Here is a 49,616-nt window from a genome sequence, read left to right on the forward strand (position 1 = left end):
ACGCGCCCATAAACAGATCGCCCACAGAGACCGTTTTAGGGCTGAAAATCCCCATATCCAGCTGTGCTTGCTGGTACGCCGATGACAACACATCACCCAGCAGCACCAGGGCGATAGAAGGCGGAATGATTTGTCCCAACGTGCCGGTGGCACAGATAGTGCCGGTCGCAAGCGATGTGCTGTAGCCACGCTTTAGCATGGTGGGTAGCGACATCAGCCCCATGGTGACCACTGTGGCCCCCACAATGCCGGTAGAGGCAGCCATCAACATGCCCACCAGCGTCACCGAAATACCCAACCCGCCCCGCATGGAACCAAACAGCAGGGCCATGGCATCCAGCAGCGTTTCCGCCACTTTGGATTTTTCCAGCAAGACGCCCATCAACACAAATAGCGGCACCGCCAACAGCGTTTGGTTGGTCATAATGCCGTAAAGCCGGTTGGGCAAGGCGGCGAGATAGCCGCTATCAAAATTGGCATCGATACCAATGGCTTCCAGGCCCAGCCCCATACCGGCAAACAGCAGCGCCGTGCCCGCCAGCGAAAGCGCTACGGGAAAGCCGAACATCAACACAATGCAGATGACGGCAAATAAAATAATCGGCATGAATTCCAGCATCAAACACGCTCCTCAAGATGGTTGCCGCCAGCAGCAGCCGGCACTATCCGTCCGGCCATCACATAGCTATTACGCACGATCTCAACCACGCCTTGCACGATCATCAGCACGGCAAACAGTGGAATTAAGGTTTTCAGTGCATAGACAGCCGGAATGCCACCATAGTCGGAGGAGGTTTCCAGAATACGCCAGGAGTTGGCAACGTAGCCCAGGCTGGAAGCGATGATAAAGATCATCACGGGAATCAGTAGCGTAATAATACCCACGACATTGATTAACGCTTGGCGGCGCGGAGTCATGCCTCGATAGAAGATATCCACCCGCACGTGGCCGTCGTGACGAAAGGTGTAAGCAGCAGCCAGCATAAAGACGCTAGCGTGCATATACATCACCAGCTCTTGCATAAAGATGCTGTTCACGCTGAAGGCATAACGAAGCAGTACAATCGCGAACTGAATCAACATCATAATGATGATCAGCCACGCAAGGGTACGGCCGAACCACTCTGAAGCGCGGTCCAGCGCACCAATAAAGGCAGGTAGTTGTGTTGTGTCCGACATGGAAGTGTCTCGCGTAAAACGACTAAGGGGAGTCAGCGCCCCAGACAATAGCGCATATACGCGGACAATGCAGCGCCCACAGGCGACAAAGGCTATCTTGTTGGCCTAAACACTTAGCCTAAACGCTTGAGCGAATAGCCGCTAAACAAGCCTCTGGCAGCGGAAGATTGACGGCTATCGGTAGGTGATCAGAGAACAGATGATCCAGCACACGTACTTCCGCGGCCTCTAGCGACTGCGACAACAGAATATGATCCAGCGCATGGCGCGGTTGCCAGGAAGGATAGCTGAAAAGGGGTTTAACCGGGTGCAGGGGCAGCGACAAACTAAAGCGCTCGTGAGCGTGTAGTTGGTCAGGCGTACAGTTGAGATCGCCCATCACCACGACGTGGCGCAGCGGCTGAATAATATCGCTTAGATAGTTGAGTTGGCGCACACGACCGCGGTGGCTAAGCGCCAAGTGAGCAACAAAAATATGCAGGGCATCCGGGCCTTCGCCAAAGCGGGCATGAATAGCGCCTCGGCCAGGCATTGCGCCCGGTAAGCGGTGCTCGACGATCTGACTAGGTACCAAGCGCGACAGTAACCCATTGCTGTGCTGGGCAATACGCCCCAGGTTGCGGTTTAACTGCTGAACATGGTGCGGAAATCCCGCTTTGGTAGCGAGATACTCCACTTGGTTAACGCGGCTGGAGCGAAAGCTGCCGCCATCAACTTCTTGTAGCCCAACTATGTCGAACTTACTCAGCACTTCGCCCATCATGTCCAGCCGCTGCTGTCGACGCGGATGCGGCAATAAGTGCTGCCAGCTGCGCGTGAGATAGTGATGATACGCTGACGTCTGAATACCCACCTGCAGGTTAAACGTTAACAGCCGCAGATGGCCCTCTTCCAACAGCACCGGACGATGGCTACTGGGTACTGCCTCATCACGCTCTCTCGCTTCACGCAACACGGTTATTCTGCGCGCTCTGCACGCACCTGCTCGACCAGCGCATCAGCAATTTTCGGCATATTTTCCAGGCTACCGGCTGAACTCGGCGAAACAACGTAGCGTCCGTCAATCACCAGCGCGGGCACCCCCATCAACTTCATCTCACGCATACGGTTGTTGGCTTCATTGACATCGCTACGAACACTAAAGTCGGTCAGCGCTTTTTTGGCCTCTTCTTCGCTGACACCATAGTTAGCGAAAAAAGCGGCAATCTCATCGGACTCAGTGAGCGACTGATTTTCCTGATGGATAGCATTAAAGAAATCGGCGTGTAGCTCCTCTTCAATACCCAGCGACTCAGCCGCGTAGAAAGCGGTAGCGTGGGTATTCCAGTCGCCGCCCATGGTAGCTGGCATATGTTCTACGCTAACGTCGTCTTCCAGCGTCTCGTACCACTCATTAACCGGTGTTTGTAGCCGGTAACAGTGCGGGCACCCAAACCAGAACACTTCAGTAACTGCAATTTGCCCATCTTCAGCGTGGGTTTCTACCGGTGACTCAAGCACTTCATAGTGCTGGCCTTCAACCACATCCTGGGCACTCACTAGCGCAGAAAAACCTAGACCGGCCATCGTAACCATTAGCGTTTTAAACATTGTCGTTTTAAACATCGTATAAATCTCTCCATGGGTAAGCGAGGACTAAGACCGTGGTTATATTAGCGGGTTCCCTCATTTCAAGCACATAGACAAATGAGGGAACCAAACGGCACAAGGAGGTATAAAATTTTGCAGCCTTAATTCAGTCCTAATACGTAATTCGCCACTGCTTCCATATCCCTGTCACTCATTTTGGAAGCAATATCGCCCATAATATTATTGGGGTCATTGGTGCGATCGCCGGACGCAAATGCCTGCAGCGTAGAAACCGTATATTGAGCATGCTGACCGGAAAGGCCAGGATACACGGCACTACCGATACCTACCCCGGTCGGCGTGTGACAGGCTGAACAGGCGGGGATACCCTTAGCCATATCGCCAGCACGGTAAATCTCTTCGCCGCGCGCCAATAATTCAGCGTCTTCGTCGTTGGTTTGGCCCAAGTTAGCGTCTTGTTCCGCAAAGTAGGCCGCAGCATCCCAGGCGTCTTGGTCAGAGTAGTCATCCACGATGCCCGCCATTTGAGGCACCACACGATCACCGTCGCGGATATCCATAATCTGCTTGGCCAGGTAAGACATTTGCTGCCCAGCCAGGTTAGGAAACGCGCCTGAAGGGCTAATACCCTGCTGCCCATGACAGGCGGCGCAGACTTGGGACATTTCTTGACCAGCAGATGCGTCCGCATCGGCTTGATAGTCCGTTTGAGCGTGGGCAGCGCCAACGGCGCCCATGGTAATTGCCAGGCTTGCCAGTAACTTTCTCATTGCTCTTCCACTATGCCGTTTTATGTTTGACTGGTACGCACCCTGGGCGCTTCCCAGGCTCCACAAATTACCAGGGTTAGCTCCGCCAAAACGAACAACGTGTCGCGTTGGTCGCTGCCGGCTAGAGGGCGATGGTACACTAGCGCCCCAGGTCGCAGATATAAACCGCTTGCATTATAACGAATCACCCCAGCGGCGGGAATGCAAGTCCTGGTCTGCTTTAGGGGTAATTCGTCGCAGTCCTGCTCTCATTTCTCTATTATGCGTCACTACCAAGCGTTCTACTTTACGCGCTGAAGTAGCCATAATGGGTTGATAGTGCGTTGATGATAGCGCATTGATGAGCACATTGATGATAGTGCGTTGAGTAGGCCGCTTTTATGTTCGTTTTTCAGGATTAAGTCCATGACTACCCCCCACGATAGCCCAGTCCCTCGGCTGAACTACCCGACGGCAAGTTTTATTATCAGCGCTCCCACCTTGGCTTTGTGCCCAGATGATACCGGCGCTGAAGTAGCTTTTGCCGGGCGCTCTAACGCGGGCAAATCAAGTGCTATCAACGCCTTAACACAACAAAATGCGTTGGCGCGCACGTCGCGTACACCGGGGCGCACTCAGTTGATTAACTTCTTCAGTGTCATGAACGATGAATCGCTGCGCTTGGTCGACCTACCCGGCTACGGCTACGCCAAGGTTCCGGAATCGGTCAAGCTAGAGTGGCAAAAGCACTTAGCAGAATACCTACGCAATCGCTTTAGTCTACGCGGCTTAGTACTGCTAATGGACGTTCGCCACCCGCTCACTGAGTTCGATCAGATGATGCTCAATTATGCCGACCAGCGCGAAATGCCGGTGCATATTCTGCTGACGAAAGCGGACAAGCTTAAAAAAGGGCCCGCCAGCGCTTCGTTGCAGAAAGTACGTTCGCGCTTGAAGGAGTGGGAAGACTTGGTCTCTGTACAGCTCTTCTCTTCGCTCAAGCGTGACGGCGTCGATACACTATCCCAGAAACTCAATCAGTGGCTGTACACACCGCCGGAATGATGCGTTTCCAAGCCCGCCTTTTCTAACATCTCAAGCACGCGGGGCAGCTCTTTAATATGAGCAATACGGTGTACCCGCGGGGGAAGTGGTTGATCTTCCAGCGCGGAAATCCACACGGCATGCATACCCAGCTGCTGGGCGGGTAATACATCTTCCTGCCATGAATCGCCTACGTGCATGGCGTGTTCGGGGGCCACGTTCAAGCGCGCAAGCGCCGTCAGAAACGGCGTGGGATCAGGTTTAGGTGCTAACAACTCGCCTGCTGCGATGGCCACCGGAAAATAGGCGGCCAGCGGCTGACGCGCCAAATGAATATTGCCATTCGTGATGGCTGCTAGCTGATAACGCTCGGTTAACACCGCCAGCAAACCGGCCGCCTCTGGGTGTGGTGTGACTTGCACGCGCAGGCGATGGAACTCATTCATCGCCGCTGCCGCCCACAACAAAGCGGCACTGCGGGTCAGGCCTTCCGCCTCTAACTGCGCTTCCAGGGCGCGCATTCGCAGCCAAGTAAAGTCACCGCGCCGTTCGGGCACCTCTTTGGCTAACTGTTGACGACGCTGAAGGTAATCCTCCCGGCCGCCTTCTTGGGTCAATGTTAGGGCTGGTTCCTGGCTTGCCGCTCGCCAAGCCTCAAGCGCCTCCAGCAGCCAGCGGTAGTGTCCCTCTTCGGTACGCGCCATCACGCCATGGTTGTCCCACAGCGTGTCGTCTAAATCGAAGGTAATGGCCTTCAACTTGGTCATGGTTTGCTCCTGGGCTATTTGTTTCTGTTTTCGCCGTTTCTGGGACTGGGGCTTCTTTTAGCCCGGGGATGCGCCGCATCGTAGCTGGTTGCAAGATGCTGCCAGTCAAGCCGGGTATAGATTTGCGTGGTCGACAGGTTAGCGTGGCCCAACAGTTCCTGCACCGCGCGCAGATCCTGGCTCGACTCAAGCAGGTGGCTAGCAAAGGAGTGGCGCAAACGGTGAGGGTGCAAATGTTCGGGCAAGCCGCGGGCTAACGACAGCTGCGCTAAGCGTTTCTGAATGGCCCGATGGCCTAGCCGCGTGCCACGCTGCCCCACAAACAGCGCCAATTCATCCACCGGTGCGAGCGCGGAGCGACAGCCCAGCCACTCCGCCAGTGCCTGCTGGGCGCGCCGCCCGACGGGCACTTGGCGCGGTTTGCCGCCTTTGCCGGTCACCCTTACCCGGCTGTTTTGCAAATCGCCCAAATCAAGGGCTGCAAGCTCTGCTAGACGCAGCCCGCTGGAGTAAAACAGCTCAAGGATGGCCTGATCCCGCACGCCCAGCGGCGAGCCGTCGTGAGGGGTATCGAGAAAGCGCGCCAGGGCGTCAACATCCACCGGACGCGGCAAATGGCTCGGCTGTTTGGGCGTACGCAACAACCCCACCGGGTTATCGGCCAGCACGCCCTGTTTAACCAAATAATCAGCAAATTTGGAAAGCGCCGCCCGGCGCCGGGCAAGGCTTCTTGGCGCTAAACCCCGGCTGCGCTCCGACCCTAAAAAAGCCCGCAGCAGCGCGGTATCTAACGCCGCGGGGTCCGTCACCTCCCGGCGCTCGGTAAAGGCACACAGCGCGGCCAGATCATGCCGATAGGCTTCCACCGTTGCAGGACTTGCATGGGATGACAATGCGGCTAGAAAGCCGTCAATGTGCTTGGCTATCGACACTTCACCCAAGGGAGCCTCAACCATGATCACCCAGGCGCACCAGTAGCCGTGCGACGATATCGCCCAAATACTCGGTGAAGAGTGTGTCCATGCTGGCCCGATAGGCATCCGGGCTGGGGCTTGCCAGCAATAGATAACCAAGCGGGTCGCCTGCGGATAGGCGAGAAATGGCACAGGAGCCCGCTTTACGCGGCGCTTTAACGTGAGGCAGCAGGCACTTCCAATCGCTAACGCTAAGCTTAACGCAGCGACTGGTGCGGCCATCCAGCAGCGCTGTCAGCCGTGCGCTGGCGTGTTGATCCAACACATGGCGCGGTGGCTGAGGCGGCGTTGGCTCACTGTCGCTTAATGTGGCCGGGCACCATAGCGCCATGGCCGGCGTTTCAAAGCGCTCGCTGAGCTGGGTAGCCAACGCTTGTGCCAGCGCATCGCGGTCTTGCGCTTCCACTAGCGCAATCAGCGTTTCGCGCAACCGACGGTATTGGGACTCGTTATGGCGAGCGGTTTCCAGCAAGTGCTCCAGGCGGCCTTCCGCGTTTTCAGCGCGCTTGCGTAGATCAAAGACCAAGCGTTCCAGCAGCGATACCGCCCCGTCGATATGCGGGTGGGGCACCTGCAATTGCTGCAAAAGCCCCTCGCGACCGACGAAAAAATCGGGATGACGCGCCAGCCAGAACGCCACTTGATCAGGATCGAGCGTTTTGCGGGGTTCGGGGGCTTGTGACATCGCCGTTCTCCTCGAATTAATTAAGGGCTACGCGGCCATCGAAGACGCGTGTAGCCGGTCCCACCATCGTTAGCGCCCCTTCAGGATCAGGCCACTCAATGCTGAGTTCTCCACCGGGCAAATGAACCTTCACGGGACTTTTCAGCAGCCCCTGACGGATACCGCTGGCCACGGCGGCGCAAGCACCGGTACCGCAAGCCAGCGTTTCGCCACTGCCGCGCTCATACACGCGCAGACGGATTTCGCTGGGCGAGACGACCTGCATAAAGCCCACGTTAACACGCTTGGGAAAACGAGGATGCGCTTCCACCAACGGCCCCAGGCGCTCGACCGGCGCAGTGTCCACATTGTCGACCTGAATCACCGCATGAGGATTACCCATGGAAACCACACCGATCTGCAGTGTTTCATCGCCCACTTCTAAGCGGTGCAGTGGTTGGTCCCCTGGAGCATCGAACGGCAGCGCCAAAGGACTAAACCGCGGGCGGCCCATATCCACACGCACCATGCCGTCGTGCTGCACGTTCAGCACCAAGGGTCCGCCTGCAGTTTCCACATGGATTTCATGCTTATGGGTGAGCCGCTGGTCGCGTACAAAGCGGGCAAAACAGCGCGCGCCGTTGCCACAGTTTTCCACTTCACTGCCGTCGGCGTTGTAAATGCGGTAGCGAAAATCCATTTCTGGATCACGGGGCGGCTCCACCACTAGCAGTTGGTCGAAGCCTATGCCAAAGCGCCGGTCCGCCAGGGCGCGGATTTGCGCTGCATCCAACCGGGCGCGCTGAGTGACCAGATCCACCATGACAAAGTCATTGCCTAGACCATGCATTTTGGTGAAGTGTAAAAGCATCAGCGCTCCCCTTCAGGCAGCAGCGCCTCACCCGCCCACAGGCTGGCGACAGTTTCCCGTGCACGTACCACGTGGCAGTTGTCGCCATCGACCATTAACTCGGCGGCGCGAGGGCGGCTGTTATAGTTCGACGCCATGACAAAGCCGTAAGCCCCCGCCGAACGCACCGCCAGCAGATCGCCTTCGGCAATTGCCAGTTCGCGCTCTTTGCCCAGAAAATCACCCGTTTCGCATACCGGACCCACCACATCGTAAAGGGCGCTTTCGCGCACTTCGCGGGTATCGACGGGCACAATCGCCTGCCACGCCTGATACAGCGCCGGGCGAATCAAGTCGTTCATGGCGGCATCGACAATGGCGAAGTTTTTGGTTTCGCCGGGCTTGAGAAACTCTACCCGAGTGAGCATGACACCGGCATTGGCGGCGATGGAACGGCCGGGCTCAAACAACAGTGTCAGCGCTTCACCACCTTCCCAGCGCGATAACCGTGCCAACAGCTGGCTGGCGTAATCAAACGGCTGGGGCGGTTTTTCATCGCGGTAAGGCACACCCAAACCGCCGCCTAAATCGAGATGTTCGATTTCGATGCCGCGTTCACGCAGGCGCTCCATGAGCATCAGCAAGCGATCAAGGGCATCCAGAAAGGGCGCCGTTTCGGTAAGCTGAGAACCAATGTGACAATCGAGCCCCTTCACCTTCAGATTAGGCAGGCTCGCGGCTAGTTCGTAAACATCCAGCGCTTCATCTACCGGGATGCCGAACTTGTTATCTTTCAAACCGGTGGAGATATACGGATGGGTTCCCGCGTCCACATCCGGGTTCACTCGTAGCGAGACCGGCGCGGTTTTTCCCAGCTCACCGGCAACGCGGTTCAAGCGCTCAAGCTCCGGACGCGACTCAACGTTAAAGCACTTAATGCCCACTTCTAGCGCACGAGCCATTTCGTGGGCCTGCTTGGCCACGCCGGAAAACACCACGTTGACCGGGTCACCACCGGCTTTAAGCACGCGCTCAAGTTCGCCGATAGAGACAATATCAAACCCCGCGCCGAGCTTGGCCAAAAGGCCCAGCACTGCCAGGTTGGAATTCGCCTTCACCGCGTAGCAAATCAGGTGCGGATGGCCGCCCAGCGCTTCAGTGTAAGCGCGAAAGTGACGCTCAAACGTCGCTTTTGAGTAGACGTAGCACGGCGTGCCGTGCTCGTCGGCAATCCGTGATAGCGGCACGTCTTCGGCATACAGCACGCCATCGCGGTAATTAAAATGATCCATAGTGCTTTCCCCTTCTCCTGGCCTGCAACGGTCTATTTAGACGCCTGACTAGACTGCTCATCAGCAGGTGCATCGTCCGGCAAATACAGCGGCCCTTTTTGCCCACAGCCTGCCAACCCGGTTAACAGCAGCGTGGTAAGGGTCAAGATTGCCAACGTTTTCATGCGCCCGCCCTGAGTGCGCTGAGTGCCTCACGCGCTCGCTGGGCGGCAGCCCGCACTTGGTTTGGCGCGGTGCCGCCAATGTGGTTACGGGCAGCTACCGAACCTTCCAGGGTAAGTACCTCGAACACATCCTGCTCGATGGTAGCGGAGAACTGCTTGAGCTCATCAAGGCTCATTTCAGACAGATCTTTTTCGGTTTTTAGGCCATAGGCGACTGACTGACCAACAATTTCATGAGCATCGCGGAAGGCCACGCCTTTGCGCACCAGGTAGTCAGCCAAATCCGTCGCGGTGGAGAAGCCGCGCCGCGCCGCTTCATACATGCTGGCTTTTTTGGGTTCAATCGCGGGCACCATGTCGGCGAAGGCTTTTAAGCAGTCGCGCACGGTATCCACCGCATCGAACAGCGGCTCTTTATCTTCCTGGTTGTCTTTGTTGTAAGCCAACGGCTGCGATTTCATCAGCGTGAGTAGCGACATCAGGTGACCATATACCCGGCCGGTTTTGCCGCGCACCAGCTCGGGCACGTCAGGGTTCTTCTTCTGCGGCATGATCGAAGAGCCGGTGCAGAAACGGTCAGGTAGATCGATAAAGTCGAACTGGGCGCTGGTCCACAGCACCAACTCCTCACTCATGCGCGACAGATGCATCAGTAGAATGCTGGCAAAGCTGGTAAATTCAATCGCAAAGTCGCGGTCTGAAACGGCATCCAGAGAGTTTTCTGACGGGCGGTCAAAGCCTAGTAGCTCTGCGGTCACGTGGCGGTCAATTGGATAAGTAGTGCCAGCCAATGCGGCCGCGCCCAGCGGCATCACGTTGACGCGCTTGCGACAGTCCAGCAGGCGTTCATGGTCACGCGCCAGCATCTCTTGCCAGGCTAAAATATGGTGCCCAAAGGTAACCGGCTGGGCGGTTTGCAAGTGGGTAAAGCCGGGCATGATAGTCTCGGCTTCACGATCAGCCAACTCGATCATGCCTTCGCGCAGGCGCTTTAGCTCCACTTCGATCACATCGATCTCGTCGCGCATAAACAGGCGAATATCGGTGGCGACCTGGTCGTTACGCGAACGCCCGGTGTGGAGTTTTTTGCCGGTAATGCCGATCTTTTCGGTCAGCCGCGCCTCGATATTCATGTGCACGTCTTCTAACGGCACCGACCAGTTAAACTCGCCGCGCTCGATTTCGGCCTGAATCTCATTAAGGCCGTTAATGATGGCGTCGCGTTCATCATCGGTGAGTACGCCTACACGGGCTAACATGGTGGCGTGGGCGATAGAGCCCTGAATATCCTGGCGCGCTAGGCGCTGGTCGAAAGTCACAGACGCGGTGAAACGTGCGACAAAGGCATCGGTGGGCTCGCTAAAGCGACCGCCCCAAGACTGATTCGTTGCTTGGCTCATCGAAGGTATATCCTGCTGACAAAACGTAAAAGTCGTTACGGAAAGTGGGAGTCGTTGCGGAAAGTGTACCAGAGTCGCCGGTCAGCGAGCAGCAAACACAGGGGGTGATGCCAAAAATGCGCAGAGGGCATCTAAGGGCATAGGACGAGCGAAGTAGTAGCCTTGAAAGTAGTGGCAGTGGTGCTGTTCAAGGTAGGCAAACTGCTCCAGCGTCTCTACCCCTTCCACTAGTACTCCTAACCCCATTTTTCCCGCCATGGCGACAATACCATCGATAATGGCCGCATCGTTGCGATCGGTAATCACATCGCGCACAAACGAACGGTCAATTTTAATTTTATTAATCGGCAGGCGCTTAAGGTAGCTCAAGCTAGAGAAGCCGGTGCCAAAATCGTCTAAGGCAATATGAACGCCCAACGCAGACAAATCCGCTAATGCCTGGATTGCTTGTTCGGCGCTGTCCATTAAAACCCCCTCGGTAATTTCAAGCTCTAGCAGGACTGGCGCTAAGCTACTCTGGGTCAGCACCTGTTGAATAGAGGCCAGAAAACCGGGGCGTTGAAACTGCATCGGGGAGATATTGACCGCCATGGTGATCGGGCCAACACCCATGGCATTAAGCTGCTGGGCATCCCGGCAAGCGGTCGCTAGCACCCAATCGCTGATCGGTATGATCTGCCCGGTATCTTCTGCCAAGCTGATGAAATCAGACGGCGGAACATTACCGCGCTCTGGATGTTGCCAGCGGATTAATGCTTCTACGCCTACCACGCGGCCACTCGGGGCATGGACTTGTGGCTGGTAATAAAGCGTAAACTGTTGTTGCTCAATGGCTTGCTGAAGCGCACTGCGTAAACTGACCCGCTCACTTACCTTGCGATTTAAGTCTTCAGTATACCAGTGGTAGGTGTTGCGTCCGCGTCGCTTGGCCTTGTACATGGCCAAATCTGCTTGTTGGATAAGTTGGCGAGGGTTTTTCATATTGCCATCGTTGATAGCAATGCCGATGCTGGCGGTAATACGCAGCTCGCTGCCACGGTACCAATACGGCGGCGAAAGCCTCTGCAGCACGCGCTCCACCACCTGTATCACGTCTTTTTCATGGGCTAAGTCGGGCAGTAAAACAACAAACTCGTCGCTGCCAAAGCGCGCCACGGTGTCCCAAGGGCGTAGTTCATCTTCAAGACGCTTGGCAACCTCGACTAAGATAAAGTCGCCCACCTCATGGCCGAGCGTATCGTTAATGGGTTTAAAATCATCCAGATCAATAAACAGAACGGCAATAAAGCGCTGGTAGCGACGTGCTAACACGCACCCCTCTTCCAAGCGCTGACCAAGCATTACTCGATTAGGCAGCCCGGTCAGCGCATCGTGATTGGCGTTATAGGTAAGCTGGGCCTGATATTCGCGCTGTTCAGATACATCGTTTTGAACACCCAGATAGTGAGTCACGTCACCTGTTTCGTCGCGCACTGGCGAAATATACAAGTCGTTCCAAAAAATCGAACCATCACGCCGATAGTTACGGATCACTACGTGCACTTCGTGCTGCTGAGCAATACCTTCCTGCAGCAGTTTGACGGTAGCGGGGTCGGTATCTTCGCCCTGCAAGAACCGGCAATTACGCCCCAGCGCCTCACTGCGCGAATAACCGGTTATGCGCTCAAAGGCGGCATTGACGTAGACCATAGGGAGATCGCTGCTTTGGGCAGCGACAATAATCACCCCGTTGGTGCTTGATTCCACACTACGCTCTAGCAGCTTCAGCTGATGCTCACTCGCTTTGCGCTCGCTAATGTCGCGAAAATAGACGGTAAGCCCTTCAGCTGAAGGATAAACATGCACTTCCAGCCATAACTCTAACCGCGGATTGAAAGCTTCAAAATGTACCGCCGTTTGTTGGCTAGCCGCACGTTGATATTCGTCGTCAAAGTAGCTGCCTTTTGCATCAGGAAAGCTCTGCCAAATATGCTGGCCCAGCAGCTCGCCTTCGCGGCGCTTTAAAATACGCTCCGCCTCACTATTAACGTAGGTAAAGCGCCAATCCGTATCTAAAGTGAAGAAACCATCGGTGATACTGTCAAGCGTAATGGTGAGTCGTTGCGCAAGCTGGGTTAGATTTTCACGCAGCTGTTTTTGCTCAGTAATATCTTGCGTCGAGCCCTCCACCTGACTAATTTCCCCCCGCTCATCGCGCACGGCCTTACCAATAACACGCACCCAGATATGCTTACCTTGGTAAGTAATCACCTCTAGCTCTTCGTCAAAACTTACTCCCTGTTGGCAGCAGGCGGTAAAGACTTCCAAAATACGCGGCTGAGAGGCGGGCGCATAAAACCCTATTGCCTGTTCAACGGTCGGTTGGAAACCGGGAGCCATACCATGCAGGCGGGAAACTTCATCCGACCAGTTAGGCAGCCCTACGGCCATGTCCATGTACCAACCGCCTATCAGCGCCGTTTCACCGGCTATTTTAAATAGCCGCTGGTTGCTTAATAACTGTGCTTCTGCCAACTTACGCTGTGTAATGACCCGGGCAATAATATAAATAACATCACCACCGGCAGTTGGGGTGATTTCAATCCAATGGACCTCCCCAGACACGGAGATGGCGCGGACTTCAAAGGGGGCAACAATTCCCCTGTGCTGCATACGCACCAGCGCCGCTTCAATCACCGGATAATCCTGCGGATCTACCACCAATCCGCAGCGGCGCCCGATCAACGCACCGGCTGAATACCCCAACAGCGATTCAAAGGCCGGATTAACCTCAAGCAGTGTGCCCTGAAAGTCGATACAGCAGAACAGATCCTGCGAGAGCAGAAAGAACTGATCCAACTGACCTTTAGTAAGCACTGAGGGCATACGATTTCCTAGGCAATGAAAAGACACGTTGCGAGAGCATAATTGGCTCCGTTATTTTTACTGGGACGCTCGGTGCTTTATGATGAGGTTTATCATAGTTTGACTCGCCGTGTCTGCGGTATTAGGGAGAATAACGTGCTATCTATCACCAAACTGCGCATTGCCACGCGTAAAAGCCAACTGGCTATGTGGCAGGCTGAGTACGTTCGCGACCGCTTAATGGCGGAGCACAGTGGCCTGGAAGTCGAGCTTGTAGCACTTTCAACCAAGGGCGATAAAATTCTTGATACGCCGCTTTCAAAGATTGGCGGCAAGGGTTTGTTCGTCAAAGAACTGGAAGACGCCATGCTGGACGGTCGCGCCGATATTGCCGTTCACTCCATGAAGGATGTGCCGATGCACTTTCCTGAAGGACTGGGCTTGTCGGTCATTCTAGAGGGCGCCGACCCAACTGATGCATTTGTATCCAACCACTACTCTAGCATTGATGAGCTTCCAGAAGGGGCGCGTATTGGTACAGCCAGCCTACGCCGTGGCCTGCAAATGCGAGAAGCCCGCCCTGACCTGCAAATTCTTAATCTACGCGGCAATGTGCAAACGCGGTTGGCCAAGCTAGATGCGGGCGAATTCGACGCCATCATTCTGGCAACCTCGGGCCTTAAACGCTTGGGTTTGGATGAGCGCATTGCTCAGGCGCTTCCACCGGAAGTGTGCTTGCCCGCCTGCGGCCAAGGCGCGTTAGGTATCGAATGCCGTCTGCATGACCCCGAACTCGTTGCGTTGCTGGCGCCGCTGGATGACGCCGATACTGCCACGCGCGTGCGTGCAGAGCGGGCCATGAACACGCGCTTAGAAGGCGGTTGCCAAGTGCCTATTGCGGGCCATGCGGTGCTGGACCTGGATAATGAAACCTTGTGGCTGCGCGGCCTGGTCGGCAACCCTGAGGGTACAGAAGTGCTACGCGCCGAAGGGCGAGGCTCGATGCATGAACCTGAAGCGCTGGGTATTCGCATTGCCGAAGAGCTGCTCGACCAAGGCGCTGGCGATATTTTGGCAGAGGTTTACGGCCGCGAAATATGAGCCAACCGGTACTGATCTGCCGCCCAGGGGAACGCGGCGAAGCGTTAGCGGCGGCGTTGCGCAACCAGGGCGAAAGCGTTGAATCACTCAATGTGATGCAGCTTGAAGCACTGCCAGAAGACACCGCCATGCGGCAAATTTGGCTGGATATTGATCAGTACCGTAAGATAATTGTCATCAGCCCTTTTGCTGCCACCTGCTTAAGTGAGGCGCTGGATCGCTTCTGGCCGCAGCTACCGGTGGGAATTGACTACTATAGTGTTGGCAGCGCCACCGCGAGTACGCTTTACGATCAATTGGGAATCCGCGTCCATGTGCCTTCACCCACCGCGGGCGAAGATACCAGCGAAGCGCTGCTGGCGCTTGCATCGCTGCAGCAATTAGCGCATCAGCGTGTTCTACTGGTGGCCGGTGAAGGCGGCCGGCCCCTGCTCGCTGAAACGCTTGCCGAGCGGGGTGCAAAGGTGACGCGCATTGCCGTGTATCGGCGCACCTTTCATGCTCTAGCACCTGCTCAGCAGGCGCGCCTTTTTTCAGGTAATTATCGGGCGTTGATCGTCACCAGCAGCGAACTGCTGGAACATCTGGCAAAATGGTGTAATCAGGCGGCCTTGAACCAACCGCTAATCGTTTCCAGTCGCCGTTTGGCTACACTGGCTGGCATACTGGGGTTTTCTAACCTCAAGGTGGCGTCCGGAGCAACGCCAGCTGCGTTGATAGCGGCGTTGGAGACCTGCGACCCACAGGGTGCCGATGTCGATCAAGGAACTTACTAAGGGCTAGCGACAGATGAGCAAACAAGTAAACGATCAGGACGATGTACAACCTACGTCCGCCGATGCCTCCCAAGGCGTCCCTACGACGACTAACAAAGCAGCTTCCACTACCGACGCCACTGAGCCTAGCACGCAGTCTCCCCCGTCTAGCTCAGCAACACCGTCTACTAATAGTGGGGCTAAAAATAGTCGTTCACGGCGGCGTGGAAAAGGATCCCAGAATACGGGCTCAACTGCTACTAGCTCTTCAGATAGCACCTCAAACAGCGCCTCAGAAAAGAACCCTGCCGTGCCCGGCACTTCACAGGCGGGGGCAAAACCAGCGGATGCAACGCCGACGACGACTTCCAGCGCGGCTAAAGGCAGCAGCACAGCTTCGCCGAGCGCGGCTGCACCAAGCCCTTCAAGCACCACTGCTAACGCTTCTTCAGGTTCCACTGCTGCAAAACCTGCTACCGGCAAGGCTGGTAGCGCGGGCAATGGCAGTGGAAATAGTGATGGTGGAAACAGTGGTAGTGGAAATAGTAGCGGTGGAAACAATAGCGGCGGGAATAGCGGTAAAAAGGGCAGCGGTCTCGCCATCGCCCTGGTACTTATCTTAGCCATTGCCTTAGCGCTCGTTGCTTGGCAAGGCTGGCAGCGTCTGGAAAGCCAGCAACAACGCCTCGACGAACTGGCGCAACAGGCTGAAGGTAGCGCTTCGCAACAGGCAGTCAGCGACCTTGAGTCGCGTTTAGACAGCGGTGAAGCGGAGCGCAATGAAGCAACTCAAAGCACCATGGAAGAGCTGCGTAGTGAGTTTGACAGCTACCGTAGTGATGTCGACGAGACGCTGGGCCAAGTGCTTGACCAGCTCTCACAAGAGCAGGACACCGACGAGCGCGAATGGCTGCATGCCGAAGCCGCTTATCTACTACGCCTAGCCAACCAACGCCTGCAGCTAGAAGGCGACGTTGATGGCGCCGCCGCGCTACTGCGCACTGCCGATGCACGCTTGGTCGATGCGGATAACCCCGCGCTGACCCCCGTTCGCGAAGCGATTGCCAATGAGCTAGCCGCGCTTGACGCCGTGCCCCAGGTTGACCGTACAGGGCTCTACCTAGCACTGAATGCGCAGCAGGAGCGCATTTCTGAACTGCGTCTCTCGCAAGAAATTGAAGAGCAGGCGGTAACGTCGAGTATCGAGCAGCCGCCTACCGGCACGTTCCAGCGCCAGCTAGCGCGTTTCGGTGAAGAGCTCAAAGACTTGGTGGTGGTTCGCCATCACGACGAAGCCCTGGAAGCACTGATTACCCCGGAGCAAGAGTCTTACCTGCGCCAAAGCCTGCGCTTAGTACTGGAGCAGACTCAGCTAGCCCTGCTCAATGAAGAAAAAGAGCTTTATGATGCGAGTATCGATAAAGCGCTACAGCTGCTAAACGACTACTACGACACCACTCGCGAAGAGACGCAAAGCGTTATTACTCGTCTAGAGGAGCTACAGCAAGCCGAGGTTAAACCGGAGCTGCCGGATATCAGCGCCTCTCAGCAGGAACTGGCACGCTTTATTGAGAATCGCTATGAGACGCGTGGCCAAAGCGGAGGTGATGCATGAGAAAGCTCGTTCTCCTCATTGTCGCCGGGCTTGCCGTCGGGGCCCTGTTTGGGCACCTGATGATGTCGGTACCCGGTTACTGGCTGATCCGCGTGGGCGACTCATCTATTCAAACCTCTTTCTGGTTTGGCCTAGTGCTGCTGTTTGCGGCGTTTGTCGTGCTGCACTTTGTACTGCGCTTACTCAGCGGCATTATTCGCCCCATGGGACGCTTTCGCACCTGGAACAGCCGTGCCCGCAACCGCCGCGCCATGCAGCGCACTCAGCGTGGCTTGGTAGCGCTCACCGAAGGCCGCTGGAAAAAAGCCGAAAAGACCTTGGTGAATGCCGCTGACGACTCTAGCACACCACTGGTCAACTACCTCTCGGCGGCCCTGGCCGCGCATTACCAAGGGCATCACGCAAAATCCCAAGAGCATCTCAACCAAGCGCAGCTAACCACCGACGGCGCCGATACCGCGGTGGGCTTGATGCAGGCGCAAATGATGATTGAGCGTCAGCAGCCGGAAGAGGCGCTGGCGATCCTGAACCGGTTGGATAAAAAGCTCTCGAACCACCCGCAGGTACTCAAGCTACTCAAACAGGTGCATTTGAGCGTCAACGACTGGGAAGGCTTACGGCGCTTGATTCCAAGGCTAGCTGCGCAAAAGCTGATTACCCAGCAAGAGCGTGAGCAGCTGGAATTTAAAGCCTACCGCGAACTGATCGTGTTTGAAGCGCAAAACCCCACCAATATTGAACGAGTGCGGGGGCTGTGGGCCGACATGCCCGACTACCTGCGCGGCAACACCGAGCTAATCGTGCTCTACACCGAAGCGCTGATTCAGGCTAACGAGGAGCCGATTGCCGAGCGTTTGCTCAACCACTCGCTGGATCATCACTGGGACGCGCGCTTGGTGAAACGCTATGGCCTGCTGAATGTGGACGCAGGACGCCAACTGGCGAAAGCTGAGAAGTGGCTGCAGGAACGCCCCAATGATCCTGAACTGCTGCTCGCCTGTGGTCGTCTCTCTCTGCGTGTTGGCCAGTGGGAAAAAGCGCAGGAGTACTTCGAAGCCAGCCAGCGTCAACGCCCCAATGGCGTGGTATGTGCTGAACTTGCCCGCCTTTATGCAAGCCTTGGTGAGCATAACAAAAGTCAGCTTTACTACCGCCACAGCGTTGAAATGCTGGCCAAGTCGCTACCTTCGCTGCCCCAACCAAGCGATGCGAACGATAGTCAAAAGCCGGATACGAAAGCGGCCAAAAAACGCGCTTAACCTAGCATTTCTATCATTGAAAAAGCGGCTTTAGAACACGCAAAAAGGTGCCTGAATAGGCACCTTTTTGCTTTGGACGATTACTTGGCAACCGGCGTTTCAGTGGGCTGAGGAGACAAAGGTTCAGCCGATGCCTCTGGGGACGGCAAGGCCGCCGTGCAGTGTCCACACCGTGTGGCTTTGATAGGCACCACCATTAAACAATACGGGCAAGGCTGCTCCGTAGGACTCGCAGGCGCCACTGCCTCTTCGCGCTTTAACCGGTTGATGGTGCGTACCAACAGGAACACCACGAAAGCGACAATCGTAAAGCTGACGACCGCATTAATAAACAGCCCCACGTTCAATGTCACCGCCCCAGCGGCTTGCGCATCCGCCAGCGTCGCATAAGGGCCGCCCACCGCCCCTTGGCGTAACACCACAAACAGATTTGAAAAATCGACACCGCCTACCAGCAACCCAATCAGCGGGTTCATCACATCCGCCACCAGGCTCTGCACAATCAGCGTAAACGCCCCGCCGATGATGATGCCCACCGCCATATCGACCACATTGCCTTTTACCGCAAACTCTCGAAATTCCTGGAAAAATTTTGTCATTGAGCCTCCACTCTTGCGTCTAGGCGATGTTGAGATAAAGACATGCCATGTTTGCTGAGGAAGAAAGACAGATATCGCTCGCGGGCTTATTAAGAGTGTATCGCTTCTCTGGATTTTTGCGCCGTATAATCCAAGGCCACGCCACTTTAATCTTTCTTCTTACTTTCATCATATCTTGTTTGTTGCAATGACCGCCTGAAAGGCAGCTTTATAGCCTTGAACCCCTAGTCCGGCGATTACTCCATCGGCACGCAGCGAGACATAGGAGTGATGCCGGAAGGCTTCTCGCTTGTGCACATTCGATAGATGCACCTCAATCACTGTGCCATCGAAAGCATTAAGGGCATCAAGAATGGCCACGGAGGTGTGGGTATAGGCAGCGGGGTTGATAATAATTGCTTGGGTGCCATCCAGGCGGGCGGCATGGATAGCATCGATCAAGGCGCCTTCATGGTTACTTTGCAAACACAGCATGTCCCAGTCGGCCATTACCGCTTTCTCTCGCAACATATTATTCACATCATCTAATGTCGTGTAGCCATAGATTTCAGGTTGACGACTACCTAATAAATTTAAATTAGGCCCATGTAATACTAGTACCTTTCCTTTACTCATAACGTTTTACTACCCTACTTGTATTGAACATATCAATAAAAATGGTTGATCTATCGCTCAAACCACTAACTGCGCCAGCGCCTGTTCAAGCGATGCTTGTTGGCGCTGAGTGTAAAGCTCAATCTCATCAATGACGGTAGTCCCTAAAGCCTGCTCGAATTGCTGTTGGCTGGCGCTACTGCCGTAGTTATCGCGACTGCTTTCGCCCAGATTGGACTGAAAAATGCCAGCCGCACTCACCGGTAAGAAACCTTCATAAATCATCGGTGTGACTGACAGGGTGCCCTGCTGAATCAGGCTATCCACCTGCTCTATCGAAACAGGCCCTTGCACCGGCACGCCCTGCACCGCGTGGTAATGGAAGAATGCTAACGCTTCCCGACGCAGAATGGCGTAATCATCGGGGAACGCGGTGAAAACTTCCGCTAAATGGGCTTGATGAGTGTCATTATCCGCCCCCTTGGGCGCACTTTCTCGCGCCGTCGTCAGCAGGCGATCATAAAGCTCGCGCCCTTTTTTAGTTAGCGCAATACCGCGCTGCTCGATCTCGCCAAAACGAGCAGTATGTTTGCCTTCGGCGGCATCTGCGAAAGCGATGGTCTCCTCTAACGCTTTGAAACTGGTCTGGCGCAAGAGTATCGGGCAGTTGCGGCGGGGCGGGCCTTCAATGGTAGCTTTGGGATCAATACCCACGCTTGGCATACGTCGCTGTACTTCATCAATATCTAACGTTCTCGGCGCTAGGTGGTTAATGTGTGGGCCGCGGAAACAGACCACGTCGGCGATCAAGCGATGCTCATGATGCAAACGGTCATAAGTCGCCAAATCGACTGTGGCGTTGTCATGCCAGCGGAACGTTTCCAGCGCTTCCTGAACGAACTGCTCGGCATCGGCGGCGCTAAGCCCACCCTGCTGCTCGAAGCCTTCAATGAGCGTTTTCACATTATCAGTAAAAATATCCCGTGAGCTTAAAATGGCGCTTGCCTGTTCGCGGAGTTCGGCCTTTTCGATGAGTTCCAGGCGCAGCAGCGAGGTAAAGACACGAAAGGGATTACGCTTGAGCGCACGATCGGCGACCGGACGAAATGCTGTGGAGTGCACCGGCACGCCCGCCGCCGCCAGGTCATAATAGCCCACCGGCTCCATTCCCATTACCGCGAACATTCGCCGTAGCATGGCAAGCTCGTCAGCGCTGCCCACGCGAATCGCACCGTGGCGTTCAACATTGATGCGGGCCAGCTCGTCGCCCTCCTGCAGTGCACCGTTAAGTTCTGGATTAGCAGCTAGCACCTCTCGATTAACAGCCTCGACCAGCGACAACAAGGTGCCGTATTGCGGCACTTCCTGCTGATACATCGCTGACATCGCGCTGGAAAACTGATCGCGGATTTCATCACTGCTAACGTACGCTGAACTCATGGAATTGTCCTATTTATAAACGGCTATATCTGCCCATAAAAGGCTGTACCTACATAGTAGCGCTATCGGTGCCTTAACAATTTCACTTTTTCCGCACCTTGCTACACCTAAAAGCCCCCTCACCTTAACGAGTAGGTATTTTAAACTGTTACATTAGCGCTTGATCTTATGAACCTAGGCACGCCATCAATGACGCTTCCGCTTTATTTAGGTTTGCCCATGTGGGCCAATCAAGACTGGCTCGGCAGTCTTTATCCGCGCCATGCCAAAACCGAGCTATTAAGCGATTATGCCGCGGTGTTTTCGAGCGTTGAAGGTAACACTACGTTTTATAGCGGTATTCCAAAACCGGAAACAGTCGCCGCTTGGGCACGCCAGGCGCCACCCCACTTTCGTTTTTGTTTTAAATTACCGGCAACCGTCACTCACGATCAACGGCTTACCCATTTAGAAGACGCATGGGCATTTTTAGCCGCCCTTGAACCGCTGCACGATCGCCTTGGGCCCACCATGGTTCAACTACCCCGCGACTTTGGCCCTCAAGAACTCCCTCAGTTGGAAGCGTTGCTCGCTGATTGGCCTGCTCATTTGCCTTGCGCGGTAGAAGTACGCCACCCTGATTTTTTCCACAAAGGGGCCGCTGAAATTGCCCTTAACCGCCTGTTGATAACTTATTCGGCCAACCGCGTGATGCTTGATGTCCGTCCGCTCTTTTCAACCCCGTCAAATGATCATATGGGCCTGGCTCATGCCCAGCAAGAAAAGCCAAAACTCCCACTACACGTGCTTTCCACGGCAAATTATCCGGTAATTCGCTTCATTGGTCATATTGACAAAACCATAAACAGTGACTACTTCACCGCCTGGAAAGCTCGCCTAAAACTGTGGATAAGTCAGGGGAAAACCCCTTTCTTATTTGTGCATACTGCGGATAACCGCGAGTCCCCCCACATGGCTCGCCTACTTTATAACGCACTCGGAGAAGAGACGCCCTTACCCCCGCTTGAGCCCTTTGCCGGTGAAAAGCAAAGCCAGCTGTTTTAGGCCGCCTTTTTAGGCCAGCTAACTGGCATGCTCGCAGTCGATCAGATAAATTGCGCTTACTTTCGAAAAAGACGCTAACAATGACGCTGTTTTTCGAAAATTAGCGTGCACACCACGCTGTGACTGACACAATAATCGACTTCATAGGTGATGTATGGCGAAGCTCGCACACGCGCAGTGGTCATCGCGAATGACCTTTGTGCTGGCCGCCGCTGGTTCAGCGGTGGGTCTAGGGAATATCTGGAAATTTCCATATATGGTGGGTGAAAGCGGCGGCGCTGCTTTCGTATTTGTGTATTTACTTTGTATCGCACTGATTGGCTTGCCCATTCTCGTCTCCGAGTGGCTACTGGGGCGGCGTGGCCAGAAGAACCCTGCCAGCACGATGTCAGAACTGGCCCGCACCGCAAACAAGCCAAAAGCATGGGCCATTGTCGGCATTAGCGGCATTGTTGGGGCCTTTTTGATTTTGTCGTTTTACAGCGTGATTGGTGGCTGGTCACTCTACTACACCGTTAACTCAGTGAGCGGTGCCTTTAGCGGTCAAGACGCCGACGGGATTGGCGCCCTGTTTAATGGCATGCTGAGTAACCCAGGCTTACTGCTGTTGGGCCATTCGATCTTTATGCTACTGGTGATTGGCATTGTCGCCCGCGGTGTTACCAAAGGGCTTGAAGGCGCTGTACGCATTCTAATGCCAGTACTCGCGCTGCTGCTCGTTGTGCTGATCGGTTACGGCATGTCGACCGGCCACTTTGGTGAAGCGTTGACGTACATGTTCAACCCGGACTGGAGCAAGCTCAGCGCAGAAACCGTGCTGGCCGCCTTAGGTCACGCCTTCTTCACCCTCTCACTGGGTATGGGCATCATGATGGCTTACGGCTCTTACTTGGGCAAAGAGATCAACCTGCTGCAAACCGCCCGCACGGTCATCATCATGGACACCGTCATTGCCCTAGGCGCTGGGCTAGCCATTTTCCCGATTGTGTTTGCCAACAACCTGGATCTTGCCTCAGGCCCTGGGCTGATTTTCGTCACGCTGCCGTTGGCGTTTGGCAATATGGATGGTGGCTTGATCCTAGGCTTGATGTTCTTCTTGTTGCTCACGTTTGCCGCGCTGACCTCAGCGATTTCACTGCTTGAGCCGGTGGTTGAGTTCGTTGAAGAGCGCACGCCGCTCAGACGTGTCATGGCAACGGTTGTGGCCGGCGTGGGGGCTTGGTTGCTCGGCATTGCGGCACTGCTATCGTTCAACGTTTGGAGCGAGCCGCTCATGTTTGGGCTGGGCGTATTCGACCTGCTGGATACGCTGACCAGCAAAATAATGCTGCCGCTAACCGGGCTAGGCGCGATTCTCTTCGCCGCTTGGTGCCTGGATCGTAAAAGTGTCGAAGCCGAGCTTGAACTTTCAGCGACCGGTAAAAGCGTATGGAACATCATCGCACGCTATGTAGCGCCCGCTGGCGTTATTGCGGTGTTCGTGACAGGGCTTATTTAAGGTAAGCTGTCACTTCCCTGCTGTTTGCTAACCTCAGTGCAATTCGCTCTCTTGCCGATCTTCATCGGGCAAGGGGGCGATGTCCCGCGATAGCTTCTGAAATTCTCGATGCAATTCAATCCCACGACGCGCTCTTAGGCTACGCTGGGCAGCGCTCCGCTGACGCTGGGCATGTTCATCTACTTGCATACTCATAAAGATGTCGAGCAGTTCGCTTTTAACCGAGGTGATGCGTTCGACGTTTCTCATAATCGACGTTCCTCCAGGTGAATATGCCTTCGTCCACCTGCATCCGTGACGACTGTTTGATGCAGTGCGGCACTTCACTTCTTACTATAACCTACTTGACAAAATGATGAACATTCTTAAAAAAAGTGCCTAACGGCATTTTAACGCTAACCTTAAACAACGCTTTTCATGCCCATTTGCGCTATCAGTCAGGCATACTGTGGCAAATGCTAGAAGTAAGCCAAGTGTGTGCTGAAGAGCCAAGGAGCTGAACGTGAGTCGCGCCCTGTTCGATGAAATGAGACGCCGCATGGAGCACTTTCGACGCTCCGAGCAAAAAGTGGCGCGGTTTGTACTGCGCAACCCCGAAGAGGTCATCCACATGCGTATTGTGGATCTGGCCACTGAAGCCACCGTCAGCGAACCGACCGTGGTGCGCTTTTGCCGTGCGCTGGGGTGTAACGGCTTTCAGGATTTCAAGCTACAGCTAGCGCAAATGCTGGCCAGCGGCAGTCAGTTTGCACAATTTTCCATGAACGATAGCGACTCGGTCGCTGAGTTTTCCCATAGCATCTTTGACTCGACCGTGGGCACGCTGCTCTCTGTGCGTGACCGGCTGGATAACGACGCCCTGGGCCGAGCGGTTAATGCGCTAGCGATGGCTAATCGCGTGGAGTTCTATGGCTTTGGCGCCTCAGGCGCGGTCGCCTTTGACGCCCAGCACAAGTTTTTCCGGCTGCAAATTTCCACCTCCGCCTACGCCGACCCTCATATGCAGAATATGTCGGCGGTAACCCTAAAAGAGGGTGACGTGGTGGTGGCCATTTCTCAAACCGGCCGCACCAAAGCGCTGGTTGCCAGCGTGCGCTTGGCCCGAGAGGCAGGCGCGACGGTGATTGGCCTCTGTCCCAGCGGCTCCCCGCTCGCCGAAGAAGTCAGCCTGCCGCTATATATCGATGTTCACGAAGACACCGAAATCTACACGCCGCTTAGTTCGCGCATTGCCCATCTGGTGCTGATTGATGTGCTCGCCGTCGGGGTCGCTAAAACCCGCGGCCCAAAACTCGCCGAACAGCTTAAAGCGGTTAAAAAGAGCCTCAATACGCTGCGCTTTCCTGAAGAGTCGTAATCGTTAACCTGTATACACAGCCAGTTTGCTGGCTGTGCTAGACTAGCCGCCTATTTTTTGATCCGGCAGCGGCTACTATGGACGACGTCACGGCGATTCTCGATCAGCTCAACTCCGCACAGCGCGAAGCAGTGAGCGCCCCCCAAGGTAACCTGTTGGTGCTCGCAGGGGCAGGCTCCGGCAAAACCCGCGTGTTGGTTCACCGTATCGCCTGGCTGATGCAGGCCGAAGGGTTGTCTCCCTACGCGCTGCTGGCGGTTACCTTTACCAATAAAGCCGCTAAAGAAATGCGTACCCGCCTTGAGACGCTGCTGAGCCTCTCGCTGCGACATGTCTGGGTCGGCACCTTTCACTCCATTGCCCACCGCCTGCTGCGCACCCACTGGCAGGATGCTCGGCTGCCGCAACACTTCCAGATTATCGATTCCGACGATCAGCTGCGCCTGGTTAAACGGCTGCTGAAAGATTACTCGATCGATGACGAACGTTATCCGCCGCGTCAGGTGCAGGGGTTTATCTCCGGCTGCAAAGAAGAAGGGCTGCGCCCGCACCAGGTAAATGTCGATGGCGATGCCTACATGGGTCAGATGGTCGAACTCTATGAGCGCTACCAACTGACCTGCGAGCGCGGCGGTCTGGTCGATTTCGGTGAGCTGCTGCTGCGAAGCCTGGAGTTACTGCGCGATAACCCAGCACTGTTAAAACACTATCAGGAGCGCTTTGGTCACGTACTGGTGGATGAGTTTCAGGATACCAATACGCTGCAATACGCCTGGCTAAAACTGCTCACTGGCATGAAAACGCCGATGACCGCGGTGGGCGATGACGACCAGTCGATCTACGGCTGGCGCGGTGCCAAGGTGGAGAATATCAGCCGCTTTGAGCAGGAATTCCCGCAAACCCATACCGTGCGTCTAGAGCAGAACTATCGTTCCACCAGCGCGATTCTTGAAGCCGCCAATACACTGATCAGCCACAACAGCGAGCGGATGGGCAAAAACCTGTGGACTGATGGCATCGAAGGCGAGCCGATCTCGATCTACGCCGGGTTTAACGACCTGGAAGAAGCGCGTTATATCGTTGATACCATCAAAGAGAAGGTCGACGAAGGCTTTAACCGCCGGGATATCGCGATTCTCTACCGCTCCAATGCCCAGTCGCGGCTGCTGGAAGAGACCCTGATTCGCCAAGGCATGCCCTACCGTATTTACGGTGGCCACCGTTTTTATGAACGCTTAGAAATCAAAAATGCCTTGGCTTACCTTCGCCTGATGCTCAACCGCGATGACGATGCCTCCCTTGAGCGGGTCATTAACGTCCCCACTCGTGGCATCGGCACGCGCACGGTCGAGATTGTCCGCCTGCGTGCACGTGAGCAGAGCATTCCGCTGTGGCAGGCGCTCCACGATGCGATTAACGACGGCACTTTAAAAGGCCGCGCTGCCAATGCCGTACAAACCTTCGCCAACCTGATCGAGCAGCTCGATAACGACGCCTCCGGCATGGCACTGCACGAGATTATCGATCACGTTACCGTTCATACAGGCCTGATAGAACATCACAAAAGTGAGCGCGGCGAGAAAGGTCAAGCGCGCGTGGAGAACTTGGAAGAGCTAGTCACTGCTGCCCGCGCCTTTACCCAAGGCGATGTCTTTGAAGCCCCTGAAGCGGGCGAAGGCATGGCCGCACTGGAAGCGTTTCTCTCCGAAGCAGCCCTTAACGCTGGCGACCATGAAGCTGAAGAGTTTGAAGACAGCGTACAGCTAATGACGCTGCACTCCGCCAAAGGCCTGGAGTTTCCCGTGGTGTTTATTGCCGGGGTCGAGGAGGGGCTTTTCCCGCACAAGATGTCCCTGGAAGAGCCGGGCAGGCTCGAAGAGGAGCGCAGACTTTGTTACGTCGGCGTCACTCGCGCCATGCAGAAGCTCTACCTGACCCACGCAGAAACTCGCCGCCTGCACGGCAAAGAAGTGTTTCCACGCCCCTCACGCTTCTTACGCGAGCTACCGCCACACCTGCTGGAAGAAGTCCGCCTGCGCGGGCATATTTCACGCCCGGTGACCGCGTCGCGCACTTCTTTTGCTCAGCAAAGCGTCGAAAGTAGCGGCGATCTGCCCAGCCTGCACGTCGGCCAGGGCGTTGAGCATCCGGTGTTCGGTGAAGGGATTATCCTTAATGCGGAAGGCGAAGGTGCCCGCGCCCGTGTACAGGTCAGTTTTGAAGGCGAAGGGGTAAAATGGCTGGTACTTGGCTTTGCTAAGCTGACACCGCTATAGCGATCTGTTCACTTACGTCCCATTGAATGCGCCCAGGCGCCACGTAGAGGTCATTATGAAACAGCGCTTAAAACGCCTATTTCCAGAAGTGAGTAACGGCTGGCAATCACTCAGCGGCTACCAGCGCTTTGAACGCTTAGTATCGATGGTACTGACCCTCGCCATCGGCGGCGCTGTGCTGGTCGCCATGTATTATCTGGTCATTCATGTGGTACAGCTGCTGTTTATTCAAAGCCGCGACCCCTTTGACTACCGCGTGTTTCAAGCCTTGTTCGACATGATTCTTACCGTCTTGATTGCCATGGAGTTCAACAACTCCATTATCCGCACAATGACCAGCGGGAAAGGCTTCATTCACGTTGAAATCGTCGTGCTGATTGCCATTATGGCGCTGGTGCGCAAGTTTATGGTGCTGGATATGGAAGTCATCGACCCCTGGCAAATAGGCGCGCTATCGGTGGCAGTCCTGGCGTTAGGCGGTTGCTATTGGCTGGTGCGCCACGGCAACAGTATGAAAGACGCAGCGGATGATTAGTCAGAAGGCTTGCGAGCTAAATTCGCTATAAAGCATACTAACCAGCAGACACGGCGCACTTAGCGCCCTATAAAAACAGATAATGACTTTTGGAGTTTTGCTCACATGCAACGCCGTAACTTCCTCAAAACCGTTGGCCTAGGCGCTGCGGGTGTCGCTGCCGCCCCCTTCGTAACTACCTCTAGCGTACGCGCTCAAGAGACCTATACCTGGGACATGGTCACCTCGTGGCCGAAAAACTTTCCCGCCCTGGGCACCGGTGCAAATGATTTTGCCCGCCGGGTCGAGCAGCTTTCCAACGGCCGTATGCAGATTCGCGTCCATGGCGCGGGTGAGCTGGTACCTGCGCTTGAAGTATTCGACGCCGTGGCGGCGGGAACCGCTGAGATGGGTCACTCTGCGTCCTACTACTGGCGCGGCAAAGTGGCTGCTTCACAATTTTTCACCGCTGTACCGTTCGGCATGACCACCACCGAAATGAATGCCTGGTTGTACCATGGTGACGGCCAAGAGCTGTGGGACGAAATCTACGCCAATCACAACCTGAAACCCTTTGCTGTCGGTAACACCGGCACGCAAATGGCGGGCTGGTTCAAGAAAGAGATCAACTCGCTAGACGATATGCAGGGGCTGAAATTACGCCTGCCAGGCCTCGCGGGTGAAGCCATGAACGGCATCGGTGTCAGCACCGTCAACATACCGGGATCCGAAATTTTTACCTCGCTGCAAACTGGCGCTCTGGATGCCGCTGACTGGGTGGGGCCGTATAACGATTTGGCATTCGGTCTGCACCAGGTCGCTGATTACTACTACACGTCGGCTTGGAACGAGCCCTCAGCGGTACTGGAAGGCACGATCAACCTGGATGCCTGGAACGCGCTGCCGGAAGACCTGCAGGACGTCATTCGCGAAGCCGCACGTGCATCTAACCTGGCGATGATCAGCGAATTCGCCTTTCGCAACGCCCAGGCACTGGAAGCATTGGTCGATGAGCACGGCGTTCAGCTGCGCACCTTCCCTGAAGACGTGATGGCAGCGCTTTACACCTCCTCCCAGGATGCCATCCAGCGCCAAATCGAGGACGATGAAGAGTCCCGCCGCGTGTATGAATCTTACTCGGCGTTTCAGAAACTACTGCGTCCGTTTAGCGACGTGGGTGAATACGCCTATCTCAAGAACCGCGACAACGTAGGTGCCTGATTATCCAGTCAGGTAAGCAGCAAGTACGGCAAAGGGCGCACTGAGCGCCCTTTTGCTATTTTAGGGGGGAACATTGAAGGGGTTGATAAGAAGGGCTATTCGCTGTGTACCGCTCGGATCCGTCCGTTATCGTCTAATGCGACCATTACAAAACGCGCCTCTGTCACCTTTTGACGCTCTTCAATCCGTTGCCCATGGGGCGGGCGTACCCATACTTCCACATCAATTTTGATTGAGCTATGACCGATCTCTTGTACCTGGGTGTAGACACTGACCATTGAGCCGACGCGCACCGGGCTTAAAAAATCCATGGCTTCAATCGCCACGGTGGCCGTTCGCCCACCCGCTTCGCGGCAGGCTGCAAGCTCAGCTGCCTGGTCCATTTGATTGACTAGCCAACCACCGGGTATATCACCATAAAGATTGGTATCTTGGCGGGAAGCCAGTAATTTTAAAGTAAGCTGCCCTTGAGGGGCCGGTACGTCATCCAAATCGGTTTCCAGAAGAGTCATGGGTTCGTCGCTTAGTCAGTTTATTGTTGTAAACGTTGCAGTAAGGCACATTGCCAAGGGGCGTTGCTGCGTCGCAACACAAGTGAATGGATTCAGTTAACCATAAGAGGACGCTTGTTTGAATACTCTTTCATCTCATAGAAGCTACCTTTTATCGCTACGGCACACCTCAGGTTGCTGGGTGATGATGGCCCTGCTGCTGGTGACGCCACCTACTTGGGGGCAATCACTGCCGATAACCGGCACGTTAGGTGCCGTCGGTTCTGACACCATGGCTGGGCTCATGCTGCGCTGGGGCGAAACACTGACTTCCCGCTACCCAGAGGTAAAGCTGCAATTTCAAGCCAGCGGCTCGGCCAGCGCGCCAACCGCGCTAATGGCAGGTACCACCCGGCTGGGGCCGATGTCGCGGCCGATGAGCACCGAAGAGCAGGATAACTTTATTGAGCGCTACGGCTACCCGCCGCTAGAGTTAAAAGTTGCCCGTGACGCGCTGATTGTGGTCGTCCATCGCCATAACCCGCTGCGCGCGCTCACCCGCCAGCAGGTCGATGCCATCTTCTCGACCTCACGCGCCTGCGGTGCCGAGGCGCCGATACGACGCTGGGATCAGCTCTCGGCAACGCGTGACTGGTCATTTGGCAGTATTGCGTTACATGGTCGCAACCTTGCCTCCGGCACTCACGGGCTATTTCAAGAACGGGCGCTGTGCGGCGGCCTCTTTCGCAACGATATTAGCGAACACCCCGGCTCATCGGCCGTCGTCGCTGCAGTGGGCGAGTCTGCCAATGCAATGGGATACGCCGGGTTTAACCACCTAACGCCGGCCGTGCGCGCATTAAGCCTTTATGACGATGACGGCATCGCTATACCGCCCGATGAAGCAGCGATACAGAGCGGTGATTATCCGCTGTCGCGCTACCTCTACCTCTACGTGAACCTGCCGCCCGGGGCATCCTTACCGCCCGCCGAGCAGGCACTACTGACGCTGATCATGTCCGATGAGGGCCAGCAAATTGCACGCGCATCCGGTTTTGTCCCCTTAACCCCAAGCGTCCTTGACGCGCAGCAAAGGTGGTAAGCCGCTGTCATCTAATTGACACATAATCGTCTTAGAGTAGGGAATCATTCTATGCACCGTTTTCACTATAAGCTCTCTTCACGACTCACTCTTTCAATACATGCTGGTCAGTACTGTGATCACCCCGGTTTTGCCATGCCTAGTTTTGTCATGATAGCGACATGACCCCACCTCGGTTAACCTCTTCTCGGCAGCCATTGCGCTTGCTTCAGGATCGTGTGGCCACCGGGTTCATCACCGCTGGTGGTGTTGGGGTGTTGCTGGCGATTCTCGCTATCGGCGTTTTTCTGATATGGGAAACGCTGCCACTACTGGCGATTGGAGAGAGCTTGGCCCTGGCCAAGCTCTCTCCGCTGGCGTGGGGCACCCTTAAAGCCGCGCTGGCCGCGCTACTGTTTGCGATTCCCGTCGCCTTAGGGGCGGCCATCTACTCTGCGCTGTTTATGTCAGCGCGCTTGCGTGCGCGCATCAAACCTGCACTCGAAATGATGGAGGCCATTCCGGGCGTGGTGGTGGGCTTTATTGCCGGGCTCATTTTGGCGCCATGGGTAGAGCGTCACCTAGCCAGCGCTTTGGTACTGATAATCTGGCTGCCGCTCAGTGCCGGGCTTGCGGGCTTGCTCTGGCAACTGGTCAAAGCTCGGCTGCGCCGTCGTTTACCGCTCTCCTGGGCTGGCCTGTGGCTAATACCGTGGCTCGCTCTGATGGTGGCGATAGCGCTATGGCTTGCGCCGTGGATGGAGCAGCTGTGGCTGGGCGGGGATCTGCGTCAGTTGCTCGACCAGCGCTTTGGGATGGATTACGCCACCCGCAATGCCCTGATTGTCGGTCTGGCGATGGGGTTTGCCGTTATCCCCAGCATCTACTCATTGGCAGAAGATGCCCTTGCCGATGTGCCTTCGACTCTGATAGAGGGCGCCCAGGCGCTGGGTGCCAGCCGTTGGCAGGCGCTGTGGAAGGTGGCACTGGCGGCGGCGGGACCAGGTATTTTCTCGGCGGTGATGATCGGCGCGGGCCGGGCAGTGGGCGAAACCATGATTGTACTGATGGCCAGTGGCAACACCGCTCTGTTTAGCGCCAGCCCTTTCGAAGGTATGCGCTCCATGGCAGCGGCTATTGCCATCGAGCTTCCTGAAGCGTCACCCGGCGGCCAGACCTATCATCTGCTGATTTTTGCCGCACTGGTGCTGTTTATCTTCACATTCCTGGTTAACACCCTAGCCGAGGTTGTCCGCCAGCGCCTGCGCCGCCGTTATCGCCAGATGGGAGGCACATCATGAAAGCTGGCACGGTCAACACCGCCTCTCGCCGCCCTCGTTTTAACTGGCTGAATGACTTATGGCCTTGGCTATGCGCGGCCAGCGTAGCGCTCTCCTTGCTGATGCTGGGTGCTCTACTGGCGCTATTGTTAGTGCGTGGGCTTGGACACTTCTGGCCCGCGACGCTTGAAGAGGTCACTCTGCATTCGGGTGACACCTTTGCTGGCCATGCCGTGCGCGAGGTCGAGCTCCCCCAGCAAGCGGGAGATGAACGGCTGTACTTTACCGGCAATCAGGACATAGAGGGCGCCCGCTGGCGCTGGGTGGCGATTGAGGAGATTGCCGAACGCGCGCAGCCAGCTGACTTGATTCGCCTGGAGCGAAGCCCCTGGGGGGATTTTATTGGCCGCTTGGCGGCCATTGAGCAAGACGACCAGCGCTGGGAGGGGGACGCTGCCTGGCAACGGTTAACGACTTTATTGGCACTTCCCGCTAGCCAACGTCAAGAGAGCCAGCTGCTGCTCACCACCGTGGATGGCCAAACCTTGCGTCAACCGATGGCCAGTGTCGTCAGCGCTCAAGCCCCAAATGCGATGAGCTGGTGGCAGAAAACCCATGTCTGGGGCGATGGGGTATGGCGGTTTCTCAGCGAAGGGCCCCGAGCAGCCAATACCGACGGTGGCGTGTGGCCGGCGATATTTGGCACCGTGCTAATGGTGATTTTAATGTCCGTGATGGTCACGCCATTTGGCGTGCTGGCCGCTATTTATCTTAATGAAATTGCTCACCAGGGGCGGCTGACGCGCCTGGTGCGCATCGGCGTGCGCAATCTAGCGGGGGTGCCGTCCATCGTGTATGGCGTTTTCGGCTTGGGAGTGTTCGTTTACGGCATTGGCGGCTCGCTGGATGAGTGGTTTTTCAGCGATACATTGCCTTCGCCCACGTTTGGCACCGGCGGCCTGCTGTGGGCCTCGTTAACCCTCGCCCTACTAACCCTACCCGTCGTCATTGTGGCAACCGAAGAGGGGCTCGCGCGGATTCCTGAGGCCCAGCGCGAAGGCGCCGTGGCGCTCGGGGCTACTCGCCTTGAGATGCTTACCCGCATCGTACTGCCCATGGCGGCACCGGCCATGCTGACAGGCGTTATTTTAGCGATCGCCCGCGCGGCAGGCGAAGTGGCGCCACTGATGCTCGTCGGCGTTGCCAAACTAGCGCCACAAATGCCGATTGACGGTGAGTTTCCTTACCTACATTTAGAGCGCAAGTTTATGCACCTTGGCTATCATTTATTTGATACCGCCTTTCACGGCGAAGATGTACAAGCTGCGATCCCGCTGGTTTACGCCACGGCGCTACTTTTAGTGTTGATTGTGCTAGTACTTAATCTAACTGCCATATTTCTGCGTCATTATCTTAGGCGTCAACGGGGAAACGAATGCTAGCGCCTTTACATTCAGCTAATACCGCTCAGGTACCAGTGGCGCACTTTTCGTCCGAGCACAGCTGCCTGAGCATCGATCACTTAAGCCTCGCCTATGCGGGGAAAGAGGCGTTGCGTGACTTAACCCTCAGTGTTCCGCGACATCGTGTGACGGCCTTCATTGGCCCGTCGGGATGCGGTAAGTCAACGCTGTTACGGGCGATTAATCGTCTGCATGATCTCAATGAGACAGTGACCCATAGCGGCAAAATCACGCTGGAAGGGCAGGACATTCACGACCCGCAAACGAACGTGACCGAGCTGCGGCGGCGAGTAGGGATGGTGTTTCAAACCCCCAATCCCTTCCCTATGTCGATCTATGAAAACGTGGCCTTTGGTCTGCGGTTGCAGCAGCGCCTTCCCAAGCGCAAAAGGGACGATATTATTGAGTGGGCATTAACCTCCGCCGCGCTATGGGATGAAGTGAAAGACCGCCTGCACCGCTCCGCCTGGCAGCTTTCCGGTGGACAGCAGCAGCGACTAGTCATCGCCCGCACCTTAGCAGTACAGCCCGATGTGCTGCTGCTTGATGAACCCGCGTCAGCGCTAGACCCGATTTCAACGCTCAAAATTGAGGAGTTGATCCGTAACCTAAAGTCGGAGCTAACGCTGGTACTGGTCACCCACAATATGCAACAAGCGGCGCGCGTATCGGACTACACCGCCTTTTTGCATCAAGGTGAGCTGGTTGAGTACGGGCCTACTGATCAGGTCTTCACCAACCCCCGTTTGCAACACACCGAAAACTACATCACCGGCCGCATTACCTAGGCCTTAGCGACTGAAACGTCAGGAGTGCTCCATGGATATTACTAGCGACTCTCACAGCCAGCATATCTCTCGCCAGTTCAACCAGGAGCTGGAAGAGCTAAAAACCCATCTGATGGCCATGGGCGGTCTGGTAGAGAAGCAAGTGCAGGATGCCGTCTTTGCGCTTCTTGAAGGCGACACCCGCCTAGCCGAACAAGTGCGCGACAATGATCGTCAGGTCAACGATCTGCAGCTGCAAATCGACGACGAATGCACCCGGGTACTGGCGCGGCGTCAGCCTGCAGCTTCCGACCTACGCCTGGTGCTCGCCGTTATCCGCGCCACCTCTGATCTTGAGCGAATCGGCGATGAGGCCAGCAAAATCGCCCGTAACGCCCTGCTGCTGAGTGAAAGTACCAGCACTATTCGTGGCTTGGTGGAAGTGCGCCACATCAGCGAGCATGTGCGCAAAATGCTGCGCGATGCGCTCACCGCCTTTGCCCGCTTTGACACCGACCTTGCGATGCAGGTAGTGCGTGAAGACGAGCTGGTTGACGATGAGTACAGCAGCGCAATGCGTTCACTAATGACGTTTATGATGGAAGACTCGCGCTCGATCACCTCCGTACTCAGCATCATGTGGGTATTGCGCGCTCTGGAGCGTGTGGGCGACCACGCTGACAACCTTGCTGAGTACGTGGTTTATCTTGTCAAAGGCCTGGATATCCGCCACAGCGACCCCGACAACCTTGACCCGCAAGTGCTAAAAAAGTCTTGACCTGAAAGGGGTTTCCTCCTGCAATACGTCCAGGCTGTTAAGCGGCCTGGACGTTTGAATCATAAGGAGTCTCCCCCACCATGCTGGATGCTGTCACTGCGCTTAGCCGAGGTACACGCTGTGTGTATCAGCCGGGTATGCGCCGCTATATTTTTCTGCCTATTTTAGTCAACCTGATTGTTTACGTCAGCATGTTCAGCTTCGTGCTCAACCGCTTCGGTGGTTGGCTAGATCATTGGATGAACATGGTACCAACCTGGCTTGATTGGCTCTCCTGGCTTATCTGGCCTCTTTTCGTGATTTGCCTGTTAGTGGTGGTGTTTTTTACCTTCACGCTGGTGACCAGCCTGATCGCCGCGCCTTTTTACGGTTTTTTGGCCGCTAAAGTCGAAACCCAAGTGACTGGCCGTGAACCGATTGATGACCGCAACCTTACTAAAACAGCCATTGATGCCATTGGCCGCGAATTTGTTAAGCTCGCCTATATTTTGCCCCGTGCCGCCGGTCTGTTTGTGCTTAGCTGGATTCCAGGGCTGAACTTAGTATCCCCCCTGCTGTGGGCGCTATTCTCCGCCTGGATCATGGCCATTACTTATCTAGACTACCCAATGGATAACAATAAGGTGACGTTTTCCGATATGCGCCAACGGCTCTCGAAACGCTGGTGGCAAAGCTTAAGCTTTGGGGGGTTAGTCACGCTCATCACCTGGATTCCGCTGGCCAATCTCTTCCTTATTCCCGGCGCCGTGGCAGGTGCCGTACTGCTCTGGGATGATCACTACAGAGACGTGCATGGAGATGCCCGTGGCATCGCGCCGCAGTAGCGCTTATTACCTATGCTCGGCTACTTTGCTATTTTTACGCTTTAAATTGCTCTCCTGCCTTCAATCAACAATAAAGGAATAAATGTATGTTCAAACCCATCGCTTGGCTGTGTGTGTGTTTAGTCAGCACTCTCTCTATGGTGGCATCAGTAGCGATAGCCCACGACGTACAAACAGACACGATGCGTATCGCACACCCCTTTGCCATACCGACCCCTCCGGGTGCGGCCAATGGGGCCGCCTATGTGGATATCACCACCTTTTCAGACCCGGTTACCTTGATTGGCGCAAGCAGCCCTGCAAGCAAAAAAGTGGAGCTTCACGATATGCGAATGGACGGCGACATGATGCAGATGCGTCATGTGGGCGAGCTTTTTATTGAGGCTGGGGAAACCTACACCATGCGTCCTGGTGGTGGCTTTCACTTAATGCTGATTGGGCTAAGCGAACCGTTAACGGAAGGTGACCGATTTCCCATCACGCTAACCTTTGCTGAACAAGGTGATGTGGACATTGAGGTCTGGGTACAAAGCGCCCAGGAAGGTAGTGAAGCCGCGGATGGGCATCACCATCACTAAAAAAAGTTGCTGCCTATAAAAAATTAGACCCCGCATAATGGGGGTCTAAGGACACAATATCTGGACAATAACTAACGCTAGCTTCCTTTCCTTTTGCGGGATTCCAGCCTTGGAATTTAACCCTGACCAGCGTTTTGATTGTCGTTTGATTCATTCCTTGAATCGACCTGCATCCCTATCGGTGTGACACGCTTCTGCGTGTCACACCTCTATCGTAATATATTTCAACATAATTGCAAACTTTTGTTACCAAACGTTTCAATCGCCTACGTTATGCGTTAAATATTTAGCGGTATATTCTGCTTGAGCACTAGTACGATGGGACTCTGCCATAACATTAGGGCGATCGAATCCTAGACCACTCATGGATGAATGGAGAGAATAGCCCATTACATAAATACAAAAAGAGATGGAGGAGTAAAAATAAAACAATGTAGAAGTAAGTATTATAAGCTTACAAAAAAGCAGGCAGCAAAAAAATTAGGCCCCGACTAGCGAGGCCCGATATCAGAATAGGCTATAGGTAATAACTAACGTTAGCTTCCACTCCTTGTGCGGGACTCCAACCTTGGAATTAACCCTGACTAACGTTTGATTTCCTAACGATTCATCCTTGAACCTAAAAAGCATCCTTGCCTTTGTAACATCCTGTCAATCTACCTTTCATCCGTTGAAAGGGCATTCTTTGATATCTAAAAAGATAATTAATGATTAGTCCGCTACTGCTATTTTTTACCGATCCTTTTTACAGATACAAACTCTTCGTCATATCGTCAGTACAATGTTTATCTAACCTATCAATACGTCCTTACCTGTTTTTAATATTGCAGCTAGCATGCCAAAAACTCAACAAAAAAATTAAAACACATGAAATCAACAGCTTAATAAAAAAAATCAAGATAAAGCACTCTGTTAACATCGGAATACCAGGCCTAAAAACTGTATAAAAATGGCACATGAGTAAACTCTTACCAATTTTACATGCCAATATTGCACACTTTTACAGGTATTGTGTGAGAGGTCGCTTAATGAGACCTATACAAGACGTGAAGCGGGAAATGAGCAGCGAAAAAGCGCCCCTTTACCCGGGTGGGATTCAATCTGTAATTGCGCATCGTGGCGTAATAGTACGTGCTTAACGATCGCCAAGCCTAAGCCAGTGCCGCCAGTTGCGGTGCTACGGCCTTTATCGACACGGTAAAAACGTTCGGTTAGTCGGGGAATATGGACGGGATCGATGCCTTCACCATTGTCTTCCACATCAATACAGCCGCCGCCAGTCGCGCTAGATTTCCAACGTAAGGTGATGTGGCTACCTGCTGGCGTATAGCGAACGGCATTGAAGGCGAGGTTAGAGATGGCGCTACGAATTTCCTGTTCACTACCCAGCAGGCGTGCATCGCTTTCAAGCGCGACAGTAATGGTATGGCGCTGATTCGACAGCGCCAGCGCATCATCACAAATGCTTTGTAGCAAAGGCCCTAGCGACAGCGGATGGTGATCTTTCCCACCCTGGTCGATTTCCAACCGGGAGAGCAGCAATAGATCATTGACCAGATTTTGCATTCGCTGCGTCTGTTCCTGCATCTGGTTGATGCTTTTACCCAAACGCGGAGGCAACTGGTCAGCAATATCGCTGTAGGTTTCCAGATAGCCGGAAAGGACGGTTAGCGGCGTGCGCAGCTCGTGAGAGACGTTGGCAACAAAGTCGCGCCGCATCTGTTCCAGGCGGTGCAAGCGCGTGATATCCCGAGCCATTACCAGCCGTTCATCGTCGCCGTACAGGGTAATTTGATACTGCAGGATTCGACGCTCGTCAATCGGCGATGTCAGCGTTAGCGGCTCGCCATACTCTCGCGCGTTAAAGTAGCGGATGAAGCTTGGCTCACGCAGTAGGTTGGTAATGTGCTGACCACGATCATGGGCAGTTTGTAGCCCCAGCATGTTCGTTGCAGCGCTGTTCCACCACTCCAGATCACCGTGGCGGTCGAGCATGACCACACTGTCGCGCATCGCTTCAGACGACTCTTGAATACGGGCCAAGGTAGCGCGCAGCCGACTTTGCGTTATACGCTGGCTTTTCTGATAGCGGTATAAACGATCAAACAATTCACCCCACATACCGTGAGCGGCAGGCGGCTCATCGTGAGGATGTAGGGTTAGCCATAAATAAAGTTTGCGTAGCTGCCGCAAGTGATAAAACAGACATACTGCAAGCCCTGCCGCAAGCCCTAGCCCTGCTGAGCCCAATAACCAGCCTAAGCAAGTACCCAGTGTGGCCAGCCACGCTAGACGCCACAGTTCACGGCTCCATAGGCGCACATTTACACCCGTGCAGAGAAACGGTATCCGGTACCCCGAACCGTTTGAATCAGGTTTTGATGCACATCGCCCAGCGCTTTTCGTAAGCGTCGAATATGCACATCGACCGTACGCTCTTCGACATACACATTACCACCCCATACTTGGTCAAGCAGTTGGCTACGTGTGTAAGCGCGCTCTTGATGGGTCATAAAAAACTGCAGAAGACGATACTCGGTCGGCCCCATTTCCAACGCTTTGCCGTGTGCGCTTACCCGGTGACTTACCGGATCAAGCAGCAGGCCATTAATCTCAATCGGATCTTCAACGCCACGCGGCGTCGCGCGGCGCAGCACTGCTTTTAACCGTGCCACCAATTCGCGGGGCGAAAAGGGCTTGGTGATATAGTCATCGGCACCGGCTTCAAGCCCTTGGATCTTATTATCCTCTTCGCCTTTAGCGGTGAGCATAATAATGGGGATCTCGGCGGTGGCTTCTTCGCGCTTCAACCGCCTAGCCAGTTCAATACCGCTGGTGCCAGGCATCATCCAGTCAAGCAGCAATAAATCAGGTTGGTGGTCAACCACCATGGCATGAGCATCCTGGGCGTTATCTGCTTCGAGCACACGGTAGTCAGCCATTTCCAGCGCTACCGCGATCATCTCGCGAATCGACGATTCATCATCGACAATCAGAACGGTTTTGGCGGTCATACCAGAGCCTCACGGTGTGCAAAAAAGCCAGTTCAAAGAAAACAGTTCAAAGAAAACAGTTCAATGACATGTCAGTGACGATAACACCATGACTTGATGACAGTTACATGACAATGGCAGTTACTAACCCGCCGCAGGCCACCAACTTAGCGCAATACCAGCAAAAATCAGCAGCCCCGACCAGTGATTATTCAGAAACGCCTGGAAACAGGGATCCCGCTCCTGATAACGAATTAAGCGCTGCTGATGCAGGAAAGTTGCCGCCATTGCAGCGAGCCCTAGCCAAAAGAACCCACCTAACCCGACCCGCCAGCCTACCCATGCCAGTAACCCCAGGGTAGCTACCTGGAGTAGGCCGATTATCAGGCGATCCGCGTCGCCAAACAGCACGGCTGTCGATTTAATGCCAATTTTTAAATCATCGTCGCGATCGACCATGGCGTATTGCGTGTCGTACGCCACCGTCCATAGCACGTTTGCACAGAAAAGCAGCCACGCTTCCAACGGCACATGGCCCAGCACGGCGCCAAAGGCCATTGGAATTGCCCATGAGAATGCCGCCCCCAGCACCACCTGGGGAAAGTGGGTATAACGCTTCATGAACGGGTAAATAACTGCCAGAAATACCCCGCCCAACGAGAGCAGCACCGTAAACCAATTAGTCAGTAGCACCAGAATAAACGCTGCGGCCACCAAACCAATAAACAGCAATTGAGCCTCGGTTTCGCTGATTCGACCTGTGGCGAGCGGGCGATGCTTAGTGCGTTTCACATGGCCATCGAAATGGCGATCTGCATAATCGTTCACCACGCAGCCAGCCGCGCGCATGACGTAAACACCGGCCACAAAAATCAGCAGTACATCACGGCCGGGTACCCCTTCAGCGGCAATCCACAGCGCCCAAAGCGTCGGCCACATCAACAGCCACGTGCCAATGGGTCGATCCAAACGCATCAGCTGTATAAAATCTGCCACGCGAGCCCATCCCTTCGGCCGCAACAGTGAACGATCCATGCTTACCTCACGAAAAATAAGATGCAGGCGCTAGCCTAGCGCGATGGCAGATCAAGGTCATCCGCCATCGCACGCAAAAAATACTCCTGCACCAATAACGACAGCCCGCCGTGATAAAACACCGAGCGTCGGCCCCAGGTACAGTCACTTTCGATACCGTTCATACAAGCAAATAAGGGGGGATGGGAGGTGGCCTCAAGCGGCCCGCGAATTAAACCTGGCTGACGAAATAACCAACTGCCTAACGAGCGCTCACCTAACCCTTCCAAACGCTGGCCCTTTAACTGAGTAAGCGGGGCGACGGAGCGCGCCACCACCCACGGTGTATTATCTAAACATAGCGCTACTTCACGCAGCCATGCGTAGCGTTTGGGAGCAATGCCCAACGCCCGTGCCTCATCCTCTCGCGGCCAGCCTACGCCCTGGCGTAGCAGCCGAACGCGAAACTGCTTTTCACCTCCTGCGGCTATTAAACGGGCGGTTAATGAGTCGGTTGAGGCAACCCACTGCCACCAGGAAGTACTCATGGCAGGTCGCGCCGCATCAACGGGGCGCCAGCGCGAAAAGTGAGGAGTTTGCCGAAAAGCTGCAGGCGTCACCAAGTTCTCCAGGGCAATAAACGAGTCGGCTAGTGTAACATGCAGCACTAACAGGCTTTTGTTTCAGCGACTTTTTTGGTGTCTGCATGCCCCCCTCACAACCAGAGCTCTCTTCATCCCACGCTGCGCTGGTCATTATTGGCACGGGAATGGCCGGGATTGGCTTAGCCCGCGCACTGCGCCGTCTCGGTGATCAGCGGTCAATCACGCTGATTAGTGCTGACAGCGGTGACGATTACAGCAAACCGTTACTCTCCACCGGCTTCGCTAAAGGCCTAGCGCCCAACAAACTGGCCCAGCGAAACGCTGCCGAGCTGGGCGATGAGTTAAACGCCCGCATCATTACCCACACCCCCGTGGCGGCACTGGATGTGGATAACCGGACACTGCTTCTCGACGCTGGACAAGCGCCCAACTATGAAAAACTTAGCTCTGAAAAACTAAGCTACGAAACACTGGTATTAGCCACCGGCGCTGCCCCCAGGATGCCGTTCAGCATCGACCCCAGCGTAGCCCCACGCTGCTTCACCATTAATGACCTAGACGACTACCGACGCTTTCATCAGGCGTTAGGCCAAGGCTCAGCAAGGGTGGCGATTGTTGGCGCCGGGCTGGTCGGCTGTGAATTTGCTAATGACCTGCACGCCGGAGGTCATCACGTCAGTGTCATAGCGCCTGAAGCTACGCTACTGCCCCGCCTGCTGCCCACGCCACTGGGCAACGCCCTGGGCGATGCCTTCAATGAGGCAGGCATCCGACTCTGCTTAGGCCGCACGATAGATTCACTAACACTCAGCAGCGGTGATGACATCGTATTACGGTTGGATAACGGCGAGACTATCAGCGCCGATCTCGTACTAATGGCAACTGGCCTAACACCGCGTACGGCGCTTGCCGAAGCCGCGGGTCTTAACGTATCGCCGAGCGGCATACACGTTGACCGCCAACTGCGTACTTCACACCCCGATATTTACGCCCTGGGCGATGTCGCCTGCGTCGATGGCGTTAACGCCATGTACGTGCAGCCGCTGCAAGCGAGCGCCAAGGCATTGGCGGCAACGCTTGCGGGCACTCCCACGTCGGTCAGCTTTGGCGCTTGGCCAATAGTCGTTAAAACACCCCTGCTGCCAGTGGTCGCCTATCCGCCAACCACCCCACCTGAACGCTGGCGAATTGAAGGCGAAGGTGGCGATATCAGTGCGTTAGCCGAAAATAAAGACGGACGTTTGATTGGTTTTGCGTTGACAGGGGGCTGCGTGAGAAGGAAAGTGGAGCTTTCCAGAGCAGCACCTACGCTGCTAGGCTGATTTTCGTCGCGTTCACGACTAGGCTAGAGAAGCTACCTAGTGCTAATGACGCGCCCAACAACCTGCATTTGCTTTACGCTCGATTCTTTAACAAAAGTTCGATTGTTTACTAAAGGGAGATTTCTTATGCGCAAACCTGAACTCGCTGCTGCCATCGCTGAAAGTGCCGACCTGTCAAAAGACAAAGCAGGCCAAGTACTGAACGTTATTTTGGATGAAATCACTAACAGCGTTGCTAAGGGCGAAGATGTCGCTCTGATCGGCTTTGGTACCTTTACGGTACGTGAGCGCGCAGCACGTACTGGTAAAAATCCACAAACCGGTGCCCCACTACAAATTCCGGCCAGCAAAAATGTTGCCTTTAAGCCAGGCAAAGGACTTAAGGACGCCGTTTCCTAATGAAGCTCAAGCTGACGCTGTGGCTACTGGGCATATTGCTCAAACGTGCCCTGCGCCGCAAGCCGCGCTTTCGTGAACAGTTAGAACGCATGCGCGGCCTGGACTGGGGAATTGCCACGGAAGATCTAAGCATAGCCCGCCACTACCGGATGACGCCGAAAGGTATCAGCACCGGTAAAGGGCTGCCCGTCGACTTAGACCTTGAACTGCGTTTCCGAGACCAAGCCACCGCGTTAAAGGTGCTCAAAAAGCCAACTCAGCAGGCCTTTCTTGACGGCATGATGAGTGGCAACGTGCGTTTAGTGGGCGACTCCGCCGATATGAACAAGCTGCAGAAGCTGCTCAAATATTTGTAGCCCAGTATTTGCAGTATTGAGCGATCAGCAAAGGGTAAACCAGGCAGAGGTATAACAGCTATCGATGGACATACCTCATCAACGCTTAGTGTACTTCCGCGTTACCCTGGAGTCTGGTTCAGTGCGCCGTGCTGCGGCGCGTCTGGACATTGCTCCCTCGGCAGTCAGCAGGCAAATTTCGCTGCTGGAAGAAGCCTTGGGAGCCACCCTCATGGAGCGTCAGCGCGGCGGCATTTCACCGACCCCGGTCGGTGAAATGCTGCTTGAATACTGCGAACGTCGCGGCGCACTGGACGAAGGCTTTATCGCGTCACTTGAAGCCTACCAGCGCATGGAAACCGGCAAGATATCGCTCACCGTCGGTGAAGGATTTGTCAGTGACCTAGTAGCGTCGCCGCTGCACGAATTTACCCAACGCTATGCGGGCATTCAGCTCGACATCCATACCGCAGGCACCTCGGGCATTATTGACGCCATTGTCGGCGATCACAGTCATATCGGCTTGATGTTCCATGAGCGTACCCATCCCCAGCTGCGTTTCTGGTCATCCAGTCCTCAGCCACTGATGGCTATTCTGCCGCCGGATCACCCATTGACCAGCCAGACGTCACCTCTCACGCTGACTCAGCTTAGCGCCCAGCCGATGGCCATGTGGGACACCACACATGGGGTGCGTCAAATGGTCGACCAAGCATTTCAGCAGTCTCGTATAGTCCCGCGCATGGCAATGAATACAAATTCCATGGTGGTATTAGCACAGTATGTGCGCAGCGGCATGGGCATTACCCTACTGCCCTCCTTTGCCGTCGCACACGATTTAGAAGCTGGCACGCTAGTGGCGCGTAAGGTAGATAATCCCCTTTTTCAGCGCTCCCAGGCCCACATGGTCACGCGCGTAGGCCGCCAACAGCCCAAGGCTAGCATTCTGCTGCTCAGACACTTACAGCGCTGGATGCAGGCCTTTCGCGACCCGGCCTCAGCAAGCGATTAACCAACGCCACTACCGTAGCCAAATGCCACGCTGGCTTCCGGTGCCGTTTCCACCCAGACGCTTTGCGGCACCGTGTATTCACGCAGGCCGTCCAAACCGCTTGAGCGACCGAAGCCACTATCGCCAAAGCCACCAAACGGCGACATCACGCTGATCGCCTTGTAGCTATTGATCCATACCGTGCCAGCACGCAATTGCCCCGCCACACGATGCGCTCGCGCCACATCCTGACTCCAAACGGCGCCAGCCAAACCAAAGCGAGTTTCGTTGGCGAGCTGAATGGCTTCGGCTTCGCCGTCAAAGGCCATGGCGATCAACACCGGGCCGAAAACCTCTTGCTGAGCGATCTCCATATCCGGCGTGACATCGACCAACACGGTAGGGGCGATAAAATAGCCATGAGCCTCATCTGGCAGTCCTTCGGGACGCTTGCCACCCGTTAACACTCTCGCGCCTGCCGCTTCGGCGGCCTCAATCATCCGGGTGACCTGCTCAAATTGACGGCGATTCTGCAAAGGCCCCATGCGCGTCGCTTCATCGCTGGGAAGGCCGACCGCAATCTGTTCCGCGGCCCGGGCCAAACGGCTGGTAACCTGCTCAAACACCGAACGCTCAATCAACAGCCGTGAGCCCGCCACACAGCTCTGACCTGCGGCGGCAAAAATTGCCGCCTGGGCACCGGCGACGGCTTCGTCCAGCTTGGCATCGGCAAAGACGATATTGGCAGATTTACCCCCTAGTTCTAACACGCTGGGCACCAATCGGCGTGCGCCGGCTTCAGCAATCATGCGGCCACTCTGGGGAGAGCCCACGAATACCAGCTTGCTGATAGTGGGGTGGTCGGTTAGGGCTGCGCCGGTCGTTTTTCCCAGCCCGTTGACGATATTAATCAGCCCCTTAGGTAGCCCGCCGCTTTCCAGTAGCTTGGCAATCACCACCGATGAGAAGGGCGTCAGTTCGGAAGGCTTCAGTACTACCCCATTGCCCGCTGCTATGGCCGGGGCCACTTGCCAGGCGCAGGTGAACATTGGAGCGTTCCAGGGGGTAATTTGCCCCACCACGCCATAGGGGACATGACGTACATAGTTAAGGTGCGAGGTAGGCACTGGAATCACTTCGCCGTGCTGCTTGTCGCACCAGCCCGCGTAGTATTCAAACATCTCACGCACCTTGCCTACTTCAGCCCGGCAGTCACGAATCGGCTTACCGGCAACGACGCTCTCCAACTGCGCCAGTGCTTCTTCATGGCCCTCTAGCCCACGCAGCGCCGCACTCATGCGCCGTCCACGTTCGCTGGCGGTAAGCGCCATCCATTCACGCTGCCCACGCGTAGCCGCTTGAGTAGCACGCTCAATTAACGCCGCACCCGCATCACGATAGCTCACCAGCGCTTCGCCGGTGGCCGGATTGATCAAGTTGATTTCCTCACCCTCCCCTGCGACTAATGCGCCATCAACCCAGTTACTTAGCGGCGTGGCAGCGGCTAAGCCGAAACCTTTAAGCAGTTCAGCAAGATGGTCGCAGGCATGTTGGCTAAGTGAGTTCATTGGTTGCCCTCCGCTTGGCTGCCACGCGCTAATATCGGCGTGGTAATATGGTTAAAGTCATCGCTATCAGTTGGCTGTTCGAGGTTCGCGTGCCACGCATCGACAACGGCTTGTAGCAACGGCAAGGGGATACCGAGTTGCTCAGCGGCATCCCGTGCCAGACGCAGATCCTTACGCATCAAACCGGAGGTAAAGCCAGAATCGAAGCGCTCGCTTAGCACCCACTCTGGGAAATTCACCTCGCTAATCGCGCTGCGCCCGGAGCCACTATTGATGCCCGCCAGACAGGCGACGGGGTCGACGCCCGCCTTGGCGGCCATAGCCACGGCTTCGGCGGTGGTTAACAAGTGCGCGGCACACAGGTAATTATTGGCAAGCTTCACCACATGACCGCTGCCAGGGCCGCCCACATGGGTGCGCTTGGCTGACATCGCTTCCAGCATCGGCAATACCCGCTCGATAGTGCTTTCATCGCCACCTAACAACATACCCAGCTTGCCACTGGCAGCACCTTTGGGGCCGCCGCTGACGGGGGCGTCCAGCCAGTGAAGCCCCGCTGCGGTTACTTTTTCGGCCAATTCACGAGTCACGGCGGGGTCGCTGGTCGAGGTATCGACAATCACACTGCCTTTAGGCGCCAGGGTGAGTAAGCCTGGGGATTGCTCAATCACCTCACGTACATGGACAGAAGTGGGCAGCGAAAGCAGATACACATCGCTTGCGGGCAGCGCATCGGGCGCCACAACGGTTAGTCCCTGAGCAGCAAGGCGAGATCGCGCTTGCTCAAATACATCGCTACCCGTTACTTCAAATCCTGCTGCTTTGAGGGTGAGCGCCATATTGCCACCCATCTGCCCGAGACCAATCACCACGATCGATAACGCTGTTGTTGAAGACATAGGTGAAGACATCGTAAATGCTCCTTGAACGCCCTAATACTTGAAAGACGCTATGTTCGGCGTAGACGCTCCCCTACCCAGTGGGCATCAGAGAGCGCATAACGCTTTTCGTTGAGAAAAAGGGGGCGACTTAGACGAGCAGCGCCCTTACCAGCTCCACCCAGTAGCGCGTCCCTAGCGGCAGCAGCGCATCGTTGAAGTCATAACGCGGGTTGTGCAGCGAAGCGGAATCTACACCGTTGCCCATCCAGATATAGGCGCCTGGTCGCTCGGCTAGCAGAAACGAAAAATCTTCAGAGGCCATGCTGGGCGGCGGGTTGCGCTTTACTTTGTCGCTGCCGAGCAAGCTTTCCAGCACCGTCGCGCAGTGCTGGGCATGCTCCGGGGTATTGATAGTAGCCGGGTAGCAGCGCTGGTAATCCAGTTCAACGGCTAAGCCGTGAAACTCTGCCAAACTGCCAATCGCTTGTTTAAAGCGTGCTTCCAAATGCTCTTTAAGCGTCATATCAAAGCAGCGCAGCGTACCGCGCAGCTCGACCTGCTCCGGAATCACATTGAAGGTATCCCCGGCGTGAATGCTGGTAATACTCAGCACCGCCGATTTATCCGGCGGCGTTTCACGGCTCACCAACCCCTGTAACTGACTGATCAGTTGGCAGCTTGCCAGCACCGTATCGATGCCCAAGTGTGGCATCGCAGCGTGGCATCCCTTGCCAATCAGTTTTAGGGTAAAAATATCGAAAGCCGCCATCACATCGGTGTCATGCACCGCTGCCTCACCTACCGGCAGGCCCGGCCAATTATGCAGACCGTATACGGCATCCATGGGAAAGCGCTCAAACAGGCCCTCTTCGACCATGACGCGTCCACCACCAGCGCTCTCTTCAGCGGGCTGAAAGATAAACACCACCCGGCCTTTGAAATCCGGCTGCTGCTTTAACGCCCAGGCGGCGCCCAGCAGCATGGACGTATGACCATCGTGGCCACAGGCGTGCATTTTGCCGGACGTTTGCGAGGCGTAGGCAAGCCCCGTCTCTTCGAGGATATCCAGGGCGTCAATATCGGCCCGTAGGCCGATGGTTTTGCCTTCCCCCTGTTGACCATCCAGAGCGGCGACCACACCCGTTCCAGCAATCCCGGTAGTTACCTCAAAGCCCCACTCAGTCAGCAGCGCTGCAATACGCGCACTGGTACGGTGCTCCTCAAACGCGGTTTCCGGATGCTGGTGGAAATCGTGACGCCACGCTTTTAATGTTTCGCTATCCGGCAAGTTTACTGAGGCAGTCATCGTCCTATCCTTAAAGCATTATGTGAGCGACAACGGCAGAGCCGATAAAGGTGCCGGTGAATACCAGTAAGGCCACGATCACTAGCTTCCAGCCGGTCTGCCTGAACATGGCAAACTCACGTCCGGTCAGCGCCAGCCCTGCATAGGCCAATACCGGCGTGACCACTGCCAGGAAATCCACTTCAGCGAGCCGTGCGATAATCCAGCCATTGCCAGGGAAGAATGGCAGCGTCGCGATAATACTGATCAGCGATACCCAGGCCACACTGGGCAGGTAAAAGGGGCATATGCGCCCGATGACCAAGCCGATAATGACCATGACATACAGAATCAACATGCCGGGCAGTGCGTCTAATAAAGGCGAACCGTTGACGATATTGCTAAACCATGCCGCCACACACACGGCTGCCAGTACCAACGCGGTTTTGCCTAGCTGGTTTTCGGGACGTAGCTCTTTTAACGCCTCAGCATCGAACTGATCGATTGGGCTCTCATGAGTTTTCATGGCTAACCTCCTGGCGCGAGCCTTTTAAGCGCTTGTACATCCACTCAGTGACTGGGAGCGCGATAAATAGCGAGATATACAGACCGGTGGCGTAGGTAAGCAGGTTGCTTGCCCCGGCAAAGGCGAGTAGTTCATCTTTGGATGCTGGTACCGCTTCAGCTAATGCGGCCGAACACGCCGCCACCATACTGCCACTGCCCACCCCGCAGGCCATGGCCAGAGCACGAATATCGAGAATATCCAGCGAGGCGATATACCCCGCCATTAAGGCGAAATAGAGCGTACCGAACATGGTGCCCACCACGTACACGCCCATAATGCCGATGCCTTCAGGGCTTCTAAGGCCGTAGCGATCTGAAATAATGGCAATATTGGGTTCGCGGGCGATGGAGTAGGTAGCACCAATCGCTTCACGGCCCATTTTGAGCACCAGGACGGCAAAGGGCAGCGCGATCAACATGGTGCCGAGATTACCTAGCTCCTGGAGAATCAGCGCGGGGCCAGCGGCAATGATCTGCTCAATGGCAGGCCCGATAGTAGAGCCGAATTTAGCAATAAACGGCAGGATGGCGATAAGGATGATGGGGCCAGCCGCATTGCTGACCGGCTTGGGAATCACCTTGCCCATAGTCGAAAAAAGGTGGGGATTGAAAATAACGCCAATGATAAAGGCGTAAAGCAGCGGTAGTAACAGCAGTGTTCCCGGTCCGAGTGGAATGCGCACAATGCCTATCCACTCGGCAAACATCGACGTCACGATCACCGTCAGGTGCAGACGCCAGTCCAGCAGTAGCTTGAGATCCATTGGAGTGTTCCTGTTTTTTTAGTGTCACTCCGAGTATCGAAAGGTTACCGTTTCAATCATAGGGCTTTAGTGCGCTATTTTTTAGAACACATGTCCGTCAGGCGTTGTGGATCGCCCGCCCACCGGGCGGAAAGTCGCTAAACGCTCACCTTGAGTGGCGATGAAGAGACTCCACGGTCAAAGCACAGCAACCACACCACCACGGCTATTCCTGCTACGCCGGCAAGTGCCAAAAATGCTGCCTCGTAGCTCAACCAGCTCGCCACCACGCCCGCAAAACTAGCGCTGAGCGCCGCGCCGACGCCTTGAATCGTCATCACCGCGCCTAACCCCATGTTCACACGCCCGGTACCGCGCAGTATTTGCGCCACAATACCCGGCGTTGCTACGCCCAATAACCCCGCGCCGACACCGTCCAGTATTTGTACGGGCACCACACTCCAGAGCCCCGGCACCGTGCCCGCCAAAACACCGCGGACAGGTAACACAAGTAGCGCCACCAAAAACAGCAGCCAATAGCCGTTCTTGTGCGAGTACCACGCAGCCAGAAGGGCCATCGGAATCATCGTTGCTTGAGCGATCACGACCGTACCAGCGGTATAAACAGCAGGATTCATCAGCTCATTGGTGGCCACGCGCTGACCCAACAACGGCAACATGGCGGCATTGCCTAGATGAAACAGCAAAAGCGTAAGCCCCACGACCATCAACATGGGGTGATCACGAAACACCTGGGCGATGTTGATCGTTTGGTGCGTTGTTTTATCCAGCCCACGGGCCTCTTCATAATCGATTTCGGCGGGGTTAATCCTAAGCACCAAAAAGATGGTTAACGCGGCC

51 protein-coding genes (1 of these 51 running past the window's edge) are annotated in these 49,616 nt (G+C 55.4%); 22 read left to right on the forward strand and 29 right to left on the reverse strand.

The annotated features are described in order from the left end of the window. The 5 genes from CXF87_RS13140 to CXF87_RS13160 all read right to left on the reverse strand — a co-directional run. Positions 1 to 619, reverse strand: partial view of a TRAP transporter large permease gene (locus CXF87_RS13140; RefSeq protein ID WP_101146899.1) — the start only. Its footprint begins 785 nt before the window's first position; 619 of the gene's 1,404 nt are visible here — the first part of the coding sequence; it begins with the start codon at positions 617 to 619; the stop codon falls past the left edge of the window. Further along, on the reverse strand, positions 619 to 1,179 hold the full coding sequence (locus tag CXF87_RS13145) for a TRAP transporter small permease subunit (RefSeq protein ID WP_008956516.1): 561 nt from the start codon (positions 1,177 to 1,179) through the stop codon (positions 619 to 621). The genes CXF87_RS13140 and CXF87_RS13145 overlap by 1 nt, the downstream gene beginning before the upstream one ends. A 118-nt stretch (positions 1,180 to 1,297) precedes the next feature. After that, positions 1,298 to 2,134 (reverse strand): endonuclease/exonuclease/phosphatase family protein, encoded by an 837-nt coding sequence (locus CXF87_RS13150; RefSeq protein WP_198556105.1) that lies wholly within the window; start codon positions 2,132 to 2,134, stop codon positions 1,298 to 1,300. Positions 2,135 to 2,136: 2 nt separating this feature from the next. Continuing rightward, positions 2,137 to 2,769 carry a thiol:disulfide interchange protein DsbA/DsbL gene (locus CXF87_RS13155; RefSeq protein WP_050805278.1) on the reverse strand — a complete coding sequence of 211 codons (633 nt, stop codon included), beginning with the start codon at positions 2,767 to 2,769 and terminating at the stop codon, positions 2,137 to 2,139. Between the two features lie 140 nt (positions 2,770 to 2,909). Continuing rightward, positions 2,910 to 3,539, reverse strand: a complete 630-nt coding sequence (locus CXF87_RS13160; protein ID WP_101146900.1) for a c-type cytochrome — start codon at positions 3,537 to 3,539, stop codon at positions 2,910 to 2,912. 405 nt (positions 3,540 to 3,944) lie between these two features. Between CXF87_RS13160 and yihA the strand changes: the two genes are divergently transcribed. After that, the gene (gene yihA, locus CXF87_RS13165; RefSeq protein WP_008956511.1) at positions 3,945 to 4,583 is read left to right on the forward strand and encodes a ribosome biogenesis GTP-binding protein YihA/YsxC; all 639 of its coding nucleotides are present in this window, start codon (positions 3,945 to 3,947) and stop codon (positions 4,581 to 4,583) included. Here the strand turns inward: yihA and CXF87_RS13170 are convergent. The 8 genes from CXF87_RS13170 to CXF87_RS13200 all read right to left on the reverse strand — a co-directional run bounded on the left by CXF87_RS13170 (position 4,556) and on the right by CXF87_RS13200 (position 13,538). After that, the gene (locus CXF87_RS13170) at positions 4,556 to 5,329 is read right to left on the reverse strand and encodes an HAD family hydrolase (RefSeq protein WP_101146901.1); all 774 of its coding nucleotides are present in this window, start codon (positions 5,327 to 5,329) and stop codon (positions 4,556 to 4,558) included. The genes yihA and CXF87_RS13170 overlap by 28 nt on opposite strands. 14 nt (positions 5,330 to 5,343) lie before the next feature. After that, positions 5,344 to 6,285: a tyrosine recombinase XerC gene (locus tag CXF87_RS13175; protein WP_101146937.1), complete on the reverse strand. Its 942-nt coding sequence runs from the start codon at positions 6,283 to 6,285 to the stop codon at positions 5,344 to 5,346. After that, entirely contained in the window at positions 6,278 to 6,988 is a 711-nt protein-coding gene (locus tag CXF87_RS13180; RefSeq protein ID WP_101146902.1) for a DUF484 family protein, read from the reverse strand. The genes CXF87_RS13175 and CXF87_RS13180 overlap by 8 nt, the downstream gene beginning before the upstream one ends. Before the next feature lie 16 nt (positions 6,989 to 7,004). Further along, complete coding sequence (gene dapF / locus CXF87_RS13185) at positions 7,005 to 7,838, reverse strand: diaminopimelate epimerase (protein ID WP_101146903.1); 834 nt, start codon at positions 7,836 to 7,838, stop codon at positions 7,005 to 7,007. Beyond that, positions 7,838 to 9,109 carry a diaminopimelate decarboxylase gene (gene lysA, locus CXF87_RS13190; protein WP_101146904.1) on the reverse strand — a complete coding sequence of 424 codons (1,272 nt, stop codon included), beginning with the start codon at positions 9,107 to 9,109 and terminating at the stop codon, positions 7,838 to 7,840. The genes dapF and lysA overlap by 1 nt, the downstream gene beginning before the upstream one ends. Positions 9,110 to 9,141: 32 nt before the next feature. After that, positions 9,142 to 9,273: an LPS translocon maturation chaperone LptM gene (gene lptM, locus CXF87_RS21665; RefSeq protein ID WP_157826555.1), complete on the reverse strand. Its 132-nt coding sequence runs from the start codon at positions 9,271 to 9,273 to the stop codon at positions 9,142 to 9,144. Then, positions 9,270 to 10,673 carry an argininosuccinate lyase gene (argH, locus tag CXF87_RS13195; protein WP_101146905.1) on the reverse strand — a complete coding sequence of 468 codons (1,404 nt, stop codon included), beginning with the start codon at positions 10,671 to 10,673 and terminating at the stop codon, positions 9,270 to 9,272. The genes lptM and argH overlap by 4 nt, the downstream gene beginning before the upstream one ends. An 81-nt stretch (positions 10,674 to 10,754) precedes the next feature. Next, on the reverse strand, positions 10,755 to 13,538 hold the full coding sequence (locus CXF87_RS13200; protein WP_101146906.1) for a bifunctional diguanylate cyclase/phosphodiesterase: 2,784 nt from the start codon (positions 13,536 to 13,538) through the stop codon (positions 10,755 to 10,757). 135 nt (positions 13,539 to 13,673) lie between these two features. Between CXF87_RS13200 and hemC the strand changes: the two genes are divergently transcribed. Beyond that, the gene (gene hemC, locus CXF87_RS13205; protein WP_008956502.1) at positions 13,674 to 14,618 is read left to right on the forward strand and encodes a hydroxymethylbilane synthase; all 945 of its coding nucleotides are present in this window, start codon (positions 13,674 to 13,676) and stop codon (positions 14,616 to 14,618) included. Beyond that, positions 14,615 to 15,394 (forward strand): uroporphyrinogen-III synthase, encoded by a 780-nt coding sequence (locus CXF87_RS13210; RefSeq protein WP_101146907.1) that lies wholly within the window; start codon positions 14,615 to 14,617, stop codon positions 15,392 to 15,394. The genes hemC and CXF87_RS13210 overlap by 4 nt, the downstream gene beginning before the upstream one ends. A 33-nt stretch (positions 15,395 to 15,427) precedes the next feature. On the opposite strand, the gene CXF87_RS22115 is transcribed toward CXF87_RS13210, so the two are convergent. Beyond that, complete coding sequence (locus tag CXF87_RS22115; RefSeq protein WP_232774925.1) at positions 15,428 to 16,000, reverse strand: hypothetical protein; 573 nt, start codon at positions 15,998 to 16,000, stop codon at positions 15,428 to 15,430. A gap of 172 nt (positions 16,001 to 16,172) precedes the next feature. On the opposite strand from CXF87_RS22115, the gene CXF87_RS22120 reads away from it, so the two are divergent. Together CXF87_RS22120 and CXF87_RS13220 are read left to right on the forward strand one after the other, a co-directional pair. Next, positions 16,173 to 16,988 carry a uroporphyrinogen-III C-methyltransferase gene (locus CXF87_RS22120; protein ID WP_008956499.1) on the forward strand — a complete coding sequence of 272 codons (816 nt, stop codon included), beginning with the start codon at positions 16,173 to 16,175 and terminating at the stop codon, positions 16,986 to 16,988. Next, positions 16,985 to 18,247 carry a heme biosynthesis HemY N-terminal domain-containing protein gene (locus tag CXF87_RS13220; protein ID WP_101146909.1) on the forward strand — a complete coding sequence of 421 codons (1,263 nt, stop codon included), beginning with the start codon at positions 16,985 to 16,987 and terminating at the stop codon, positions 18,245 to 18,247. The genes CXF87_RS22120 and CXF87_RS13220 overlap by 4 nt, the downstream gene beginning before the upstream one ends. 80 nt (positions 18,248 to 18,327) lie before the next feature. Here CXF87_RS13220 and mscL read toward each other — a convergent pair whose 3' ends face one another. The 3 genes from mscL to hglS form a co-directional block, all read right to left on the reverse strand. Continuing rightward, entirely contained in the window at positions 18,328 to 18,846 is a 519-nt protein-coding gene (gene mscL / locus CXF87_RS13225; RefSeq protein ID WP_101146910.1) for a large-conductance mechanosensitive channel protein MscL, read from the reverse strand. A gap of 168 nt (positions 18,847 to 19,014) precedes the next feature. Further along, entirely contained in the window at positions 19,015 to 19,461 is a 447-nt protein-coding gene (aroQ, locus tag CXF87_RS13230) for a type II 3-dehydroquinate dehydratase (protein WP_101146911.1), read from the reverse strand. A gap of 57 nt (positions 19,462 to 19,518) precedes the next feature. Beyond that, the gene (gene hglS, locus CXF87_RS13235; protein ID WP_101146912.1) at positions 19,519 to 20,880 is read right to left on the reverse strand and encodes a 2-oxoadipate dioxygenase/decarboxylase HglS; all 1,362 of its coding nucleotides are present in this window, start codon (positions 20,878 to 20,880) and stop codon (positions 19,519 to 19,521) included. 189 nt (positions 20,881 to 21,069) lie between these two features. Here hglS and CXF87_RS13240 point away from each other — a divergent pair, with 189 nt between their 5' ends. Both CXF87_RS13240 and CXF87_RS13245 read left to right on the forward strand, forming a co-directional pair. Next, the gene (locus CXF87_RS13240; protein WP_101146913.1) at positions 21,070 to 21,924 is read left to right on the forward strand and encodes a DUF72 domain-containing protein; all 855 of its coding nucleotides are present in this window, start codon (positions 21,070 to 21,072) and stop codon (positions 21,922 to 21,924) included. Positions 21,925 to 22,078: 154 nt separating this feature from the next. Then, positions 22,079 to 23,422, forward strand: coding sequence for a sodium-dependent transporter (locus CXF87_RS13245; RefSeq protein WP_101146914.1), 1,344 nt, complete (start codon positions 22,079 to 22,081; stop codon positions 23,420 to 23,422). A gap of 33 nt (positions 23,423 to 23,455) precedes the next feature. On the opposite strand, the gene CXF87_RS13250 is transcribed toward CXF87_RS13245, so the two are convergent. Then, complete coding sequence (locus CXF87_RS13250) at positions 23,456 to 23,671, reverse strand: PA3496 family putative envelope integrity protein (protein WP_008956472.1); 216 nt, start codon at positions 23,669 to 23,671, stop codon at positions 23,456 to 23,458. Positions 23,672 to 23,924: 253 nt separating this feature from the next. Here CXF87_RS13250 and hexR point away from each other — a divergent pair, with 253 nt between their 5' ends. From hexR to CXF87_RS13270, 4 genes are all read left to right on the forward strand, one after another. Beyond that, positions 23,925 to 24,779, forward strand: coding sequence for a transcriptional regulator HexR (gene hexR, locus CXF87_RS13255; RefSeq protein WP_101146915.1), 855 nt, complete (start codon positions 23,925 to 23,927; stop codon positions 24,777 to 24,779). A gap of 77 nt (positions 24,780 to 24,856) precedes the next feature. After that, positions 24,857 to 27,055, forward strand: a complete 2,199-nt coding sequence (uvrD, locus tag CXF87_RS13260; protein WP_101146916.1) for a DNA helicase II — start codon at positions 24,857 to 24,859, stop codon at positions 27,053 to 27,055. A 55-nt stretch (positions 27,056 to 27,110) separates the two neighbouring features. Next, positions 27,111 to 27,590, forward strand: coding sequence for a phosphate-starvation-inducible PsiE family protein (locus tag CXF87_RS13265; protein ID WP_101146917.1), 480 nt, complete (start codon positions 27,111 to 27,113; stop codon positions 27,588 to 27,590). 105 nt (positions 27,591 to 27,695) lie between these two features. After that, complete coding sequence (locus tag CXF87_RS13270; RefSeq protein WP_101146918.1) at positions 27,696 to 28,790, forward strand: TRAP transporter substrate-binding protein; 1,095 nt, start codon at positions 27,696 to 27,698, stop codon at positions 28,788 to 28,790. Between the two features lie 95 nt (positions 28,791 to 28,885). Here the strand turns inward: CXF87_RS13270 and CXF87_RS13275 are convergent, their stop codons facing one another. Further along, positions 28,886 to 29,302 (reverse strand): acyl-CoA thioesterase, encoded by a 417-nt coding sequence (locus tag CXF87_RS13275; RefSeq protein WP_008956467.1) that lies wholly within the window; start codon positions 29,300 to 29,302, stop codon positions 28,886 to 28,888. Between the two features lie 184 nt (positions 29,303 to 29,486). Between CXF87_RS13275 and CXF87_RS13280 the strand changes: the two genes are divergently transcribed. From CXF87_RS13280 to CXF87_RS13310, 7 genes are all read left to right on the forward strand, one after another. Then, positions 29,487 to 30,383 (forward strand): PstS family phosphate ABC transporter substrate-binding protein, encoded by an 897-nt coding sequence (locus tag CXF87_RS13280; RefSeq protein WP_008956466.1) that lies wholly within the window; start codon positions 29,487 to 29,489, stop codon positions 30,381 to 30,383. 161 nt (positions 30,384 to 30,544) lie between these two features. Next, complete coding sequence (locus CXF87_RS13285) at positions 30,545 to 31,663, forward strand: ABC transporter permease subunit (protein WP_101146919.1); 1,119 nt, start codon at positions 30,545 to 30,547, stop codon at positions 31,661 to 31,663. Then, positions 31,660 to 33,084 (forward strand): phosphate ABC transporter permease PstA, encoded by a 1,425-nt coding sequence (gene pstA / locus CXF87_RS13290; RefSeq protein ID WP_101146920.1) that lies wholly within the window; start codon positions 31,660 to 31,662, stop codon positions 33,082 to 33,084. Before CXF87_RS13285 ends, pstA begins: the two co-directional genes overlap by 4 nt. Further along, on the forward strand, positions 33,078 to 33,893 hold the full coding sequence (pstB, locus tag CXF87_RS13295) for a phosphate ABC transporter ATP-binding protein PstB (protein ID WP_008956463.1): 816 nt from the start codon (positions 33,078 to 33,080) through the stop codon (positions 33,891 to 33,893). Before pstA ends, pstB begins: the two co-directional genes overlap by 7 nt. 31 nt (positions 33,894 to 33,924) lie before the next feature. Next, a complete protein-coding gene (phoU, locus tag CXF87_RS13300) occupies positions 33,925 to 34,650 on the forward strand; it encodes a phosphate signaling complex protein PhoU (protein WP_008956462.1) in 726 nt (241 codons plus the stop codon). An 80-nt stretch (positions 34,651 to 34,730) separates the two neighbouring features. Beyond that, positions 34,731 to 35,474, forward strand: coding sequence for a sulfate transporter CysZ (gene cysZ, locus CXF87_RS13305; RefSeq protein ID WP_101146921.1), 744 nt, complete (start codon positions 34,731 to 34,733; stop codon positions 35,472 to 35,474). 86 nt (positions 35,475 to 35,560) lie between these two features. Then, on the forward strand, positions 35,561 to 36,052 hold the full coding sequence (locus CXF87_RS13310; protein ID WP_101146922.1) for a copper chaperone PCu(A)C: 492 nt from the start codon (positions 35,561 to 35,563) through the stop codon (positions 36,050 to 36,052). A gap of 1,035 nt (positions 36,053 to 37,087) precedes the next feature. Here the strand turns inward: CXF87_RS13310 and phoR are convergent. The 4 genes from phoR to CXF87_RS13330 all read right to left on the reverse strand — a co-directional run bounded on the left by phoR (position 37,088) and on the right by CXF87_RS13330 (position 40,727). Next, positions 37,088 to 38,374, reverse strand: a complete 1,287-nt coding sequence (gene phoR / locus CXF87_RS13315; protein ID WP_101146923.1) for a phosphate regulon sensor histidine kinase PhoR — start codon at positions 38,372 to 38,374, stop codon at positions 37,088 to 37,090. Between the two features lie 2 nt (positions 38,375 to 38,376). Beyond that, the gene (gene phoB / locus CXF87_RS13320; protein ID WP_008957133.1) at positions 38,377 to 39,066 is read right to left on the reverse strand and encodes a phosphate regulon transcriptional regulator PhoB; all 690 of its coding nucleotides are present in this window, start codon (positions 39,064 to 39,066) and stop codon (positions 38,377 to 38,379) included. 123 nt (positions 39,067 to 39,189) lie between these two features. Continuing rightward, a complete protein-coding gene (ubiA, locus tag CXF87_RS13325; protein WP_101146924.1) occupies positions 39,190 to 40,080 on the reverse strand; it encodes a 4-hydroxybenzoate octaprenyltransferase in 891 nt (296 codons plus the stop codon). Positions 40,081 to 40,115: 35 nt separating this feature from the next. Continuing rightward, entirely contained in the window at positions 40,116 to 40,727 is a 612-nt protein-coding gene (locus CXF87_RS13330; protein WP_101146925.1) for a chorismate--pyruvate lyase family protein, read from the reverse strand. 38 nt (positions 40,728 to 40,765) lie between these two features. Here CXF87_RS13330 and CXF87_RS13335 point away from each other — a divergent pair, with 38 nt between their 5' ends. From CXF87_RS13335 to CXF87_RS13350, 4 genes are all read left to right on the forward strand, one after another. Continuing rightward, the gene (locus tag CXF87_RS13335; RefSeq protein ID WP_101146926.1) at positions 40,766 to 41,986 is read left to right on the forward strand and encodes an NAD(P)/FAD-dependent oxidoreductase; all 1,221 of its coding nucleotides are present in this window, start codon (positions 40,766 to 40,768) and stop codon (positions 41,984 to 41,986) included. Between the two features lie 126 nt (positions 41,987 to 42,112). After that, the gene (locus CXF87_RS13340; RefSeq protein ID WP_007112276.1) at positions 42,113 to 42,385 is read left to right on the forward strand and encodes an HU family DNA-binding protein; all 273 of its coding nucleotides are present in this window, start codon (positions 42,113 to 42,115) and stop codon (positions 42,383 to 42,385) included. After that, the gene (locus CXF87_RS13345; RefSeq protein WP_008957129.1) at positions 42,385 to 42,741 is read left to right on the forward strand and encodes a hypothetical protein; all 357 of its coding nucleotides are present in this window, start codon (positions 42,385 to 42,387) and stop codon (positions 42,739 to 42,741) included. Before CXF87_RS13340 ends, CXF87_RS13345 begins: the two co-directional genes overlap by 1 nt. 64 nt (positions 42,742 to 42,805) lie before the next feature. After that, complete coding sequence (locus tag CXF87_RS13350; RefSeq protein WP_101146927.1) at positions 42,806 to 43,732, forward strand: LysR family transcriptional regulator; 927 nt, start codon at positions 42,806 to 42,808, stop codon at positions 43,730 to 43,732. Here CXF87_RS13350 and CXF87_RS13355 read toward each other — a convergent pair. The 6 genes from CXF87_RS13355 to CXF87_RS13380 all read right to left on the reverse strand — a co-directional run. Next, positions 43,729 to 45,279, reverse strand: a complete 1,551-nt coding sequence (locus tag CXF87_RS13355; protein WP_101146928.1) for an aldehyde dehydrogenase family protein — start codon at positions 45,277 to 45,279, stop codon at positions 43,729 to 43,731. The genes CXF87_RS13350 and CXF87_RS13355 overlap by 4 nt on opposite strands. Further along, complete coding sequence (locus tag CXF87_RS13360; RefSeq protein ID WP_232774926.1) at positions 45,276 to 46,190, reverse strand: NAD(P)-dependent oxidoreductase; 915 nt, start codon at positions 46,188 to 46,190, stop codon at positions 45,276 to 45,278. The genes CXF87_RS13355 and CXF87_RS13360 overlap by 4 nt, the downstream gene beginning before the upstream one ends. A 118-nt stretch (positions 46,191 to 46,308) precedes the next feature. Continuing rightward, positions 46,309 to 47,466 carry a M20 aminoacylase family protein gene (locus CXF87_RS13365; protein ID WP_008957123.1) on the reverse strand — a complete coding sequence of 386 codons (1,158 nt, stop codon included), beginning with the start codon at positions 47,464 to 47,466 and terminating at the stop codon, positions 46,309 to 46,311. Positions 47,467 to 47,476: 10 nt separating this feature from the next. Then, positions 47,477 to 47,971, reverse strand: a complete 495-nt coding sequence (locus tag CXF87_RS13370; RefSeq protein WP_101146929.1) for a hypothetical protein — start codon at positions 47,969 to 47,971, stop codon at positions 47,477 to 47,479. Next, positions 47,958 to 48,776 (reverse strand): DUF3100 domain-containing protein, encoded by an 819-nt coding sequence (locus CXF87_RS13375; RefSeq protein WP_101146930.1) that lies wholly within the window; start codon positions 48,774 to 48,776, stop codon positions 47,958 to 47,960. Before CXF87_RS13375 ends, CXF87_RS13370 begins: the two co-directional genes overlap by 14 nt. A gap of 137 nt (positions 48,777 to 48,913) precedes the next feature. Then, positions 48,914 to 49,616 (reverse strand): hypothetical protein (locus tag CXF87_RS13380; RefSeq protein WP_198556107.1); only part of this gene is annotated, 703 nt, incomplete at its 5' end.

It is taken from the genome of Halomonas sp. MES3-P3E, from assembly GCF_002836035.1.
GTDB lineage: Bacteria > Pseudomonadota > Gammaproteobacteria > Pseudomonadales > Halomonadaceae > Vreelandella > Vreelandella arctica.

Excerpts from the sequence above, each read along its gene's own strand:
- CXF87_RS13145 (WP_008956516.1), bottom strand. The coding sequence starts at position 1,179 with ATGTCGGACACAACACAACTACCTGCCTTTATTGGTGCGCTGGACCGC.
- CXF87_RS13155 (WP_050805278.1), bottom strand. The coding sequence starts at position 2,769 with ATGTTTAAAACGCTAATGGTTACGATGGCCGGTCTAGGTTTTTCTGCG.
- CXF87_RS13160 (WP_101146900.1), bottom strand. The coding sequence starts at position 3,539 with ATGAGAAAGTTACTGGCAAGCCTGGCAATTACCATGGGCGCCGTTGGC.
- yihA (WP_008956511.1), top strand. The coding sequence starts at position 3,945 with ATGACTACCCCCCACGATAGCCCAGTCCCTCGGCTGAACTACCCGACG.
- CXF87_RS13170 (WP_101146901.1), bottom strand. The coding sequence starts at position 5,329 with ATGACCAAGTTGAAGGCCATTACCTTCGATTTAGACGACACGCTGTGG.
- CXF87_RS13175 (WP_101146937.1), bottom strand. The coding sequence starts at position 6,285 with ATGGTTGAGGCTCCCTTGGGTGAAGTGTCGATAGCCAAGCACATTGAC.
- CXF87_RS13180 (WP_101146902.1), bottom strand. The coding sequence starts at position 6,988 with ATGTCACAAGCCCCCGAACCCCGCAAAACGCTCGATCCTGATCAAGTG.
- dapF (WP_101146903.1), bottom strand. The coding sequence starts at position 7,838 with ATGCTTTTACACTTCACCAAAATGCATGGTCTAGGCAATGACTTTGTC.
- lysA (WP_101146904.1), bottom strand. The coding sequence starts at position 9,109 with ATGGATCATTTTAATTACCGCGATGGCGTGCTGTATGCCGAAGACGTG.
- lptM (WP_157826555.1), bottom strand. The coding sequence starts at position 9,273 with ATGAAAACGTTGGCAATCTTGACCCTTACCACGCTGCTGTTAACCGGG.
- argH (WP_101146905.1), bottom strand. The coding sequence starts at position 10,673 with ATGAGCCAAGCAACGAATCAGTCTTGGGGCGGTCGCTTTAGCGAGCCC.
- CXF87_RS13200 (WP_101146906.1), bottom strand. The coding sequence starts at position 13,538 with ATGCCCTCAGTGCTTACTAAAGGTCAGTTGGATCAGTTCTTTCTGCTC.
- CXF87_RS13210 (WP_101146907.1), top strand. The coding sequence starts at position 14,615 with ATGAGCCAACCGGTACTGATCTGCCGCCCAGGGGAACGCGGCGAAGCG.
- CXF87_RS22115 (WP_232774925.1), bottom strand. The coding sequence starts at position 16,000 with ATGGCTAAGATAAGTACCAGGGCGATGGCGAGACCGCTGCCCTTTTTA.
- CXF87_RS22120 (WP_008956499.1), top strand. The coding sequence starts at position 16,173 with ATGGAAGAGCTGCGTAGTGAGTTTGACAGCTACCGTAGTGATGTCGAC.
- CXF87_RS13220 (WP_101146909.1), top strand. The coding sequence starts at position 16,985 with ATGAGAAAGCTCGTTCTCCTCATTGTCGCCGGGCTTGCCGTCGGGGCC.
- mscL (WP_101146910.1), bottom strand. The coding sequence starts at position 18,846 with ATGACAAAATTTTTCCAGGAATTTCGAGAGTTTGCGGTAAAAGGCAAT.
- aroQ (WP_101146911.1), bottom strand. The coding sequence starts at position 19,461 with ATGAGTAAAGGAAAGGTACTAGTATTACATGGGCCTAATTTAAATTTA.
- hglS (WP_101146912.1), bottom strand. The coding sequence starts at position 20,880 with ATGAGTTCAGCGTACGTTAGCAGTGATGAAATCCGCGATCAGTTTTCC.
- CXF87_RS13240 (WP_101146913.1), top strand. The coding sequence starts at position 21,070 with ATGACGCTTCCGCTTTATTTAGGTTTGCCCATGTGGGCCAATCAAGAC.
- CXF87_RS13245 (WP_101146914.1), top strand. The coding sequence starts at position 22,079 with ATGGCGAAGCTCGCACACGCGCAGTGGTCATCGCGAATGACCTTTGTG.
- CXF87_RS13250 (WP_008956472.1), bottom strand. The coding sequence starts at position 23,671 with ATGAGAAACGTCGAACGCATCACCTCGGTTAAAAGCGAACTGCTCGAC.
- uvrD (WP_101146916.1), top strand. The coding sequence starts at position 24,857 with ATGGACGACGTCACGGCGATTCTCGATCAGCTCAACTCCGCACAGCGC.
- CXF87_RS13265 (WP_101146917.1), top strand. The coding sequence starts at position 27,111 with ATGAAACAGCGCTTAAAACGCCTATTTCCAGAAGTGAGTAACGGCTGG.
- CXF87_RS13270 (WP_101146918.1), top strand. The coding sequence starts at position 27,696 with ATGCAACGCCGTAACTTCCTCAAAACCGTTGGCCTAGGCGCTGCGGGT.
- CXF87_RS13275 (WP_008956467.1), bottom strand. The coding sequence starts at position 29,302 with ATGACTCTTCTGGAAACCGATTTGGATGACGTACCGGCCCCTCAAGGG.
- CXF87_RS13280 (WP_008956466.1), top strand. The coding sequence starts at position 29,487 with ATGATGGCCCTGCTGCTGGTGACGCCACCTACTTGGGGGCAATCACTG.
- CXF87_RS13285 (WP_101146919.1), top strand. The coding sequence starts at position 30,545 with ATGACCCCACCTCGGTTAACCTCTTCTCGGCAGCCATTGCGCTTGCTT.
- pstA (WP_101146920.1), top strand. The coding sequence starts at position 31,660 with ATGAAAGCTGGCACGGTCAACACCGCCTCTCGCCGCCCTCGTTTTAAC.
- pstB (WP_008956463.1), top strand. The coding sequence starts at position 33,078 with ATGCTAGCGCCTTTACATTCAGCTAATACCGCTCAGGTACCAGTGGCG.
- phoU (WP_008956462.1), top strand. The coding sequence starts at position 33,925 with ATGGATATTACTAGCGACTCTCACAGCCAGCATATCTCTCGCCAGTTC.
- cysZ (WP_101146921.1), top strand. The coding sequence starts at position 34,731 with ATGCTGGATGCTGTCACTGCGCTTAGCCGAGGTACACGCTGTGTGTAT.
- CXF87_RS13310 (WP_101146922.1), top strand. The coding sequence starts at position 35,561 with ATGTTCAAACCCATCGCTTGGCTGTGTGTGTGTTTAGTCAGCACTCTC.
- phoB (WP_008957133.1), bottom strand. The coding sequence starts at position 39,066 with ATGACCGCCAAAACCGTTCTGATTGTCGATGATGAATCGTCGATTCGC.
- ubiA (WP_101146924.1), bottom strand. The coding sequence starts at position 40,080 with ATGGATCGTTCACTGTTGCGGCCGAAGGGATGGGCTCGCGTGGCAGAT.
- CXF87_RS13335 (WP_101146926.1), top strand. The coding sequence starts at position 40,766 with ATGCCCCCCTCACAACCAGAGCTCTCTTCATCCCACGCTGCGCTGGTC.
- CXF87_RS13340 (WP_007112276.1), top strand. The coding sequence starts at position 42,113 with ATGCGCAAACCTGAACTCGCTGCTGCCATCGCTGAAAGTGCCGACCTG.
- CXF87_RS13345 (WP_008957129.1), top strand. The coding sequence starts at position 42,385 with ATGAAGCTCAAGCTGACGCTGTGGCTACTGGGCATATTGCTCAAACGT.
- CXF87_RS13350 (WP_101146927.1), top strand. The coding sequence starts at position 42,806 with ATGGACATACCTCATCAACGCTTAGTGTACTTCCGCGTTACCCTGGAG.
- CXF87_RS13355 (WP_101146928.1), bottom strand. The coding sequence starts at position 45,279 with ATGAACTCACTTAGCCAACATGCCTGCGACCATCTTGCTGAACTGCTT.
- CXF87_RS13360 (WP_232774926.1), bottom strand. The coding sequence starts at position 46,190 with ATGTCTTCACCTATGTCTTCAACAACAGCGTTATCGATCGTGGTGATT.
- CXF87_RS13365 (WP_008957123.1), bottom strand. The coding sequence starts at position 47,466 with ATGACTGCCTCAGTAAACTTGCCGGATAGCGAAACATTAAAAGCGTGG.
- CXF87_RS13370 (WP_101146929.1), bottom strand. The coding sequence starts at position 47,971 with ATGAAAACTCATGAGAGCCCAATCGATCAGTTCGATGCTGAGGCGTTA.
- CXF87_RS13375 (WP_101146930.1), bottom strand. The coding sequence starts at position 48,776 with ATGGATCTCAAGCTACTGCTGGACTGGCGTCTGCACCTGACGGTGATC.